General features: G+C 42.0%; 49 protein-coding genes and 2 pseudogenes (1 of these 51 only partly in view). 46 read left to right on the top strand and 5 right to left on the bottom strand.

The genetic code is table 11. The features are described 5' to 3' along the window. The 5 genes and pseudogenes from istB to EKC99_RS00915 form a co-directional block, all read left to right on the top strand. A pseudogene (gene istB, locus EKC99_RS00935) lies at positions 1 to 303 on the top strand (IS21-like element IS5376 family helper ATPase IstB); the annotation flags it as partial. A 291-nt stretch (positions 304 to 594) separates the two neighbouring features. Then, on the top strand, positions 595 to 2,214 hold the full coding sequence (locus tag EKC99_RS00930) for a recombinase family protein (protein ID WP_163149974.1): 1,620 nt from the start codon (positions 595 to 597) through the stop codon (positions 2,212 to 2,214). Positions 2,215 to 2,227: 13 nt separating this feature from the next. Continuing rightward, positions 2,228 to 2,962, top strand: a pseudogene (locus tag EKC99_RS00925) (spore photoproduct lyase family protein); the annotation flags it as partial. A 69-nt stretch (positions 2,963 to 3,031) separates the two neighbouring features. Continuing rightward, positions 3,032 to 3,460, top strand: coding sequence for a transcriptional regulator MntR (gene mntR / locus EKC99_RS00920; protein ID WP_009373920.1), 429 nt, complete (start codon positions 3,032 to 3,034; stop codon positions 3,458 to 3,460). A gap of 75 nt (positions 3,461 to 3,535) precedes the next feature. After that, positions 3,536 to 4,414: a patatin-like phospholipase family protein gene (locus EKC99_RS00915; RefSeq protein ID WP_163149971.1), complete on the top strand. Its 879-nt coding sequence runs from the start codon at positions 3,536 to 3,538 to the stop codon at positions 4,412 to 4,414. A gap of 15 nt (positions 4,415 to 4,429) precedes the next feature. Here EKC99_RS00915 and EKC99_RS00910 read toward each other — a convergent pair whose 3' ends face one another. Together EKC99_RS00910 and EKC99_RS00905 are read right to left on the bottom strand one after the other, a co-directional pair. Next, positions 4,430 to 4,771 carry an SA1362 family protein gene (locus EKC99_RS00910; protein ID WP_163149968.1) on the bottom strand — a complete coding sequence of 114 codons (342 nt, stop codon included), beginning with the start codon at positions 4,769 to 4,771 and terminating at the stop codon, positions 4,430 to 4,432. A gap of 20 nt (positions 4,772 to 4,791) precedes the next feature. Continuing rightward, entirely contained in the window at positions 4,792 to 5,721 is a 930-nt protein-coding gene (locus tag EKC99_RS00905) for a DUF1385 domain-containing protein (RefSeq protein WP_163149966.1), read from the bottom strand. A gap of 115 nt (positions 5,722 to 5,836) precedes the next feature. Between EKC99_RS00905 and EKC99_RS00900 the strand changes: the two genes are divergently transcribed. Genes EKC99_RS00900 through efp form a run of 4 tightly spaced genes read left to right on the top strand, consistent with a single transcriptional unit; the run spans position 5,837 to position 8,525 of the window. Further along, a complete protein-coding gene (locus EKC99_RS00900; RefSeq protein WP_019416943.1) occupies positions 5,837 to 6,400 on the top strand; it encodes a YqhR family membrane protein in 564 nt (187 codons plus the stop codon). 38 nt (positions 6,401 to 6,438) lie between these two features. Then, the gene (gene aroQ / locus EKC99_RS00895) at positions 6,439 to 6,885 is read left to right on the top strand and encodes a type II 3-dehydroquinate dehydratase (RefSeq protein WP_009373912.1); all 447 of its coding nucleotides are present in this window, start codon (positions 6,439 to 6,441) and stop codon (positions 6,883 to 6,885) included. Between the two features lie 2 nt (positions 6,886 to 6,887). Continuing rightward, positions 6,888 to 7,949 carry a M24 family metallopeptidase gene (locus EKC99_RS00890; RefSeq protein ID WP_163149962.1) on the top strand — a complete coding sequence of 354 codons (1,062 nt, stop codon included), beginning with the start codon at positions 6,888 to 6,890 and terminating at the stop codon, positions 7,947 to 7,949. 18 nt (positions 7,950 to 7,967) lie between these two features. Next, entirely contained in the window at positions 7,968 to 8,525 is a 558-nt protein-coding gene (efp, locus tag EKC99_RS00885) for an elongation factor P (RefSeq protein ID WP_004889583.1), read from the top strand. Positions 8,526 to 8,594: 69 nt separating this feature from the next. Here the strand turns inward: efp and EKC99_RS00880 are convergent, their stop codons facing one another. Continuing rightward, a complete protein-coding gene (locus tag EKC99_RS00880) occupies positions 8,595 to 9,077 on the bottom strand; it encodes a GNAT family N-acetyltransferase (protein ID WP_200890837.1) in 483 nt (160 codons plus the stop codon). A gap of 229 nt (positions 9,078 to 9,306) precedes the next feature. Between EKC99_RS00880 and EKC99_RS00875 the strand changes: the two genes are divergently transcribed. From EKC99_RS00875 to spo0A, 23 genes are all read left to right on the top strand, one after another. After that, positions 9,307 to 9,579: a YqhV family protein gene (locus EKC99_RS00875; protein ID WP_009373908.1), complete on the top strand. Its 273-nt coding sequence runs from the start codon at positions 9,307 to 9,309 to the stop codon at positions 9,577 to 9,579. A 13-nt stretch (positions 9,580 to 9,592) separates the two neighbouring features. Next, positions 9,593 to 10,516: a stage III sporulation protein AA gene (gene spoIIIAA / locus EKC99_RS00870; RefSeq protein ID WP_163149959.1), complete on the top strand. Its 924-nt coding sequence runs from the start codon at positions 9,593 to 9,595 to the stop codon at positions 10,514 to 10,516. Beyond that, positions 10,517 to 11,029, top strand: coding sequence for a stage III sporulation protein SpoIIIAB (gene spoIIIAB, locus EKC99_RS00865; RefSeq protein WP_163149956.1), 513 nt, complete (start codon positions 10,517 to 10,519; stop codon positions 11,027 to 11,029). A gap of 15 nt (positions 11,030 to 11,044) precedes the next feature. Next, the gene (spoIIIAC, locus tag EKC99_RS00860) at positions 11,045 to 11,251 is read left to right on the top strand and encodes a stage III sporulation protein AC (RefSeq protein ID WP_004889589.1); all 207 of its coding nucleotides are present in this window, start codon (positions 11,045 to 11,047) and stop codon (positions 11,249 to 11,251) included. Positions 11,252 to 11,269: 18 nt separating this feature from the next. Then, positions 11,270 to 11,659: a stage III sporulation protein AD gene (gene spoIIIAD / locus EKC99_RS00855; protein ID WP_026011550.1), complete on the top strand. Its 390-nt coding sequence runs from the start codon at positions 11,270 to 11,272 to the stop codon at positions 11,657 to 11,659. A gap of 4 nt (positions 11,660 to 11,663) precedes the next feature. Then, positions 11,664 to 12,827 carry a stage III sporulation protein AE gene (gene spoIIIAE, locus EKC99_RS00850; protein ID WP_163149953.1) on the top strand — a complete coding sequence of 388 codons (1,164 nt, stop codon included), beginning with the start codon at positions 11,664 to 11,666 and terminating at the stop codon, positions 12,825 to 12,827. A 16-nt stretch (positions 12,828 to 12,843) separates the two neighbouring features. Beyond that, entirely contained in the window at positions 12,844 to 13,413 is a 570-nt protein-coding gene (gene spoIIIAF, locus EKC99_RS00845) for a stage III sporulation protein AF (protein WP_163149950.1), read from the top strand. Positions 13,414 to 13,419: 6 nt separating this feature from the next. Beyond that, positions 13,420 to 13,986 (top strand): stage III sporulation protein AG, encoded by a 567-nt coding sequence (spoIIIAG, locus tag EKC99_RS00840; protein WP_163149947.1) that lies wholly within the window; start codon positions 13,420 to 13,422, stop codon positions 13,984 to 13,986. Positions 13,987 to 13,998: 12 nt separating this feature from the next. Further along, the gene (locus EKC99_RS00835; protein WP_163149944.1) at positions 13,999 to 14,562 is read left to right on the top strand and encodes a SpoIIIAH-like family protein; all 564 of its coding nucleotides are present in this window, start codon (positions 13,999 to 14,001) and stop codon (positions 14,560 to 14,562) included. A gap of 190 nt (positions 14,563 to 14,752) precedes the next feature. Further along, a complete protein-coding gene (accB, locus tag EKC99_RS00830) occupies positions 14,753 to 15,250 on the top strand; it encodes an acetyl-CoA carboxylase biotin carboxyl carrier protein (RefSeq protein ID WP_163149941.1) in 498 nt (165 codons plus the stop codon). A gap of 13 nt (positions 15,251 to 15,263) precedes the next feature. Further along, positions 15,264 to 16,616, top strand: coding sequence for an acetyl-CoA carboxylase biotin carboxylase subunit (gene accC, locus EKC99_RS00825; protein WP_009373888.1), 1,353 nt, complete (start codon positions 15,264 to 15,266; stop codon positions 16,614 to 16,616). Between the two features lie 21 nt (positions 16,617 to 16,637). Then, the gene (locus tag EKC99_RS00820; protein WP_019416952.1) at positions 16,638 to 17,033 is read left to right on the top strand and encodes an Asp23/Gls24 family envelope stress response protein; all 396 of its coding nucleotides are present in this window, start codon (positions 16,638 to 16,640) and stop codon (positions 17,031 to 17,033) included. Between the two features lie 121 nt (positions 17,034 to 17,154). Further along, positions 17,155 to 17,541, top strand: a complete 387-nt coding sequence (nusB, locus tag EKC99_RS00815) for a transcription antitermination factor NusB (RefSeq protein WP_163149938.1) — start codon at positions 17,155 to 17,157, stop codon at positions 17,539 to 17,541. A 22-nt stretch (positions 17,542 to 17,563) separates the two neighbouring features. Then, positions 17,564 to 18,415 carry a bifunctional methylenetetrahydrofolate dehydrogenase/methenyltetrahydrofolate cyclohydrolase FolD gene (folD, locus tag EKC99_RS00810; protein WP_163149935.1) on the top strand — a complete coding sequence of 284 codons (852 nt, stop codon included), beginning with the start codon at positions 17,564 to 17,566 and terminating at the stop codon, positions 18,413 to 18,415. Between the two features lie 14 nt (positions 18,416 to 18,429). Then, positions 18,430 to 19,779 carry an exodeoxyribonuclease VII large subunit gene (gene xseA / locus EKC99_RS00805; protein ID WP_163149932.1) on the top strand — a complete coding sequence of 450 codons (1,350 nt, stop codon included), beginning with the start codon at positions 18,430 to 18,432 and terminating at the stop codon, positions 19,777 to 19,779. Further along, positions 19,776 to 19,988, top strand: a complete 213-nt coding sequence (locus tag EKC99_RS00800) for an exodeoxyribonuclease VII small subunit (protein ID WP_009373880.1) — start codon at positions 19,776 to 19,778, stop codon at positions 19,986 to 19,988. The genes xseA and EKC99_RS00800 overlap by 4 nt, the downstream gene beginning before the upstream one ends. 3 nt (positions 19,989 to 19,991) lie before the next feature. Next, the gene (locus EKC99_RS00795) at positions 19,992 to 20,864 is read left to right on the top strand and encodes a polyprenyl synthetase family protein (RefSeq protein ID WP_163149929.1); all 873 of its coding nucleotides are present in this window, start codon (positions 19,992 to 19,994) and stop codon (positions 20,862 to 20,864) included. Between the two features lie 173 nt (positions 20,865 to 21,037). Next, positions 21,038 to 22,930, top strand: a complete 1,893-nt coding sequence (gene dxs / locus EKC99_RS00790) for a 1-deoxy-D-xylulose-5-phosphate synthase (protein WP_163149926.1) — start codon at positions 21,038 to 21,040, stop codon at positions 22,928 to 22,930. A 3-nt stretch (positions 22,931 to 22,933) separates the two neighbouring features. After that, positions 22,934 to 23,776: a TlyA family RNA methyltransferase gene (locus EKC99_RS00785; protein ID WP_019416957.1), complete on the top strand. Its 843-nt coding sequence runs from the start codon at positions 22,934 to 22,936 to the stop codon at positions 23,774 to 23,776. Positions 23,777 to 23,869: 93 nt separating this feature from the next. Continuing rightward, on the top strand, positions 23,870 to 24,319 hold the full coding sequence (gene ahrC / locus EKC99_RS00780; protein WP_004889608.1) for a transcriptional regulator AhrC/ArgR: 450 nt from the start codon (positions 23,870 to 23,872) through the stop codon (positions 24,317 to 24,319). A gap of 18 nt (positions 24,320 to 24,337) precedes the next feature. Then, positions 24,338 to 26,068 carry a DNA repair protein RecN gene (gene recN / locus EKC99_RS00775; protein WP_163149923.1) on the top strand — a complete coding sequence of 577 codons (1,731 nt, stop codon included), beginning with the start codon at positions 24,338 to 24,340 and terminating at the stop codon, positions 26,066 to 26,068. Positions 26,069 to 26,181: 113 nt separating this feature from the next. After that, positions 26,182 to 27,459, top strand: a complete 1,278-nt coding sequence (gene spoIVB / locus EKC99_RS00770) for a SpoIVB peptidase (protein WP_020424511.1) — start codon at positions 26,182 to 26,184, stop codon at positions 27,457 to 27,459. Between the two features lie 216 nt (positions 27,460 to 27,675). Then, entirely contained in the window at positions 27,676 to 28,455 is a 780-nt protein-coding gene (gene spo0A / locus EKC99_RS00765) for a sporulation transcription factor Spo0A (RefSeq protein WP_009373870.1), read from the top strand. A gap of 17 nt (positions 28,456 to 28,472) precedes the next feature. On the opposite strand, the gene EKC99_RS00760 is transcribed toward spo0A, so the two are convergent. Next, positions 28,473 to 28,619: a YycC family protein gene (locus EKC99_RS00760; protein ID WP_009373869.1), complete on the bottom strand. Its 147-nt coding sequence runs from the start codon at positions 28,617 to 28,619 to the stop codon at positions 28,473 to 28,475. Between the two features lie 55 nt (positions 28,620 to 28,674). Here EKC99_RS00760 and EKC99_RS00755 point away from each other — a divergent pair, with 55 nt between their 5' ends. Beyond that, positions 28,675 to 29,409, top strand: a complete 735-nt coding sequence (locus EKC99_RS00755; protein ID WP_019416962.1) for a glycerophosphodiester phosphodiesterase — start codon at positions 28,675 to 28,677, stop codon at positions 29,407 to 29,409. On the opposite strand, the gene EKC99_RS00750 is transcribed toward EKC99_RS00755, so the two are convergent. Beyond that, complete coding sequence (locus tag EKC99_RS00750; protein WP_009373867.1) at positions 29,401 to 29,655, bottom strand: DUF2627 domain-containing protein; 255 nt, start codon at positions 29,653 to 29,655, stop codon at positions 29,401 to 29,403. The two genes, EKC99_RS00755 and EKC99_RS00750, sit on opposite strands and share 9 nt — an antisense overlap. A 123-nt stretch (positions 29,656 to 29,778) precedes the next feature. Between EKC99_RS00750 and EKC99_RS00745 the strand changes: the two genes are divergently transcribed. The 13 genes from EKC99_RS00745 to EKC99_RS00685 form a co-directional block, all read left to right on the top strand. Further along, positions 29,779 to 31,845, top strand: coding sequence for a sigma 54-interacting transcriptional regulator (locus EKC99_RS00745; RefSeq protein WP_163149920.1), 2,067 nt, complete (start codon positions 29,779 to 29,781; stop codon positions 31,843 to 31,845). 127 nt (positions 31,846 to 31,972) lie between these two features. Continuing rightward, entirely contained in the window at positions 31,973 to 32,875 is a 903-nt protein-coding gene (yqiS, locus tag EKC99_RS00740; RefSeq protein WP_163149917.1) for a phosphate butyryltransferase, read from the top strand. A 16-nt stretch (positions 32,876 to 32,891) separates the two neighbouring features. Next, positions 32,892 to 33,995 (top strand): branched-chain amino acid dehydrogenase, encoded by a 1,104-nt coding sequence (gene bcd, locus EKC99_RS00735; protein ID WP_009373861.1) that lies wholly within the window; start codon positions 32,892 to 32,894, stop codon positions 33,993 to 33,995. 62 nt (positions 33,996 to 34,057) lie between these two features. After that, on the top strand, positions 34,058 to 35,158 hold the full coding sequence (gene buk / locus EKC99_RS00730; protein WP_163149913.1) for a butyrate kinase: 1,101 nt from the start codon (positions 34,058 to 34,060) through the stop codon (positions 35,156 to 35,158). A gap of 12 nt (positions 35,159 to 35,170) precedes the next feature. Continuing rightward, a complete protein-coding gene (gene lpdA, locus EKC99_RS00725; protein WP_163149998.1) occupies positions 35,171 to 36,592 on the top strand; it encodes a dihydrolipoyl dehydrogenase in 1,422 nt (473 codons plus the stop codon). A gap of 14 nt (positions 36,593 to 36,606) precedes the next feature. Continuing rightward, the gene (locus tag EKC99_RS00720) at positions 36,607 to 37,605 is read left to right on the top strand and encodes a thiamine pyrophosphate-dependent dehydrogenase E1 component subunit alpha (protein ID WP_009373856.1); all 999 of its coding nucleotides are present in this window, start codon (positions 36,607 to 36,609) and stop codon (positions 37,603 to 37,605) included. Positions 37,606 to 37,607: 2 nt separating this feature from the next. Next, positions 37,608 to 38,591, top strand: coding sequence for an alpha-ketoacid dehydrogenase subunit beta (locus EKC99_RS00715; protein WP_003394199.1), 984 nt, complete (start codon positions 37,608 to 37,610; stop codon positions 38,589 to 38,591). A gap of 12 nt (positions 38,592 to 38,603) precedes the next feature. After that, complete coding sequence (locus EKC99_RS00710; protein ID WP_009373855.1) at positions 38,604 to 39,920, top strand: dihydrolipoamide acetyltransferase family protein; 1,317 nt, start codon at positions 38,604 to 38,606, stop codon at positions 39,918 to 39,920. 159 nt (positions 39,921 to 40,079) lie between these two features. Beyond that, the gene (locus EKC99_RS00705; RefSeq protein WP_163149911.1) at positions 40,080 to 42,059 is read left to right on the top strand and encodes a methylmalonyl-CoA mutase family protein; all 1,980 of its coding nucleotides are present in this window, start codon (positions 40,080 to 40,082) and stop codon (positions 42,057 to 42,059) included. Beyond that, the gene (gene scpA / locus EKC99_RS00700; protein WP_163149908.1) at positions 42,046 to 44,235 is read left to right on the top strand and encodes a methylmalonyl-CoA mutase; all 2,190 of its coding nucleotides are present in this window, start codon (positions 42,046 to 42,048) and stop codon (positions 44,233 to 44,235) included. The genes EKC99_RS00705 and scpA overlap by 14 nt, the downstream gene beginning before the upstream one ends. Further along, positions 44,232 to 45,332 (top strand): methylmalonyl Co-A mutase-associated GTPase MeaB, encoded by a 1,101-nt coding sequence (gene meaB, locus EKC99_RS00695; protein ID WP_163149905.1) that lies wholly within the window; start codon positions 44,232 to 44,234, stop codon positions 45,330 to 45,332. The genes scpA and meaB overlap by 4 nt, the downstream gene beginning before the upstream one ends. Positions 45,333 to 45,397: 65 nt before the next feature. Then, positions 45,398 to 46,336 carry an aromatic acid exporter family protein gene (locus EKC99_RS00690; protein ID WP_163149995.1) on the top strand — a complete coding sequence of 313 codons (939 nt, stop codon included), beginning with the start codon at positions 45,398 to 45,400 and terminating at the stop codon, positions 46,334 to 46,336. 50 nt (positions 46,337 to 46,386) lie between these two features. Further along, positions 46,387 to 46,463, top strand: partial view of a L,D-transpeptidase gene (locus EKC99_RS00685; protein ID WP_163149992.1) — the 5' portion only. 427 nt of this gene lie beyond the right edge of the window; 77 of the gene's 504 nt are visible here — the first part of the coding sequence; its start codon is at positions 46,387 to 46,389; its stop codon lies off the right edge, out of view.

Here is a 46,463-nt window from a genome sequence, read left to right as displayed (position 1 = left end):
AAAAAGCTTCGTGTCTTTGTGAAGCCAACCGTTCTCATTATTGATGAAATGGGGTATCTAAAACTGGACCCGAACAGCGCTCATTACTTATTTCAAGTGATCGCCCGGCGGTACGAGCATGCCCCGATTATCCTCACCTCCAACAAAAGCTTTAGGGAATGGGGAGAAATCGTGGGAGACTCGGTTTTGGCGACAGCGATGTTAGATCGATTACTGCATCATTCCATCATTTTCAACCTAAAGGGGGAAAGCTATCGATTACGGGAAAAAAGACTCCAACAAGAAAAACAGAAGGATCAATGAGGTCCTTCTGGGGAATTTTAAACCGGCGATTTTGGGAAAAAAATAATCGGCCTTGACAATTTACAAATTTTCATTCTACACAATGAAAAAAATAGGCTCAAAATTGACGATATGAGCCGACAATATAAAACAACAATTTTATTTGAATAGAGTGGGGGGCTATTTATATCTTTCAGAAATTTTTCGTCTGTCTATACGATGCGAGCTATTCCGTAAACAGACACATGATTTTTGCGAGACGATAATATATAATAAAGTAAATAATATGTTTTTGTAAGGGTGTGATTATATTTGAAAATAGCAGTATATTGTCGGGTAAGTACAGATACTGAAAATCAATTACACAGTTTAGAGAATCAGCAAAAGCATTACATACAGTATGCACAAGAAAAGGGCTATGAAATAGTAAAAATATATGCAGATGAAGGGCTTTCGGGTACAAACGTAAAACGAAAAGAGTTTTTAGCAATGATATATGATGCAGGATTAGACATTAAAAAAGATGAAGATGGCAAATATATTTTTTCTGTTTCAGACCGCAAACCAAAATTTGAGTACATTATTACGAAAGATGTCAGCCGCTTTGCTAGAAATGTAAATGCAATTGAAATTGCACAAATGTTGCGTGAAAAAGGGGTATATATTTTATTTGAAAATGTTGGGATTGATACAAAAGATGTAAACTATCGTTTTATGCTCAACATGTTTTTAAACTTTGCGGAGCATGAATCGGTAGACCGATCAAAAAAAGTACAATTTGGATTAAAGAGAAGAGCAAAAGAGGGTAAATATCATTTTAGCGAAAGAATGTTTGGCTATATTTACGACACTGAAAATAAATGTGTTCGTATTGTTGAAGAAGAAGCGGCAATAGTACGAGAAATTTATGAGATGTACACAAAGCAAAAAATAGGCTCAAGAAAAATAGCCGATATTTTAAACGAAAGAGGTATAAAAACGACACATGGTAAAATATTTACAGCCAGCAGGGTAACAACAATTTTAAAGAATGAACACTACACCGGAACAGTAACATTGAACAAATGGACAATTGGAGAAGTTACTTCTACAAATAGAAAACGAAAAACAAAAGATGAAAGCGAATGGATTAGAGTTGAAAATGCCATTCCTGCAATAATAGACCGTGAAACATGGGAAAAAGCACAACAAATAATGAATGAACGTTCACAAAAAATAGGCGTTCATAAGCGAGGATTAAAAACACCGATAGATGAATTTTCAAAAAAAATTGTATGCGGTAAATGCGGTTCAAATTATATCAGAAATGCTCAAACGCAAAACGGAAACAAATATTATTTCTATAATTGTGCAAATAGACGCAGAACAAAACAATGCGACAATAAAAGTGTATCACTTTTGAGATTAGAAAAGGGCATTCAATACTATATGAATAAGGGATTACACAAAGTTTTAAACAGAATGAAAGATGGTATGATTCAGGGATTGAAAGAAAAAATTTTAAAGCTAGAACAGAAAAAGGATAGGGCTAAACATGAACGAAAGAGCATTGAACAGCAGATTATCGAGAAAAAGAAAGAGATTGATTTATTGATTGAATCATTTTTAAAGCAAAAAGGTAGTGAAACAGTAGCAAAGATCATAGAGAAAAAGATTGAGCACTTAGAGAATGAGAGGCAAGCATTAGAACGTCAAAAACTAGAATATGATGATATAGAAATTGATAAAGAGATTGAACGGGCAAAGATGGAAATTGAGATTATAGAAGATATGTCAAAACGGAAAATATTCACACGTCAAGAAGTATTAGAGCGTATAGCATGTATTACAGTAGATGAAGAAGGGGAAATAGGCTATATTTTCGGGCTTACAGATTCATTTAAGCCGAATGTAGAAGAAGTGAGAGAATTTTTTACAGAGAATATGCTATAATTTATTGCTTTTGTATTTACAGACGACGCTTGGAAGCAAGCCTTACATTCGTGTGTACGTCAATCTGGATGATATTTTTGCTCAAGCGAAAGCATACATTGATGAACGCGCTCCAGAAATTACGCGCTTTGAAGCGGCTTGTACGTCCGATATTGTCGGCATCGATCATTTGACGCATGCTTTAAAAAAAACGATTGAATTTATTGGAGCGACGGAATACGGCCGACTTCGTTTTGTCACAAAATATGAACATGTGGATCATTTGCTTGATGCAAAGCATCATGGAAAAACACGCTTTCGTTTTAGCGTCAATTCACGGTATGTTATTCAAAACTTTGAACCGGGGACGTCCTCGTTTGACGCACGGTTAGAGGCGGCGCGAAAAGTGGCGCATGCTGGCTATCCGCTCGGATTTATCGTCGCTCCAATTTATATGCATGACGGTTGGGAAGAAGGATATTTTGAACTGTTTGAACGACTGAACACAAACTTGCAAGGCATCGACTTAACGAATTTAACGTTTGAATTAATTCAACATCGCTTCACTAAACCGGCGAAAACGGTTATTCAAAAACGATATCCGAAAACGAAGCTTGACCTTGATGAAACGAAACGAAAATATAAATGGGGACGATACGGCATCGGAAAATATGTGTATCGAGATGAAGAAGCGAATCGGCTAAATGACACGATTCGCTCCTATATTGCGCAATTTTTTCCCGAAGCGACGATTGAATATTTTACGTAAATAGTTGTCATGCTTGGTAAACATGTTATAATCATAATGATTGCGGATGTTTGTTTAGGAGGGGAACGTATGCCAACACCAAGCATGGAAGATTATATTGAACAAATTTATATATTGATCGAAGAAAAAGGATACGCTCGTGTATCAGATATTGCTGAAGCGTTATCTGTTCATCCCTCCTCTGTGACAAAAATGGTTCAAAAGCTTGATAAAGACGAATATTTAGTATATGAAAAATATCGCGGTCTTGTGCTCACTCCAAAAGGAAAAAAAATCGGGAAACGACTCGTGTATCGCCATGAGTTGCTTGAACAATTTATGCGTCTCATTGGTGTAGATGAAGAAAACATTTATCGCGATGTTGAGGGAATCGAACATCACTTAAGCTGGAATGCAATTGACCGCATCGGTGACTTAGTACAATACTTTGAGGAAGATCGGTCACGTCTTGAAGCGCTTCGCAACATTCAAAAGCAAAACGAGCAAGAACAGGCATAAACGCTTGTTCTTTTTTGTTTTTTTATGCTCAATCTCTCCCATTTTTCATACATATATGGCGAGGGAGGGAAGGGCATGGAGATTGACGGTGTATTTTCAGGCGGAGGGGTCAAAGGTTTTGCGTTAATCGGGGCATATGAGGCGATCGAGGAAAAAGGTTTTCGTTTTAAGCGGCTTGCTGGTACGAGCGCAGGAGCGCTCATTGCTTCGTTTATTGCATCGGGATTTACAAGCAAGGAAATCGTGGACATGATGGAAGAAATGAATTTAATGGACTTTCTCGATGAGCGACATACAATCATTCCGTATGCATGGTTAAAATGGCTCGTCCTTTATTGGAAAATGGGGTTATATAAAGGAGAAAAGCTTGAACGATGGATCGCCGAGCAGTTAAGTAAAAAAGGCGTGTACACGTTTGCTGATTTGCCACATGAACGATTGCGCGTCGTCGCTTCCGATTTAACGAATGGGACGATGCTTATTTTGCCAGATGATTTGCCGAAATACGGCATTGATCCTCTCCGCTTTTCCGTCGCAAAAGCAGTAAGAATGAGCGTCGGTATTCCTTATTTTTTTGAGCCTGTACGGTTAAAGACGGACGAAGGGAAGCATATTGTCGTTGATGGCGGCTTACTAAGCAATTTTCCGATTTTTTTATTTGATGAAGAACGGAAAAAGCGACCTGTTCTTGGCATCAAACTGAGCGCAAGACAAGCGCAAAAAGCAAAAAAGAAAATTAATAATGCCATTGATTTGTATGAAGCGTTGTTTCAAACGATGCGCGAGGCGCACGATGAACGATACATTTCACGTCGCCATGAAAAAAACATCATTTTCCTTCCTGTCAAACATGTCGTTGCCACCGATTTCTCAGTGACGGACGAAGAAAAAAAGAAGCTCATTTCGTTTGGAAAAGAGCGGACAGAACAATTTTTAAAAACGTGGACGTATTAAAAGAAAAAAATCGGGTTAAAAAGAGGCCCGATTTTTTTTCTTTCCTTTTTTCCCTTCAATGACTGTCAAATGAGTGGCGTGTTTTTTCTTTAAAGCGGTTGGGCGCGGTTGTTTTTTCGACGTCGGCTTCGTTTTTTGATGGTGGAGTTTTTTCGATTGTTTTACCGCTTTTTGATATGAACGACTAAAGCTTTGTCTTTGTATCCATTTATATATGCCATAAAAGACAGCTGCGACCAATCCGATGAGAAACACTTGTTTTAACAACTGCATCGGATCGTTCCATAGACGATAAGAAAAACCAAAAATAGCGAACACAATAAGCAAAGTGATAAGCGGGAATGGGCGCCGACGCAATCGATCCACCTCCTTTATCGTTACACCACTTCTTCTTGCTGTTTCGTCGCTTCTCCCTCTAACTCAAGCAAACGTTGAAATGATGCGATAGCTACTTCCACTTGATCATTAGTCGGTTCTTTCGTTGTTAATAGTTGTAGCCATAAACCAGGGTAGCCAAACCAACGCAACACAGGAACATGTCGTAACGCGTTTGTTATTTGTAATACTTCAAAAGATAATCCTAATACAACTGGAATGAGCGCTAGTCTGTTTAGCACGCGCACCCAAAGCGGTTCGGTCGGGACGAACATGTAAACGAATACGCCGATGATGACAGTAAATAAAATGAAGCTGCTCCCACAACGATAATGAAGACGAGACTGTTGTTGTACATGTTCAACCGTCAACGGTAAACCATTTTCGTAGGCATTAATTACTTTATGTTCCGCTCCGTGATATTGAAACAATCGTTTAACAAGTGGCGTAAGCGAAATAAAGTAAATATAACCTAAAAGTAAAAGAAGTTTAAAACATCCTTCTACAAGTATTTGTGCTGTATTCGATGGGAAAATCGGTCTCGTTAATTCAGCCAAAAATACAGGAATAAGGGTAAAAATAAATTTTCCGAATAGAAACGATAATACCCCAATGAGCGCAACACCTAAAATCATCGTCCATTTGGACGGGGGTTCAGCTTGCAACGTTTCATCTTCGGTCGGATCGAGGTCGTATCGTTCGCTTGAAAATTGTAAATGTTTCGATCCGTTTGCGCTTGCTTGAATAATGGCAAAAATGCCGCGAAGAAACGGAATTTTTTTAAATGAAGCAAGCGTTTTGTTTGTTTCGCGTGGAACGTGAAAATACTCAATCGAACCGTCTTTGCGGCGAATAGCTGTGACAGAATGATGGCGTCCAGCAAACATGACTCCTTCAATGACCGCTTGCCCACCATATACGTTTTTGCTCATAAGAAGACACCAACCTATTTTCTTTTTTCTTATATTCTACAAGAAAACGATAAAAACCTCTAGGTCGATGTATTGTTTGCATTTGTATTGTTGCCAAAAATGAGAAACGATACACATGAGATCCAACATTTTGGACAAGATAAAAAAGGAGGTGATGACTGTGCAAACAAAAACGAAACAAGATGCACAACTTGAACAAAACAAAAGAGAAAAACCAATGCCCGTTTTAGCAAAAGTCGCGCTGATCGGTTTTATTGGGGGCGTGTTTTGGAGCTTCCTTGCATATTGTGCTTATTTTTTTCATTTTACAGAAGTAGCGCCAAATTTCATTTTGCAGCCGTGGGCGATCGGTGATTGGAAAAACGGAGCGCTCGGTCAGGCAATTGCCATTTTGTTCATTGGCCTTGCTTCTGTCATTGCTGCGCTTGTATACTATGCTTTTTTAAAAAATCGTCAAGGCATTTGGCCGGGAGTTGCTTTCGGCATCGGGTTATGGGTGCTTGTTTTTTACGTATTAAATCCGATTTTTCCTCAATTAAAAGCTGTTCCACAACTTGAGCGAAATACAGTTGTAACGATGGTATGCTTTTACATTTTATATGGGATGTTCATCGGTTATTCCATTTCGTTTGAAGTTGCAGAGATGAGGCGACAAAAACAGGTCGATGTGGTAAAATAACCATATGTATTTTCATCAGTAAAGGGGGGAGAGGGGGAATGGTTCGATTCCTCCTTTTAAACGGTCCGAACTTAAATCGTCTCGGTATGAGGGAGCCGCACATTTATGGGCATACGACACTTGCTCAACTAGAAAAACAGTTAACAGAATTCGCTAGTGAATATGGGGCGGAGTTAACGTGCTATCAAAGCAATTATGAAGGGGCGTTAATTGACCAAATTCATCGGGCGGAATCGTTATATGACGGGATCATTTTCAATCCTGGGGCGTTTACGCATTACAGCTATGCGTTGCGAGATGCGATCGCAAGCGTACAGACACCAGTCATTGAAGTACATATTTCAAACATTCATGCAAGAGAGGCGTTTCGTCATCAATCTGTTTTAGCTCCGGTGACAGCTGGGCAAATTGTCGGACTAGGTATAAACGGATATCGGTTGGCGATTTTAGCGTTGCTCGATATGGTTGAAGGGAAGGGGAAATAGCATTGGATAAAGTACAAAAACTTCGCACACAATTTGCTGAGCACGGCATTGATGGATTTCTTATTACAAACGAATATAACCGTCGCTATATGACAAATTTTACAGGAACAGCTGGTGTCGCTTTAATTAGTGAAACAGATGCCGTATTTATTACAGATTTTCGTTATGTCGAACAAGCAACGAGACAAATTGAAGGATATGAAATTGTGCAACATACGCAAACGCTCATTGAAGAAGTGGCAAAACAAGTTGAGCGATTAGGCATTCAAAAGCTTGGATTTGAGCAAGACGATCTTTCATATGCAACGTTCTCATCATACGAAAAAGCGCTCAAAACAACGCTTATTCCGGTTTCCGGTGCGGTTGAAAAGTTACGCTTGATTAAGTCGGAAGCAGAGATTAAGATATTAAAGGAAGCAGCCGAGATTGCCGATGCCGCCTTTCGTCATATTCTCGATTTTATTCGCCCAGGTGTCCGTGAAATAGACGTGGCAAATGAGCTAGAATTTTTTATGCGCAAACAAGGGGCGACAAGTTCATCATTTGACATCATCGTTGCATCCGGTGTGCGCTCAGCGTTGCCACATGGGGTAGCGACAGAGAAAGTGATTGAAAAAGGCGAGTTCGTCACGCTTGATTTTGGCGCATATTATAAAGGGTACTGCTCCGACATCACGAGAACCGTTGCGGTTGGCGAAGTAAGCGATGAGTTAAAGCGCATATACGATGTCGTGTTACAAGCCCAGCTTCGTGGTGTCGAACATATTCGTGCAGGAATGACAGGGCGAGAGGCAGATGCGCTCACACGCGATTACATTTCTGCTTGCGGATTTGGTGAGTATTTTGGGCATTCCACAGGTCATGGACTCGGCATGGAAGTGCACGAAATGCCGGCGTTGTCGATGCGTTCGGATACGGTGCTACAGCCGGGGATGGTTGTGACGGTCGAACCAGGCATTTACATAGCAGGATTAGGCGGTGTTCGCATTGAAGATGACATCGTTATTACAGAAAACGGCAATGAGCGGCTCACTCTTTCACCAAAAGATCTCATTACTTTATAGACGTAGGAGGAAATGAACATGATTTCAGTAAACGATTTTCGTACAGGCTTAACGATTGAAGTTGACGGTGATATTTGGCGTGTCATTGAATTCCAACATGTGAAACCAGGAAAAGGAGCGGCGTTCGTTCGTTCAAAACTTCGCAACTTGCGCACTGGCGCGATTCAAGAAAAGACGTTCCGCGCGGGTGAAAAAGTAAACAAAGCACAAATCGACAACCGTAAAATGCAATATTTATATGCAAACGGTGATCAACACGTATTCATGGATATGGAATCGTATGAGCAAATCGAACTTCCTGCAAAACAAATTGAGCATGAATTAAAGTTTTTAAAAGAAAACATGGAAGTATTTATTATGATGTATCAAGGCGAAACGATTGGGGTCGAGTTGCCAAACACAGTTGAGTTAAAAGTTGTTGAAACAGAGCCAGGCATTAAAGGGGATACAGCATCTGGCGGTTCAAAACCAGCAACGTTAGAAACGGGTCTTGTCGTTCAAGTTCCGTTCTTCGTCAACGAAGGCGACGTACTAATCATTAACACAACAGACGGCACATACGTATCACGCGCATAATAAAAAATTGTAAAGTTAAGGATTCAGCTTGTCGAAAGTCGACAAGCTGAATTTTGTGTATGTAAGCTTTTAGAGGTTCAATACCATTCTTATCGTCTTTAAAACATGACCTTCAAACTCCTCATCAAATTCTTTTACAACTTTAAATCCTTTAGCTTCATAGAAGGTTTTTCCGATTTGATTATCTTTTTCAACATTGACATAAATTTCATTTACACCGTTTATTTGCATCCCTTTTTGTAACAAGGCTGAGCCGATTCCTCTGCCTTGTTGTTCTGGATGAACATAAATAGCCCATAATTCAACCTTTCCATCTTCTCTCACTGAAGAAAAATTAGCAAATCCTACAATGTTGTTTTCTACTTCAGCTACAAAAAGAGTAGAGTGTTGTAATCGTTGTTTCATTCGCTCGTCGCTGTAAGCCGATTTTAAAAAATTTTCTTGCACATCTGAAGGAATAACACCCTCGTAAGTAGCATTCCAAGTTACTTTGGCTATATCTTGAACTTGTTTTATATCTTCTTGTTTCATTTTACGAATGATGTATATCATCTTCATTATCTCCTTCATTTGTTATTTAGCATACCGTTTGATTTCCTATCCTTCACTAAAACAATTGGCAAAAAGTTTCTTCACTTAATTATGACGTTTCACACTAGTATTGTATGATTTATCCTTTTTATCTACAAACACATTTCCTGATGAATTTTTCCTTTCTATACTTCTGAATTCGCTTGTTTCAGCATACGTTGTACTAGCACCGTTGTACAAGGAGGATGCGATGAAAATTGATGCAACTGTTTGGACGATGGCGAGTTTACGTTTTTTATCTGCAGCCATTGAATTATGTGCAGCGATTGTCATGTTATCGCTCAATGATGTAAAAAAGGCGATTGCCGTCAATACATTGCTTGCTGTCGTTGGCCCAACCATTTTTTTAGTCGTTATGATGATTGGTCTTGTTGCAGTGGCAAACGAGCTGTCATTGTTTAAGCTCGTATGGATTGGTGCAGGAGTCATATGTATATTCATAGGCATATATGTCGTGAAGTAAAGGAGGGAAGAGGATGCAAGCGGTTTTTGACATGTTGCCTAAAGGGATCGTTCATGCGATTCAATCATTGCCTATCGCTTCTCAATTGACGATTGAAGAAATTCGTATTCGCATCGAACGACCGCTTGAAGTCATTGCAGGCGGGAGGTCGTACATATGTCCGCATGTTGTACAAATGGAAGAAGGGATCGAACTATTAAATAAATTAAGCCAATATTCTCTCTACACAATCGAAGAAGAGTTAAAAAAAGGATACATTACTATTCAAGGTGGACATCGCGTCGGTTTAGCTGGAAAAGTGATTGTAGAAGATGGAAAAGTAAAAGCGATTCGACATATTACGTCATTTAACATCCGAATGGCCCGGCAACAAATCGGCATGGCTGCCCCCCTTCTCCCTTATTTATACGACGGTCGGTGGCTTAATACGATGATCATCGGTGCACCTCAAACAGGAAAAACAACGCTCCTTCGAGATATTGCACGCATCGTCAGCAGCGGAGTGACAGAGCGGCATATTGCTCCTCGAAAAGTCGGCATCGTCGATGAACGGTCAGAAATTGCCGGCTGTGTCAAAGGCATTCCGCAATTTACATTCGGCTATCGCATCGATGTGCTCGATGCATGTCCGAAAGCGGAAGGGATGATGATGATGATTCGTTCGATGAGCCCGGACGTTTTAATTGTTGATGAAATTGGAAGTGAAGCGGATTGTACGGCCATTTTGGAAGCGGTTCATGCAGGAGTTGGTTTATTTATGACAGCGCACGGTCGCCATATGGCAGACATCGTGAAACGTCCAGCGCTACGTCCAATTATGGAACAAGCTATATTTGAACGATTTGTTGAGTTAACAAATGTCGGACGTCCAGGAACGATTCAAGCGATTCGTGATTCACATGGGCGCGATATATATCGAAAGATGGGCGTGATGTGAATGAAATGGATTGGGGCGATATGTATTATATTAGCAACGACATGGTCAGGATTTGAAGCGTCGCGACTTTTACGAGAGCGCACAAAACAGTTGCGCCAGTTAAAAATGGCGTTGCAGTCTCTTGAAGCAGAAATTATGTACGGGCATACACCTTTAATGGATGCTTCCCTTCGATTATCACAGCAACTATCGCGACCGTTATCATGGTTGTTTGAAGCGTTTGCGCATAAGTTGCAAAAAGGGACGATGAACGCTCGGCAAGCGTGGGAAGAAAGCTTGCACGAAGTATGGAAAATGACCGCCTTAAAAGAAGGAGAGTTTGAAATTATGAAACAGTTTGGCGAAACGCTTGGACAGTACGATCATGAAATTCAACAAAATTACATTCGTTTAACGATGGTGCATTTAGAGCGAGAAGAAGGAGATGCCATGGAAAAACAGCAACGGTATGAAAAAATGATGAAAAGTTTAGGAGTATTAACCGGCATTCTCATCGTGCTTTTACTCATATAGAGGAGGACATTCAAAATGGGCGTTGACGTAGATTTAATTTTTCGTATTGCTGGCGTAGGGATTGTCGTTGCTTTTTTGCATACCGTTTTAGAAGGGTTTGGAAAAAAGGAATATGCTCAATGGGTGACGCTGCTAGGATTTATTTATATTTTGTTTTTAGTTATTTCGATTGTCCAAGATTTATTTCAAAAAATTAAATCTGTTTTTTTGTTTCAAAGTTAGGAGGGAGTACCCATTGATATTTTACAAATTGTCGGGCTTGGGCTTATCGCAACGTTTTTAGTAACGATTTTAAACGAACATAAGTCGAATATTTCACTTTTGCTGACCGTTTTTGTCGGAACAGTTATTTTTTTATTTTTAATTGATCGCATTCAAGACATTTTTCGCATGGTACAAACGTTAGCAAATGAAGCGCACGTTCAAACGGTATACGTCGAAACGATTTTAAAAATTATTGGTATCGCTTATATTGCTGAGTTTGGTGCGCAAATTTCTAAAGATGCCGGGCAAGGAGCGATTGCTGGAAAAATTGAACTAGGTGGAAAAATTTTAATTTTAGCCATGGCCATCCCAATTTTAACAGCTCTTATTGAAACAATTTTAAGCTTTCTTCCGATGAAGGGGTGATGAGATGAGGCGCGCTCCCATTTTATTTTTTTTCTTTCTCCTTTTTTTCTTGCCTTCCGTTGTACAAGCATCACCGCCAACAAATGAATTAGTCAAACAACAAGCTGAACAAGTTGGGGTTGAATCGATTAAACAATATTGGGATCATATCGTTCAACAGTATGGAGGGTTATTGCCTGAAAGTCAAAAAGGATCTTTTTGGCAGTTTATAAACGGCGAAAAACAATTATCGCTCAGCGAATGGCTGCAGGCGTTTATGAAATTTTTATTGTACGAGCTAATGGCAAATGGAAAATTGCTTGGTACACTCATTTTATTAACGGTATTTAGTTTATTTTTACAGTCGCTACAAAATGCGTTTTCACATCATGCTGTCAGCAAAGTCGCTCATGCGGTTGTTTATATGGTGTTGATGATTATTGCACTAAATAGTTTTCATGTTGCTGTTACGTATGTGAAAGAAGCCATTCAGACGATGACGAGTTTTATGATCGCCCTTTTACCGATTTTGCTTGCGCTTATGGCGTCATCAGGTGGTGTAGTATCCGTAGCTTTTTTTCATCCGATTGTCTTGTTTTTTATGAATATCACAGGAACGATCATTGAACATTTTTCACTACCGCTTCTGTTTTTAGCAACGATTTTAAGCATTGTTAGTTTATTAAGCGAACATTATAAAGTAACGAAATTAGCAGATTTGTTGCGCAACATTAGCATCGGTTCACTTGGTGTGATGCTCACCATTTTTTTCGGTGTATTGTCTATCAAGGGAGCAACAACAGCTATTGCTGACGGGATAGCGATACGAGCAGCTAAATTTGTGGCAGGAAACTTTATTCCGATTATCGGGCGAATGTTTACGGACGCGGCAGATACGGTCGTGACCGCTTCCGTTCTATTAAAAAATACAGTTGGCTTGTTCGGTGTCACTTTATTACTTCTTATTGCAGCGTTTCCAGCGATCAAAATTTTAGTCATCGCTCTCATTTATCAACTAGCTGCTGCGATATTGCAACCGATGGGGGGAGGCATCGTCATTTCCTGCTTGAGTGTAATTAGCAAAAGCATGATGTATGTACTCACCGCCCTTTTGATCGTATCGCTTATGTTTTTTTTAAGCATGACGGTTATTATTGCAGCAGGAAATTTAACGATGATGGTTCGCTGAAAGGGGAATAGACGTTGTGGGACTGTTGACTGAGTGGATTTCCCATATCATTACATTCATCTTGCTCGCCGTTGTCATTGAACTCATTTTGCCAAACGGTTCATTTCAAAAATACGTCAAGATGGTTGTCGGTTTATTGTTTATTTTCATTTTATTTTCTCCGCTTCTTCGGTTACTTCATGGAGATGTCAATACGTGGTTTGCTTCGATTCAGCAACAACAAAATGCAACGCTTGAAAATGACATTGAAAAAAAGAAAAAAGAAATACAAGCCTCACAACGTGCATATATTTTAGAACAAATGGCTGTCCAGCTAAAGAACATAGCGTCTGAGGAGTTGATGCGCACATATGGTTTAACGGTGACGGACATTTCATTAACGATCGGGGAGTCGGAACAAATCCCTCCTCCGATTGAGGCGATTACGGTGGAGTTAGCAGAAGAAACGACCTCTGTTGTTAAACCGATTCGCATTCAATCTTCGTCGTCGATCACAGAAAAACACGACGACATCGCCCGCTTTTTAGCACAAATGTGGGGAGTAGATCCACAGATGATTACGATTCATCTTGAAAGGAGGGAGTAGGAAGGGGTGAAACAATGGATTGAAAAAAATGGACTGATTGCCATTCTGTTAGCCATCGGCTTATTATTTATGATCTTTGGCAACGTGTTCAACTTTTCGCCAGCAAAACGCGTTCAACAGGAAACGACTCAAACTGTATTTCGGCAAACAGATGAAGAAAAAAAATTGAAGCAAATTGCAGACTATGAAGAGCGATATGAACAACAATTAAAAGAAGCGCTTGAAGCGATTGTTGGCGTTGGTGAAGTCAAAGTGATCGTCAATGTCGATGCAACGGAACAAAACGTACTTGAAAAAAATGCGATCGTTCAAAAAAAACGAACGATGGAAGAAGATAAAGAAGGCGGAAAACGTCAAATTGAAGATGAATCAACAGACGAAAAAATCGTGATCGTGCGCAAAGGGGACGAAGAAACACCGCTCGTTTTACAAACGAAAAAGCCAGACATTCGTGGTGTGCTTGTTGTTGCGAAAGGGGCCGATCAAGTACAAGTGAAAAAATGGATTGTTGAAGCAGTGACGCGAACGTTGAACGTTCCGAGCCATCGCGTCGCTGTTTTACCAAAAAAGTAAGGGGGAGAACATATGTTGAAAAAGCAAACCGTTTGGTTATTAACAATGTTTAGTTTAGTTGTCGTTTTATCGGTGTACTATGTTACAAGTCCTCAAGTGACAGAACAAGTGGCGTTTGAGCAAAAAGAGGAAGCGAATAATGAAAAAGACTTAAAACCGACAGATGAAGCGATGAAAGAAGAAATCGCAAACGGAGAAGAAGTGACAGTTGAACAAACAAATACCGCAAGCGATGATTTATTTACAGCCCTTCGCCTTGAAATTGAAGATGAACGAAGCAAGTTGCGTCAAGAGTTAAATGCGATTGTCGCTTCCAATAACGTATCTGCCGAAGAAAAAAGCAAAGCGATCGATCAATTACAACAACTATCAAATATTGCAGAAAAAGAAGCGGTGTTAGAAACGTTAATTAAATCGAAAGGATACGACGATGCGCTTGTTCGTGTCCATGAAAATCAAGTGCATATTACAGTGAAAGCAAAAGAACATTCGAAAAAAGCAGCGAACGAAATTATTCAGCTCGTTCAAAGTGAGCTTGGCCGCGTGCAAGATGTCGCTGTTCGTTTCCAAAAATAACCGGGAGACCGGTTATTTTTTTTCGGTTGAAAACGAATTTTATAATACTATATAATAATAATTGTTTTTATGACCAGATATAAATTTTCTAACATTTTCTTATCATTTTATTGAATAATGGAAAAGGTGTGTCGTATCATGGTATTGTATAATCTTTTTCTACAAATGATGGGGCGAGGGGTGTAAGTCAATGTTGAAAATCCAAGAAATTCGCGAATTAATCCGATTAGTAAATGAGTCAAACATTGTCGAGTTCGTCTATGAACATGATGGCTCAAAAATTAAAATGAAAAAAGCTGGAGCAACGGAACAAGTTGTTGTTGCTGCACCAAAAGTAGACGTGCCACAAACAGCTGTCGTTCAACAACAACCAGTGGCACCGGCTGTTGAAAAGGTAGAAGTAAAAGAGGAAGTAAAGCTGGAAAAACAAGTTGTTCAAGCAGAAAACTTACATACAATTACATCACCGATGGTTGGTACGTTTTATGCGGCTCCATCGCCAGATGCTGCACCGTACGTAAAAGTTGGTGATAAAGTGAAAAAAGATACAATTGTATGTATTGTTGAAGCGATGAAGTTGTTTAATGAAATTGAAGCGGAAGTCGATGGGGAAATTGTAGAAGTGCTTGTGAAAAACGGCCAGCTCGTTGAATATGGACAACCTTTATTCCTTGTGAAGCCTGAATAAAGGAGCGATAGTTATGATAAAAAAATTGTTAATTGCCAATCGTGGGGAAATTGCTGTTCGGATTATTCGGGCGTGCAAAGAGCTTGGCATCGAGACGGTCGCTGTATTTTCTGAAGCGGATCGTGAAGCACTTCATGTTCAAATGGCGGACGAGGCATATTGCATCGGTCCGAAAACGTCAAAAGAAAGCTATTTGAATTTTACAAACATAATGAGTGTGGCAACATTAACTCGGTGCGATGCTATTCATCCGGGGTACGGATTTTTAGCTGAAAACGCAGACTTTGCTGAGCTTTGTCGGGAATGCAATGTGACGTTTGTCGGACCGAGCCCGGAAGCGATTACAAAAATGGGGACGAAAGATGTTGCACGTGAAACGATGAGACAAGCTGGGGTGCCGATCGTTCCAGGCTCGCAAGGAATTATTGAAAGTATCGATGAAGCGATTGCGCTAGCGAATGAAATCGGTTATCCTGTTATTATTAAGGCAACCGCAGGTGGAGGCGGAAAAGGAATTCGTGTCGCTCGAGATGAGCAAGAGCTTAGAAAAGGAATTACGATTACGCAACAAGAAGCGGCTACTGCGTTCGGAAATCCGGGTGTATATATTGAAAAGTACATTGAAGATTTCCGACATGTTGAAATTCAAGTGTTAGCCGATTCGTATGGTAACGTCATTCATCTCGGCGAGCGCGATTGTACAATTCAACGCCGCTTACAAAAATTGTTAGAAGAAACACCATCCCCTGTGCTTGATGAAGAAATGCGTCAAAAAATGGGAGAAGCAGCTGTCAAAGCGGCCCAAGCGGTACAGTATACAGGAGCGGGAACGGTCGAATTTATTTACGACTACCGCAATCGCCAATTTTACTTTATGGAGATGAACACGCGCATTCAAGTTGAACATCCAGTAACGGAAATGGTGACAGGTGTCGATTTAATTAAAGAACAAATTCGCGTGGCATCAGGTGAGAAATTGACGTTGAAACAAGAGGATGTCACTTTTAACGGTTGGTCTATCGAATGCCGAATTAACGCGGAAAACCCTGCGAAAAACTTTATGCCATCGGCCGGAAAAATACAAATGTATTTGCCGCCGGGAGGGTTTGGCGTGCGGGTAGATTCAGCTGTTTACCCGGGCTATACGATTCCGCCATATTATGATTCGATGATTGCGAAGTTGATCGTTCACGCACCGACGCGCGAAGAAGCGATTGCCCGCATGAAACGCGCCTTAAGTGAGTTTGTTATTGAAGGAGTTCATACGACAATTCCATTTCACTTAAAATTGCTTGAGCATGAAAAGTTTGTCGAAGGAAACTTTAATACAAAGTTTTTAGAAACATACGATGTAATGAACTCTTAATGATAAAGGAGGGAATCCGTTATGTCTGAACATGTATTAGAAATGGAAAACGGTCATAATAGCTTAGGGAAGGTAGAAATTGCGCCAGAAGTGATTGAAGTCATCGCAGGGATTGCGGCATCTGAAATTGAAGGAGTAGCGCAAATGCGCGGCAACTTTGCGGCAGGTGTCGTGGAGCGATTAGGGAAAAAAAATCATGGTAAAGGCGTAAAAGTTGACTTAACGGACCGTGGCATTGTTATTGACATTTATTGTGTAATGAATTTCGGCGTATCGATTCCAACGGTTTCGCAAAAAATTCAAGAAAACGTTCGCCAAGCGTTATTGACGATGACAGGGTTAGAGACAGCTGAAGTGAACGTTCATGTTGTTGGCGTTCAATTCGAATCGTCCAAAGCAGAGGTAGAAGTCGAGTAAAGAAAAGGGGCAATCTCGTTTATGAGATCGCCCTTTTTCGATGTGTGAGTGTTTTCTTTCGTCGAAATATGTTATGATCATGATATAATTTTCGACATTACGAATAGAAAGGGTTTTGGTCATGAAACGGCATACAGCAAGAGAAAAAGCGTTGCAAGCATTGTTTCAAATTGATGTGGGAGGCATTGAACCACATGCGGCGATTGTAAACGTCGCTGAAGAAGAGACGGATCCATTTATGGAAATGCTTGTTTTCGGCGTGGTGGAACATCAAAAAGAAATTGACGACTTATTACGTCAACATTTAGAAAAATGGACATTAGAGCGCGTAGCGAATGTCGATCGTTCCATTTTACGCATGGCTGTATTTGAAATGAAATATATGGATGACATCCCGTTCAATGTAAGCATGGATGAAGCGATTGAATTAGCAAAAGTGTTTGGTGATGAAAAATCAAGTCGCTTTATTAACGGCGTACTTGCAAAAATAAAAGAAACATTGTCTTAAAAAATAAGGGGGAGAAGGATTTATGGCAGCACAAATCATTAACGGTTTTGAACTAGCAAAAGAAAAGCGCGCACAATTAGCAAAAGAAGTCGAGCAGTTAAAACAACAAGGCATTGAGCCCGCCTTAGCAGTTATTCTCGTTGGAGACCATCCCGCTTCACAATCGTATGTAAAAGCGAAACAAAAAGCATGTGAAGAAATTGGCATTCGTTCGATTTTACTTACTTTTCCAAACGACATATCCGAAGCGTTTTTGCTAGAGCAAATCGCTCGTTTAAATGAAGACCAATCGGTGCACGGCATTTTAGTTCAATTGCCGCTACCAAAACAAATGAATGAATTACATATCATTGAAGCGATCGCACCAGAAAAAGATGTCGATGGGTTCCATCCGTTAAATATTGGACGAATGATGACGGGACAGAAGACGTTTTTACCTTGCACACCGTACGGCATTTTATATATGGTTCAATCTTTGCGAGTCGATATTGCCGGAAAACATGTCGTCGTTGTCGGTCGCAGCAACATCGTTGGTAAACCGGTTGGACAGCTGTTTTTACGGGAGCATGCAACGGTCACGTACTGTCATTCGCGCACAAACGATTTAGCAGCGATCACGCGCCAAGCGGATATTTTAATCGTCGCCGTCGGCAAACCGAAGCTCATTACGTCACAATATGTGAAAGAAGGAGCAATTGTGATCGACGTTGGCGTCAATCGATTAGAAAGTGGAAAATTGTGTGGGGATGTCGATTTTGATGATGTAAAAGAAATAGCAAGCTACATTACTCCTGTGCCAAAAGGAGTTGGACCAATGACGATTACGATGTTGTTGCACAACACGATACAAGCTGCGCGTGAACTACATAAATAAGCGAGGTTATGTTTGTGGCAGAAATGAGATATGTAACAGTGGCGGCGTTAACGAAATACATTAAACGGAAATTTGAAGTTGACCCTCATTTGCAAGATTTATGGATTAAAGGGGAAATTTCAAACTTTACATATCATTCGCGTGGGCATATGTACTTTACTTTAAAAGATGAACAAGCGCGCATTCAAGCGGTCATGTTTGCGGGATATAATCGACAGTTAACATTTAAACCGGAAAACGGAATGACTGTACTTGTCCGCGGGGAAATTTCCGTGTACGAGCCGAGTGGAACGTATCAAGTATATGTAAAAGAGATGCAGCCGGATGGTATTGGCGCGCTGTATTTAGCGTATGAGCAATTAAAAAAGAAATTAGAACAAGAGGGATTATTTGCTAAGGAACATAAAAAGCCGATTCCGAAATTTCCGCAACATATTGGCGTTGTGACATCGCCAACAGGAGCGGCCATTCGCGATATTTTAACGACGATTCGTCGCCGCTATCCGCTAGCGAAAGTCATTTTGTTTCCGACGCTCGTTCAAGGGGAACAAGCTCCGTTATCGATCGTTCAATCAATTCAAAAAGCGAATGACATCGGATATATCGACGTGCTGATCGTCGGTCGTGGTGGTGGGTCGATTGAAGAACTTTGGGCGTTTAATGAAGAAATGGTAGCGCGCGCGATTTTTCATTCGCGCGTTCCGATTATTTCTGCCGTCGGACATGAAACGGATTATACGATTGCGGACTTTGTTGCCGACTTGCGAGCACCGACACCGACGGGGGCAGCAGAGCTTGCTGTGCCGCATGTCGCTGATTTGCTTTCGCGTGTATCGGACCAACAAGCTCGCCTCATTCGAGCGATGAAAGAGCGAATGAACGCGGAACAAAAACGGTTGCAATCGTTACGTTCCTCGTATGCGTTTCGCTATCCGAAACGGCTGTATGAACAAAAGGAACAACAGTTAGATATGCTAGTTGATCGATTGCAAAGACAAATGAACGATATGCTCAAACAAAAAGAACATAAGCTTCAACAATTGCAGCTTACGTTATTTGCTCATCATCCACAATCGCGAGTCGAAAAAGCGGTTGATCGTGTCCGTACGTTAGAACAGACGATCGTTCGCCATATCAACGATATAATCAAACAAAAAAAATGGTCGCTTGCTACAGCGATGGCAAAACTCGATGCGCTCAGTCCGCTAAAAATTATGGAGCGCGGATATAGCCTTGCATACGATGAGCAAGAAACGCTCATTAAGACAGTAAAACAGCTGCAAGAAGGGGATCGCGTTCATATCCGTTTTCAAGATGGACGTGCACATTGCATTGTTTCGAATATTGAGGAGGATAAAGTATGACATTTGAGGAAGCGATGAGTAAACTTGAAGAAATTGTGCAAAAGTTAGAAGAAGGAGACGTTCCGCTGGAAGAAGCGATTCACTTTTTCCAAGAGGGGATGAAATTGTCGAAGTTTTGTCACGACAAACTACAACAAGTAGAAAAACAGATGGAATTTATTTTACGAGAAGATGGACAGCTTGAACCGTTTACGGTGCAGGAGGAATAGACGTTGGAATCGTTATTGCGACAATATAAATCACAAATTGAACAGCAGCTTCCTGCTTATATTGAATCGTTACAAGCGCCTCAAACGATCAAAGAGGCGATGTTATATTCGCTGCAAGCAGGTGGAAAACGCATTCGTCCTCTTTTATTGCTTTCTACGTTACATGCGTTTCAGAAGCCAATACACATCGGGATGCCAACGGCCTGTGCGCTCGAAATGATTCATACGTATTCGCTCATTCATGATGATTTGCCAAGTATGGATAACGACGATCTACGGCGCGGTAAACCGACAAACCATAAAGTGTTCGGTGAAGCGAACGCCATTTTAGCGGGCGATGCGTTGCTGACATACGCTTTTCAAGTTGTAGCAGATGACGAAGCCATTTCACCAGATGTAAAAGTTCGCCTCATTTCGGAATTAGCGAAAGCGGCTGGACCTGAAGGAATGGTCGGGGGGCAAGTAGCTGACCTTGAAGGAGAAGGAAAAACGATTAGTTTGCAGCAACTAGAATACATTCACCGTCATAAAACAGGAAAGTTATTGCAATACAGCGTTCGGGCAGGTGCGATATTAGGAGAAGCAACGGAACAACAATTAACATTGTTGACGACGTTTGCCGATCATCTCGGTTTAGCGTTTCAAATTCGTGACGACATTTTAGACATTGAAGGAGACGAACAAAAAATCGGGAAAAAAGTGGGTAGCGACATCGAAAATGATAAATCGACGTACCCTTCTCTTTTGACGCTTGATGGAGCAAAGAAAAAACTTCACGATCATATGAAAGAAGCGCGCAAACTTCTTGACGAAGCTAAAATCGATGCGTCGTTATTACATTACATTTGCGATGTCATCGAAACGCGCGATCATTAATAGCATTGAGGAAAAAAGCAACATGTGATATAGTGGAAAAGAAATGTTAGCCGTTCACACGTTTGTGTAAGCGGCTCTTTTTTGCGTGTGCACATGTTTGTCTGTATAATTAAAAATACAAAAAGCTGTATGATATAAGTTTGTAATAGCTTACATGAAAGAGAGTGGTCGCGTTGGATGTTACAGCGATTCAAAATCCGAATTTTTTAAAGCACATGTCAAACGAACAGCTCGTTCAATTAAGTGAGCAAATTCGACAATTTTTAATTGAAAAATTATCAAAAACAGGTGGACATATTGGCCCGAATTTAGGGGTCGTCGAATTGACGATTGCGCTTCATAAAGTGTTCGACAGCCCAAAAGATAAGCTCATTTGGGACGTTGGTCATCAATCGTACGTGCATAAAATTTTAACAGGTCGTGCAAATCAGTTTGATACGTTACGACAATATAAAGGGTTATGTGGTTTTCCGAAACGAAGTGAAAGTAAGCACGACGTATGGGAGACAGGACATAGCTCGACATCGTTGTCCGCTGCTATGGGAATGGCGATTGCGCGCGATTTAAAAGGAACAGACGAATATATCGTTCCAATTATTGGAGATGGTGCATTAACGGGCGGAATGGCACTAGAAGCGTTAAATCATATCGGACATGAGAAAAAAGACATCATCGTTATTTTAAACGATAACGAAATGTCGATTGCTCCAAACGTCGGTGCGCTCCACAACGTGCTTGGTCGTTTGCGCACAGCAGGGAAGTACCATTGGGTAAAAGATGAATTAGAAATGTTATTAAAGAAAATCCCAGCTGTCGGTGGAAAGCTTGCGGCAACGGCGGAACGAGTCAAAGATAGCATTAAATATTTGCTCGTTTCAGGTGTGTTTTTTGAAGAGTTAGGCTTTACGTATTTCGGACCGGTAGATGGCCATGATTTTGAAGATTTATTTGAAAACTTACATTATGCGAAAAAGACGAAAGGACCTGTTCTTGTTCACGTCATTACGAAAAAAGGAAAAGGATATCATCCAGCAGAAAACGATAAAGTGGGAACGTGGCACGGAACGGGACCGTATAAAATTGAAACAGGTGATTTCATCCAATCAAAGCAATCTGCCCCTTCTTGGAGTGCGCTCGTTAGTGAAACGGTACGTAAATTAGCGCGCGAAGATCGCCGCATCGTTGCCATCACGCCTGCGATGCCGGTTGGATCAAAATTAGAAGGGTTTGCAAGTGAATTTCCGGAGCGTATGTATGACGTCGGTATCGCTGAACAACATGCGGCGACAATGGCTGCCGGTTTAGCCACGCAAGGGATGAAACCGTTTTTAGCGATTTATTCAACTTTTTTGCAACGTGCGTATGACCAAGTCGTTCACGATATTTGTCGCCAAAACTTAAACGTGTTTCTTGGAATCGACCGAGCGGGGCTTGTTGGTGCTGACGGGGAAACGCATCAAGGAGTGTTTGATATCGCCTTTTTACGTCACATTCCAAACATCGTATTAATGATGCCAAAAGATGAAAATGAAGGGCAACATATGGTATATACAGCCATTCAATACGATGATGGCCCGATTGCGATGCGTTTTCCGCGCGGCAACGGTCTCGGTGTACCGATGGATGAACAATTGAAAAACATTCCGATCGGCACATGGGAAGTGTTGCGTGAAGGAACGGATGTTTCTATTTTAACGTTCGGCACGACGATTCCGATGGCGCTTCAAGCGGCTGAGCGCCTAGCGAATGACGGCATTTCTGTGCAAGTTGTGAATGCTCGTTTCATTAAGCCGCTAGATGAACAAATGTTGCATACGTTGCTACAAAAAAATATGCCGTTACTCACAATTGAAGAAGCGGTGTTGCAAGGTGGATTTGGTAGCGCGGTGCTTGAATTTGCTCATGATCATGGATATCATGGAGCGATTATCGATCGAATGGGTATTCCGGACCGTTTTATTGAACATGGCGGTGTTTCACAGTTGCTCGAAGAAATTGGATTGACGACAGAACATGTAATGGAACGCATTTATTTATTAACTCCGAAAAAAAGAAAAAGGGCATGAGAGATGAAAGGGAAGAAAGAACGTTTAGATGTATTGCTTGTCGAACGTGGATTGGCTGAAACGCGTGAAAAAGCGAAACGAACGATTATGGCCGGTCTTGTATATTCGAATGAAAGGCGGCTTGATAAACCGGGGGAAAAAGTACCTGTCGACATTCCGCTGACGGTGAAAGGAAATGCGATCCCGTATGTCAGTCGCGGGGGACTGAAACTTGAGAAAGCGTTACGAGCGTTTTCGCTTCATGTCGAAGATAAAATAATGCTCGATATTGGTGCATCGACCGGCGGATTCACAGACTGTGCGTTGCAAAACGGGGTGAAGTTGTCGTACGCTCTTGACGTTGGATACAATCAGCTTGCGTGGAAACTGCGTCAAGATGAGCGTGTCGTTGTCATGGAGCGGACAAACTTCCGCTACGTGACGCCGAGCGACTTTCAACACGGCTTGCCAAACTTCGCAACAATTGACGTGTCGTTTATCTCATTGAAGCTCATTCTCCCTGTTTTAAAAACGATTTTAGTGCCGCATAGCGATGTTGTCGCTTTAGTCAAACCACAGTTTGAAGCGGGAAAAGAGTTCGTTGGAAAAAAAGGAATCGTTCGTGATGCGCGCGTTCACGTTCACGTGCTTCATACGATTACGGCATTTGCCAAACAAGAAGGGTACGATATCATTGGATTAACGCACTCGCCGATTACAGGTGGGGATGGAAATATTGAATTTTTACTTCATTTACGTTGGGAAGGTAAAGAAGTAGGAGAAAATCGCTTGACGGTTTCTCCAGAAGAAGTTGTTGTGAGGGCGCATGATGAACTGAAAGAAAATAACGAACATGCGGGGGAATAACGATCGGTTATTCCCTCTTGTTTGCCCGTCTATCGTTCGGTAACATAGAAGTATAAATATGCATATGTTATACACACGAAAGAGGTGTTTTCGTTGAATAAAGGACAACGTCATATTAAAATTCGTGAAATTATTTCAAATCATGATATTGAAACACAAGATGAACTTGTGGATATGTTGCGCAAAGAAGGCTTTAACGTGACACAAGCCACCGTGTCTCGCGATATTAAAGAACTTCATTTAGTGAAAGTCCCAATGATGGATGGGAGATATAAATATAGCCTCCCTGCTGATCAACGATTTAATCCATTGCAAAAATTAAAGCGAGCGCTCATGGATGCGTTTGTGAAAATTGATGGGGCTGGTCATTTGCTTGTCATGAAGACGTTGCCGGGCAATGCGCATGCCATTGGTGTGCTTCTTGATCATTTAGAGTGGGATGAAATTGTTGGAACGATTTGTGGCGATGATACGTGTTTAATTATTTGCCGCACGCCAGAAGATACAGAAGTCATTTCTAAACGATTGTTGGACATGCTGTAATAAAGGTGTGAATGTGACATGTTAGCAGAGTTATCCATTAAAAATTTTGCGATTATTGAATCGCTCTCGCTTTCATTTGAAAAAGGATTAACGGTTTTAACAGGAGAAACGGGAGCGGGAAAATCCATCATTATTGATGCCATTCACTTATTAATTGGCGGACGAGGTTCCGCAGAGTTTGTTCGATACGGGGAAACAAAAGCGGAAATTGAAGGATTATTTTTGCTTGAACAACATGACCATCCGTGTTACAGCAAATGCGCGGAACTCGGCATCGATATAAGCGACGGCATGATTGTGCTTCGACGAGAGCTAACAGTAAACGGAAAAAGTGTTTGCCGAGTAAATGGAAAATTAGTAACGATTGCGACGTTGCGCGAAATTGGTTCAACGCTCGTGGATATTCACGGGCAACATGAGCATCAAGAGTTGCTCGATGAAAGTAAACATTTACACTTATTAGACGAATATGGAGGCGAGCATATTCGTGACGCGTTAGAAGAATATGGAGCATTATATGCTACATATGAACGAGTGAAGCGTCAACTGCAAAAATTAAATGAAAATGAGCAACAAATGGCACATCGATTAGATTTGTTAACATTTCAGTTAGATGAAATTCAAAAAGCAGATTTGCAAATAGATGAAGATGAACGGCTGATGGAAGAACGACGAAAAATTGTTAACTTCCAAAAAATATACGAGGCGTTACAAAGCAGTTATGAGGCGCTTTATGGAGAGCAACGTGGACTAGATTGGATTGGATTAGCGATGAACCATTTAGACCATGTGAGCGATATCGATGCCTCAGTGAAACAAGCTCAAGAAGTCGTATCGAATTGCTATTACTTGTTAGAAGAAGTCGCTCACCAACTACGTGAACAGTTAGATCAGTTAGAATACGATCCGCTTCGGCTGGACGAAATTGAAAGTCGCTTAAATGAAATTAATCATTTAAAACGAAAATACGGTCAAACGGTGCGCGACATTTTAGAGTACGCTGCAAAAGTGGAAGAAGAAATCGAAACGATTCAACATCGCGATGACCATATTCATAAATTACAGACTGAGCTCCAATCGATTACGGCTGATTTGCTCGTTGAAGCGAAACATATTAGCGAATTGCGTATGCAATATGCGAAACAACTCATCGATGACATTCATCAAGAGCTAAAAGATTTATACATGGAAAAAACGACGTTTGATGTCGTTTTTCGAAAACGTCAAGGATCGTACGATGATCCGCTGCTCGATGGAACACCTGTCAAGTTGCAGGCAAACGGAATGGATGAAGTTGAGTTTTACATTTCGACAAACCCCGGGGAACCGTTAAAGCCGCTTGCCAAAGTCGCATCGGGCGGGGAGTTATCGCGCATGATGCTTGCTTTAAAAAGTATTTTTTCTAAACATCAAGGTGTGACGTCCATTATTTTTGATGAAGTAGATACAGGAGTAAGTGGGCGCGTCGCTCAAGCCATTGCAGAAAAAATTTATCGCGTCGCACGTCATTCTCAAGTATTATGCATTTCGCACTTGCCACAAGTTGCAGCGATGGCAGATACGCATTTATTTATCGCAAAAGAAACGATCGATGGACGGACGAAAACAACTGTCGAGGCGTTAAATGAAGAAGAAAAAATTAACGAAATAAGTCGGATGATTTCTGGGGTGGAAATTACAGAACTGACGAAACAGCATGCGCGTGAGTTGTTACAATTAGCGGAAAAAATCAAAAATGAAACAGTATGAATACCAACATTGGCATTGTTTTTTCGTTTTATTCGGTTATATTTCATTTGTTTCAGGCAACATTAAATAGTGTAGGATTCGGTGTGTACGTAGGAACGAGGAGAGTGAAGACTTTGGATTTTGACAAATTAAGAAAAGGAATAGGTGCATTTCTCCTTGTTTCTTTTATCGTTCTAAGTATGGCAACACCATTTCAAAAATATGTAAACATTCCGAAACAACTTGTGTTATTTCAAGGACAAACGGCGCATGTCCCTGTATTTGGTTCTGTTCAAACGATAACGACAAACGCTGTTTCTGTCCATCAAAAAGAAAAGTTAGCGATTAGCGGAGAACATGTCGGAGAAAGCGATGTCATTTTACAAATGGCAGGATTTCCGATTAAGCAAGTCAACGTAAAAGTATTACCCGATTTTAAAGTCGTTCCTGGTGGTCAATCGATTGGTGTGAAATTAAATACAGTTGGAGTTCTTGTCGTCGGCCATCATTTAGTGGAGACGGAACAAGGAAAACAATCCCCTGGTGAAACGGCTGGTATTCAAGTCGGAGACTCCATTACACATATCAATGGAAAAAAAATCGAAAAGATGACAGATGTCTCTCCGTTTATTGAAGAAGCGGGGAAAACAGGCAAACCTTTACGACTCACTGTTGCGCGTGATCGTCATACGTTTGAAACGACCTTGACTCCATTAAAAGATAAACATGATCAAGCGTATCGCATCGGATTATACATTCGTGATTCAGCAGCAGGAATTGGAACGATGACGTTTTTTGATCCGAAATCAAATATATATGGGGCACTCGGACATGTCATTTCTGATATGGATACGAGAAAGCCGATCGTCGTTCGTGATGGAACGATCGTTAAATCGACGGTAACGGCCATTGATAAAGGAAGAAATGGAAGTCCAGGCGAAAAATTAGCGAGATTTTCAAGCGATAAGCAAGTGATTGGTGACATTAAAACAAACAGTCCATTCGGTATTTTCGGTAAGCTTTCACAGCCGATTCAAAACGGTATTTTTGATAAACCGATGCCGATTGCTTTATCGACAGATGTGAAAAAAGGGCCGGCAAAAATATTAACCGTCGTTGAACAAGATCGTGTCGAGGCGTTTGATGTTGAAATCGTGAGTGTCACTCCGCAAAAATTCCCTGCAACAAAAGGAATGGTCATTAAAGTGACGGATCCACGTTTGTTAGAAAAAACAGGTGGCATCGTTCAAGGGATGAGCGGAAGTCCGATTATTCAAGATGGAAAACTTGTTGGTGCTGTGACGCATGTATTTGTCAACGATCCGACGTCTGGGTACGGTGTGCACATTGAATGGATGTTGCACGAAGCTGGCATTAACATTTATGATAAAAGCGAACAAAAAGCGAGCTAATATTGGCTTGCTTTTTGTTTTTTCACGCAATTTGTCATATTTTATCATGACACGACGTAAACATGTAGTGTAAAATGAAAGAAAAAACGTGCACATATGTTTTATGAAAAATATAAATTATTTGACTAATTTTGCAAAGAAAAAAGGATTTTTGTCCATTGCGTCGAATTAATCACGTATGTGACAAAAGATCATTGCTTTAGGGAGGAAGATTTCGTGAGTACAATAAAAGTTTGCATTGTAGATGATAACCGAGAATTAGTGCATTTGCTTGAAGAATATATTACAAGCCAAGGGGATATGGAAGTCATTGGCGTTGCATATAACGGGCAAGATTGTTTGCAATTGTTGCGCGATCGCGACCCAGATGTTCTTGTTCTCGACATTATTATGCCGCATTTAGACGGTTTAGCTGTGCTAGAAAAGTTGCGTATGATGAAACAGCCATTGCCAAACGTCATTATGTTAACGGCGTTTGGACAAGAAGATGTAACGAAAAAAGCAGTTGAACTCGGCGCTTCCTACTTTATTTTAAAGCCTTTTGATATCGAACATTTAGTGAATCAAATTCGTCAAGTATGTGGCAAAAAACCAGCCGTATTCAAACGACCGCTTCTTTCGCCAATTCGCGACGGCAAGCCGAAAAATTTAGATGCGAGCATTACAAACATCATTCACGAAATTGGTGTCCCGGCCCATATTAAAGGATATTTATATTTACGCGAAGCGATTGCGATGGTGTATAACGACGTCGAGTTGCTCGGATCGATTACAAAAGTTCTTTATCCAGACATTGCGAAAAAATATAATACGACAGCTAGTCGCGTTGAGCGAGCGATTCGTCATGCGATTGAAGTGGCATGGAGCCGCGGAAACTTAGAATCCATTTCTTCTTTGTTCGGCCATACGGTCAGTATGTCAAAAGCGAAACCGACAAACTCAGAATTTATTGCGATGGTTGCGGATCGGTTAAGACTTGAACATAAAGCAAGTTAAAAAGGTAGTCGGCCGGACTACCTTTTTTGTTGTTCATTTTTTTCGACTTCAAGCAATTTTTGGATTAATATGTGCTGAGGCATGTGCATAATTTGTTCTAGTGGCACCTGCAATGCTTTTGCAAGCTTTTGCGCTGTTTCTAACGAAATTTGTAACGGTCGCATGAGTTTCACTCCTTTCATATGTTAAGTATAAAACGTTTTTAAAGGTGGGAAAAGAATGACACATATTTTTGCTCATCGCGGTTCGGCCGGGACGCATCCAGAGAATACAATGGCCTCGTTTATAGAAGCAGCACGTGTTCATGCGGACGGGATTGAACTTGATGTACAACTTTCAAGAGACGGAGTCGTCGTCGTCATTCATGATGAAACAGTCAATCGGACGACAGATGGAACGGGATGGGTCGGACAAATGACGTATCGGCAATTGCGGAAATTAAACGCCAACTATAAATTTAAACAATACGGATTTTGTCCCATTCCATCGTTACAAGAAGTGCTTGAATGGGCACAGCACACGTCGTTGCTTATTAATATAGAATTAAAAAACAATCTTGTGCCTTACGAACGACTAGAAGAAAAAACAATTGAACTTGTCGAGCAATATCGCTTAGCATCGCGTGTCATTTTTTCATCGTTTAACCATGAAAGTATGGCAACGTGTCATCAATTAGCTCCTCATATTGAAACAGCGCTACTATATATGGAAAAATTGCATCAGCCGTGGGAGTATGCCCATACTTTGCACGCTTTGGCGCTTCATCCGTATCGTCACACTGTAGATCGATTGTTTGTTGAAGCAGCTCACGCGAATCAATTGCTCATTCGTCCTTTTACAATTAATAAAGAAGAGCAGATGAAAACGATGTTTCAATATGAAGTAGATGGGATATTTACAGATTTCCCCGAAAAAGCAAAAAACGTACGCGAAAAAACGCTTCGATCACTCTGAATCGAAGCGTTTCTTTTTTTGAAAACGTGGTTGCACTTTGTTTCGTTTTCGATCGCGGTGCAAAATAAACCCTGCAATAAAGCCGAGTCCGATGATAAAACAAAATAAACCGAGCAAAAATTGAATGACAAGTGAAGGGATCGGTGCGTGTAAAATGCCAAATACGGTATCGCGCATCCATTTAATCCCTAGCGCTGCGATAAATCCTGGAATAAGTAAAATGAGTAGAGCGATCATTCGCTGCATAAAACAAAACCCTTTCCATTTGTTCTGTTTTCATCATAAATGTTTTTGTTTGTTTGTCAAGAAGAGAAAAACAATGTATGATGAAAGCGTCTGCAAAAAATTGCAAACGAATAGGTGATGGGAATGAAAAAAGTATTAATTGTTGGGGCAGGCAAAGGTGGAAGTGCATTATTAAAAATGTTTCATGAAACGAAATTGATGGATGTCGTGGCGATTGTGGATCGAAACGAAGATGCCCCTGGGATAAAAGCTGCACGCGACATGGGGATCCAAACGAGCAAACATTGGCGTGATGTGTTAACAGATGATCTGGATATTATCGTCGAGGTTACAGGAGATGACGAAGTGTTTGCGGCGTTGCGTAAAGCAAGTGCGGGGCATACGGTCGTTATTCCTGGGGATATCGCTTACATTATTGCGCAACTAGTGGAAGAAAAAGAGCAACTCATTGCGACGTTAAAAACAGCAACGACGAAACACGATTTAATTTTTCATTCTACGCACGACGGAATGATCGTTATTGATGAACGCGGTTTTGTAACACATATGAATCCGAGCGCTGAAAAAATGATTGGAAAAAGAAAAAAAGAAGTCATTGGGACGCATATTTTGCGCGTTATTCCAGCTAGCGGATTGCCGCGTGTATTACAAACGAGAGAAGTGGAGTTGAACCAAGAATTAATATTAGAAAACGGAAAAAAAATGATTACGACACGCATTCCGCTTATTGATGAAAATGGAAAATTATTCGGTGCTTTTGCCGTGTTTAAAGATATTACAGAAGTTGTCCATTTAGCAGAAGAAGTAACGAATTTAAAAGAAATTCGCACGATGTTAGAAGCGATTATTCACTCTTCAGAGGAAGCGATTTCTGTTGTTGATGAATACGGTAACGGCATTTTAATTAATCCTGCATATACAAAGTTAACGGGTTTATCAGAAGAAGAAGTGATCGGAAAACCGGCGACAGCGGACATTTCTGAAGGAGAAAGCATGCATATGAAAGTGTTGAAAACGCGGCGACCGGTCAGGGGAGTGCGCATGAAAGTCGGTCCGAAAAAGCGTGATGTCGTTGTCAATGTTGCGCCAATTATCGTCGACGGCATGTTAAAAGGAAGTGTTGGTGTCATTCATGATGTATCAGAAATTGAACAGTTGACTTCTGAATTGCAACGTGCCCGACAAATTATTCGTACGTTAGAAGCGAAATATTCCTTTGATGATATTGTCGGCACATCAGAAGAAATGATGTTAGCGATTGAACAAGCGAAATTAGCGGCAAAAACACCTGCAACGATTTTGCTTCGCGGGGAGTCGGGAACAGGGAAAGAACTGTTTGCCCACGCCATTCATAATGCTAGTGATCGCAAATATCATAAATTTGTTCGTGTAAACTGCGCTGCCATTTCCGAATCGTTGCTTGAAAGCGAATTGTTCGGCTACGAGGAAGGGGCGTTCTCAGGCGCAAGACGCGGAGGGAAAAAAGGATTGTTTGAGGAAGCGAACAACGGAAGCATTTTTTTAGATGAGATTGGCGAGTTATCCGCCAATATGCAAGCCAAATTGTTGCGTGTGTTACAAGAAAAAGAAATTGTGCGCGTCGGTGGCACGAAGCCTATTCCAATTAATGTGCGCGTCATTGCCGCAACGAATGTGCACCTTGAAAAAGCGATTGCCGACGGGACATTTCGTGAAGACTTATATTATCGGCTCAATCGCATGCCGATTTATATTCCGCCGTTGCGTGCGCGAAAGCAAGATATTCCTGCGTTATGTGAACGGCTCATACAAAAACTAAATCAAGATTACGGGCGCAATGTGGAGGGAATTACGGATGATGCCCTTGCCTATTTACTGTCGTACGATTGGCCGGGAAATGTACGCGAACTAGAAAACGTACTAGGACGCGCGATGATTTTTATGAAATATAATGAAGTAATCATTGAACGAAAGCATATTTCATTGTTGCACAAATCGAAAGAGCCAGAACATCTTTCGTCTCATGAATGGTCTTATGCGCATAAACCGCTAAACGAGCTCGTGGAGCAATACGAAGCGAAAGTCATTGAGAACGTTTTGCAAGCGTGTCAAGGAAATAAAACCGCAGCTGCCAAACAACTAGGCATTTCGATTCGGAATTTATACTACAAGCTTGAAAAGTATGGACTTGATAAAAAAAGCATGCAATAATGTTCATAGTGTGCAAAAAGTTGCAATGAAAAAGAAATAAAATAAAGCGTTTTCAATAACAAAAAAGTTGGCATGCTTTTTGCAAGAATAAAAAGTGACGAAAAAACAAAGGGGTTGAGCAGATGAGATGAAGCTACAATCGTTAATCACCGAAGCAACCCAATTTCCTGAAGCAACCGTAGCTGTTGCGGCAGCTGAAGACGAAGAGGTGTTAAAAGCAGTCGCACAAGCGTTACAAGCAGGATTCGGGCGATTTATTTTATATGGCGATGAATCCGTTTTATCGCGTCTTGTTCCCGAATATGTTCAAGACGAAAATCGCGATGCCATCCGCATCGTTCACGCTTCGACAAAAGAAGAAGCAGCTCACATGGCCGTCAAAGCGGTACATGAAAAAGAAGCAAGCGTCTTAATGAAGGGGAACGTGCCGACAGCAACCATTTTAAAAGCGGTGTTAAATAAAGAATACGGGCTGCGCACAGGTCGTGTTTTATCGCATGTTGCTGTATTTGATGTACCACACTATGAACGGCCAATTCTCGTCACTGACGCAGCGATGAGCATTGCACCTGATTTGCAACAAAAAACAGAAATTATTATGAACGCCGTACAAGTGGCGAAAGCAATTGGTATTCATATGCCAAAAGTCGCACCACTCGCCGCCGTTGAAGTTGTCAATCCAGCGATGCCGGCAACGATTGATGCAGCAGCGTTGTCGCTTATGAATCAACGCGGTCAGTTGAAAGATTGCATCGTCGATGGGCCGCTCGCTTTAGATAACGCCATTTCTGTTGAATCTGCCCAACATAAAGGCATTCAAAGCCCGGTAGCAGGACATGCTGACATTTTAGTTGTACCGAACATTGAAACGGGAAATGTGTTATATAAATCGCTCGTATACTTTGCCCGTGCGCAAGTAGGGGCGATGATTGCCGGAGCGAGAGCACCAATTGTATTAACATCTCGCGCAGATTCTGCAGAAAGCAAATTATACTCACTAGCACTAGCCATTTGTGCAACGAACAAATAACAAGGGGGAACGAAAGATGGAGATTTTCAAATATATGGAGCAATATGATTATGAGCAATTAGTGTTTTGCCAAGATAAAGAATCTGGGTTAAAAGCAATCATTGCTATTCATGATACAACGCTTGGACCAGCGTTAGGTGGCACGCGTATGTGGATGTACGAATCAGAAGATGCAGCCATTGAAGATGCGCTTCGTTTAGCGCGTGGGATGACGTATAAAAACGCAGCAGCTGGATTAAATCTTGGCGGTGGAAAAGCGGTCATCATTGGGGATCCACGGAAAGATAAAAACGAAGCGATGTTCCGTGCGTTCGGTCGCTTCATTCAAGGGTTAAACGGTCGCTACATTACAGCGGAGGATGTTGGTACAACGGTTGCTGATATGGATATTATTTACGAAGAAACAGACTATGTGACAGGGATTTCACCAGCATTCGGTTCGTCTGGAAATCCTTCTCCGGTTACTGCGTACGGCGTTTATCGTGGAATGAAAGCAGCAGCGAAAGAGGCTTTCGGTAGCGATTCTCTTGAAGGAAAAGTGATCGCGGTACAAGGAGTCGGTAACGTCGCTTACAATTTATGCCGTCATCTTCATGAAGAAGGGGCGAAGCTTATCGTTACAGACATTAATAAAGAAGCGGTGCAACGCGTTGTTGAAGAGTTTGGCGCACAAGCCGTTGACCCGAACGATATTTACAGCGTAGACTGCGATATTTTCGCTCCGTGTGCCCTTGGCGGTGTGATTAACGATCAAACGATTCCTCAATTAAAAGCGAAAGTCATTGCGGGCGCTGCGAACAACCAATTGCGCGAAGCAAGACATGGCGACATTATTCATGAAATGGGTATCGTTTATGCGCCAGACTATGTGATTAACGCGGGCGGTGTCATTAACGTAGCTGATGAGCTATACGGATATAACCGCGAACGCGCGATGAAAAAAGTTGAACAAATTTATAACAATATTGAAAAAGTCATCGAAATTGCGAAGCGTGACGGCATTCCAACATACCAAGCAGCAGACCGTTTAGCTGAAGAACGTATTGCAAAAATGCGTCAATCACGTAGCCAATTTTTACAAAACGGTCAACACATTTTAAGCCGTCGCCGCACACGCTAAACATAACAAAGCGAGGACGTTCGTTCTCGCTTTGTCGATGATAAAAAATGGAGGGGCAAACATTGCAGGAACATTCATTTCGCATCTTAGTCATTAATCCGGGATCGACGTCAACGAAAATTGGCGTTTTTGATAACGAGCGCTCCATTTTAGAAAAAACGATTCGTCATGATGCAGAAGCGTTACAAGTGTATAAAAAAATTATTGATCAATACGAATTTCGTAAGCAAACGATTTTAGAAACGCTTGATCATGAAGGTATCAATATTTCTAAGCTCGATGCAGTATGCGGCCGTGGAGGCTTACTTCGTCCAATTGAAGGTGGCACATATGCTGTGAATGAGGCGATGTTGCAAGATTTAAGACGCGGGTACTCTGGCCAACATGCTTCAAATCTTGGAGGCATTTTAGCACATGAAATTGCTTCCGCATTAAATATTCCAGCGTTTATTGTCGACCCAGTCGTTGTAGACGAACTGGACCCGATCGCTCGTATTTCCGGTTTTTCGTTAATCGAGCGTCGCAGCATTTTCCATGCATTAAATCAAAAAGCGGTCGCTCGTCGCGTCGCCAAACAGATGGGAAAAGCGTATGAAGAAGTTAATTTCATCGTTGCACATATGGGCGGTGGAATTACCGTTGGTGCGCATAAATGCGGTCGTGTCATTGATGTCAACAACGGATTAGACGGAGAAGGTCCGTTTAGCCCAGAACGTGCTGGAACTGTGCCAGCCGGGGATCTTGTTTCCCTTTGTTTTTCAGGCGAGTATTATCGTGAAGAAGTGATGCGCATGCTCGTTGGGGGAGGAGGTCTTGTTGGGTATTTAGGGACGAATGATGCGGTGAAAGTCGAGAAAATGATCGAAAATGGTGATGAAAAGGCGAAGCTCATTTATAGCGCCATGGCATATCAAGTAGCGAAAGAAATTGGAGCGGCAAGTGCCGTGCTAGCTGGAAAAGTCGATGCCATCATTTTAACAGGCGGTTTAGCGTATGGAAAACAATTTGTGAAAGAAATTGCTGATCGGGTACAATGGATCGCTGATGTCATCGTGCAACCAGGGGAAAATGAATTGCAGGCGCTTGCCGAAGGGGCGCTTCGCGTGTTGCGCGGAGATGAAGAAGCAAAAATATATCCACAAGCGGTCAAAACAACGGTTTAAGGGGATGAAATGATGGCAAAAGAGTACGATGTAGTCATACTTGGCGGCGGAACAGGCGGATATGTCGCTGCGATTCGCGCTGCCCAGCTCGGTTTAAAAACAGCAGTCGTTGAAAAAGGAAAGCTTGGAGGGACGTGCTTACATGCAGGATGCATTCCGAGCAAAGCGTTATTGCGCAGCGCGGAAGTGTATGCGCAAACAAAAGAAAGTGAAACGTTTGGCGTGCTAGCAAGTGATGTGCGTTTAGATTTTGCGAAAGTGCAAGCGCGCAAACAAGCGATTATTGACCAACTGCATAAAGGCATTCACATGTTGATGAAAAAAGGAAAAATCGACGTATATGAAGGAACGGGACGCATTTTAGGACCATCGATTTTTTCACCGATGTCGGGAACGATTTCTGTTGAGATGAACGACGGAACAGAAAACGAAATGCTTGTCCCAAAATACGTTGTCGTCGCAACAGGATCCCGCCCACGTACGTTACCGGGTTTAACAATTGATGGTCAATTTGTCATGACATCAGACGAAGCATTGCGCATGGAGACGTTGCCATCTTCTATCATCATTGTTGGCGGTGGTGTTATCGGAATCGAATGGGCATCGATGTTAAACGACTTCGGTGTAAATGTTACAGTCATTGAGTATGCAGATCGCATTTTGCCAACAGAAGACCGCGATGTGTCGAAAGAAATTGAAAAAATATTAAAACAGCGCGGCGTACGCATTGTTACAAAAGCGAAAGTGTTACCGGAAACGCTTGTTGTCGATCATGGCGTGCGCATTCAAGCGGAAATGAACGGACAAAACGAAACGTTTACAGCTGACAAAATGCTTGTTTCCGTTGGACGTCAAGCAAATGTTGAAGGCATTGGATTAGAAAATACGGATATTATCATTGAAAAAGGATTTATTCAAACGAATGAGTTTTATCAAACAAAAGAAAAACATATTTATGCGATTGGTGATGTGACCGGCGGTTTACAGCTTGCTCATGTCGCTTCCCATGAAGGAATGATCGCGATTGAACATCTTGCTGGAAAAGAAGTTCACCCACTTGATTATGCGATGGTACCAAAATGCATTTACAGTCGTCCGGAAGCCGCAAGCGTCGGCTTAACAGAAGAAGAAGCAAAAGCGAAAGGATATGAAGTGAAAGTCGGCAAATTCCCATTTAAAGCGATCGGAAAGGCACTTGTGTACGGAGAGGCTGAAGGGTTTGTAAAAATTGTCGCTGATGCAAAAACAGATGATTTGCTTGGTGTGCATATGGTTGGTCCACATGTAACGGATATGATTTCCGAAGCTGGATTAGCGCGTGTGCTCAATGCAACACCTTGGGAAATTGCCCACACAATTCATCCGCATCCGACGCTGTCAGAAGCGATGATGGAAGCGGCGCTTGCTGTTGATGGAAAAGCGATTCATTTTTAAAGGAGGAATGAATGATGGCGGAAAATCGTCATAAACAACTCGGTTTAAGCGATGAAACCGTTTTACAAATGTATGAAACGATGGTGTTAGCGCGTAAAATTGACGAGCGGATGTGGTTGTTAAACCGCGCAGGTAAAATTCCATTCGTTATCTCTTGCCAAGGACAAGAAGCGGCGCAAGTAGGAGCGGCATTCGCCTTAGATCGCACGAAAGACTACGTCTTGCCTTATTATCGTGACATGGGTGTTGTATTAACGTTCGGTATGACACCGACAGAATTGATGCTTTCAGCATTTGCGAAAGCGGAAGATCCAAACTCTGGCGGTCGCCAAATGCCAGGGCATTTCGGGAAAAAGAAAAACCGAATCGTCACCGGTTCTTCCCCTGTTACAACACAAGTGCCGCATGCGGTCGGCATTGCGTTAGCAGCAAAAATGGAGAAAAAAGATTTCGTATCGTTCGTTACATTTGGAGAAGGGTCTTCGAACCAAGGTGACTTCCACGAAGGAGCAAACTTTGCAGGCGTTCATAAGCTTCCGGTCATCTTTATGTGCGAAAACAATAAATATGCCATCTCTGTTCCAATTGAAAAACAATTAGCATGCGAAAAAGTATCAGATCGTGCGATCGGCTATGGCATGCCAGGGTATACAGTGGACGGTACAGATCCGCTTGAAGTATATCGCGTCGTAAAAGAAGCAGCAGATCGTGCACGCCGTGGTGAAGGACCAACGTTAATTGAAACGGTTGCTTATCGCTTAACAGCGCATTCGTCGGACGATGACGATCGTGCATATCGTACGCCAGAAGAAATCGCAGAAGCAAAATCAAAAGATCCAATTTATTTATTTGCGAACTACTTAAAAGAAGTCGGCGTATTAACGGATGAACTGGAAAAAGAAATTGTTGATCGCGTGATGAAACAAGTAAACGAAGCGACAGACTACGCAGAAAAAGCACCATATGCACAACCAGAACATGCGTTGAAATACGTGTACGCAGAGGAGGAATAAATATGCCTGTCATTTCATATATCGATGCCGTTACGATGGCCATTCGCGAAGAAATGGAACGTGACCCGCGCGTATTCGTACTTGGGGAAGATGTCGGAAAAAAAGGGGGCGTATTTAAAGCGACGCAAGGGCTTTATGATCAATTTGGGGAAGAGCGAGTCATTGATACGCCGTTAGCGGAATCTGCGATCGTTGGTGTCGGGATCGGTGCGGCGATGTACGGATTACGCCCAATTGCTGAAATTCAATTTGCGGATTTTATTATGCCTGCTGTCAACCAAATTATTTCTGAAGCGGCGCGCATTCGTTATCGTTCGAATAACGATTGGAATTGTCCAATTGTTATTCGTGCTCCATATGGTGGCGGCGTTCACGGAGCGCTATATCATTCTCAATCTGTTGAAGCAATTTTTGCGAATCAACCGGGATTAAAAATCGTCATGCCGTCTACACCGTACGATGTGAAAGGATTATTAAAAGCAGCGATTCGAGATGAAGATCCTGTGCTGTTCTTTGAGCATAAGAGAGCATATCGTCTCATTAAAGGGGAAGTTCCAACAGACGACTATGTGCTTCCGATCGGTAAAGCAGACGTCAAACGTGAAGGAGAAGACATTACAGTTATTACGTACGGCTTATGCGTTCATTTTGCTCTGCAAGCTGCTGAAAAATTAGCGCAAGAAGGCATTTCCGCTCACATTTTAGATTTGCGTACCGTCTATCCACTTGATAAAGAAGCGATCATTGAAGCAGCAAGCAAAACAGGAAAAGTATTGCTTGTGACAGAGGACAATAAAGAAGGAAGCGTCATGAGCGAAGTAGCGGCGATTATTGCAGAACATTGCTTATTCGATTTAGACGCACCGATTATGCGACTAGCTGGTCCAGACGTTCCAGCTATGCCATATGCGCCAACGATGGAAAAATTCTTTATGGTCAACCCAGATAAAGTCGAAAAGGCGATGCGCGAATTGGCGCAGTTTTAAGGAGGAGTCACGATGGCGATTGAGAAAATTACGATGCCACAGCTTGGAGAAAGTGTAACGGAAGGAACGATTAGTCAATGGCTCGTATCTGTTGGCACGCGTGTCAACAAATACGATCCGCTTGCCGAAGTGATGACAGATAAAGTGAATGCGGAAATTCCATCTTCATTTGCTGGTGTGATTAAAGAAATTATCGCAAAAGAAGGGGAAACGTTGCCAGTTGGCGCCGTCATTTGTACGATTGAAGTCGAAGGAGAAGGCACAGAAACGGCGGAAACGAAACGAGAAGAAGCACCAAAAGCGGAAGTTCCGGCAGCGCCAGCACAAGCAGCAGCACCGAAAAAACCAGCGGGAGCAAAAGGCCGCTATTCGCCAGCCGTTCTTCGCCTTGCCCAAGAGCACAACATCGACCTTGAACAAGTACAAGGAACAGGCATGGGCGGACGCATTACGCGCAAAGACTTGTTGAAATTGATTGAATCCGGCAACATCCCAACGCCAAGTCAAGCGCCAACAGCTCCCGTTCAAGCGCAAGCGTCTGTGCAATCGGTGCAAGAAGCACCAAAAGCGGAAGCTCCTGCTGCGGCAGCACCAAAACAAGCCGCTATGCCTAACGTACCTGTTCAACCGGGCGATATTGAAATTCCAGTGACACCAGTTCGTAAAGCAATTGCGACAAACATGCTTCGCAGCAAACATGAAGCACCGCATGCATGGACGATGGTTGAAGTCGATGTGACAAACTTAGTTGCTTATCGCGATTCGATTAAAGACGAATTTAAAAAGCGCGAAGGCTTTAACTTAACGTATTTTGCGTTTTTTGTAAAAGCGGTGGCTCAGGCGTTAAAAGAATTCCCACAAATGAACTCGATGTGGGCAGGAGATAAAATTGTTCAAAAGAAAGATATTAACATTTCAATTGCCGTAGCAACAGATGATGCCTTATTCGTTCCAGTGATTAAACATGCTGATGAAAAATCGATTAAAGGCATTGCGCGTGAAATCGCTGAATTAGCAGCGAAAGTGCGCGCAGGTAAGCTCCGTCCGGAAGATATGCAAGGGGGCACATTTACGGTCAATAACACAGGTTCGTTCGGTTCGGTGCAATCGATGGGAATCATTAACTACCCGCAAGCAGCAATTTTACAAGTTGAATCGATCGTGAAACGCCCTGTTGTAAAAGACGGCATGATTGCTGTTCGCGATATGGTTAACCTTTGCTTATCGCTAGATCATCGCGTACTTGATGGTTTAATTTGCGGTCGCTTTTTAGCGCGTGTCAAAGAAATTTTAGAGCATGTAACAAAAGAAAACACACCAATTTACTAATGATGAGGAAGAGGGTAACGAATGGTTATCCTCTTCTTCTTATATCAATGATTTCTCTTTTCTTCCTTTCGACGATGTACTACAATAAAAAATGTAACGAATATTTTCAAAAATAAGAAAAGAAAGCGTTTTAACAACAAAGGGGGATGGGGTGCCACAATGAAACAAATATCGTTTCCGATTCCAAGCTATGACGAATGGAAACAAGAAGTTGAGAAATCGCTAAAAGGAAAACCGTTTGATCGGTTATATGCCACAACATACGAGCAAATTCAATTAAAACCGATTTATACACGCGCTGATTTAGAGGGGGTGCCTATTGAACAATATCCAGGTTTTCCTTCATATGTGCGCGGAACAGAAGTAGAAGGATATATAAAAAAAGGATGGGAAGTCAGTCAACAGTGCGAGGCTTCGACACCTGAACGATGGAATGAGCTGATGAAACATCAACTTGAACGTGGACAGACAGAAATTCATGTCGTATTGCCGAAGCTAAAATTTGTTGTTCAAACGATAGAACAAATAAAAACGATGTTTTCAAACATTTCTCTAGAAAATTACTCGCTTCGCATCGATACAGGGGCATGTGCATTTCCGTTTCTTCCGCTTTTTGTCGCATATATTGAGGAAAGTGGACAGCCGCTTAGTCGCATGCGCGGGACGATCGGAATGGATCCACTTCATTCACTGACGATCACAGGAAAGCTTCCTATGCCGCTTTCTACTTTATATGATGTCATGGCTGATGTGACGACATGGGCGAAAACACATATGCCACATGTGAAAACAATCCTTGTTCATGCCGATCCGTATCATAATGGGGGAGGCAATGCGATTCAACAGCTTGCTTTTGCTTTTGCCTCAGCGGTAGAGTATATAAATGAATGTCTCGAACGAGGATTGACGATTGATGACGTAGCCAACCGTATCGATTTTTCTTTCCCAGTTGGCTCACATTTCTTTATGGAAATTGCGAAGCTACGTGCTGCGCGGCTCATTTGGTCAAACATTGTGCAAGCGTTCGGAGGAAGCGAACAAGCGCAAAAACTGTCTATTCATGCGCGTACGTCGTATTTTACGAAAACGGTATATGACCCGTACGTCAACATGCTTCGCGCAACGACAGAAGCGTTTGCTGCGATCGTCGGTGGAGCAAACAGCCTTCATGTTTCACCGTTTAACGAACCGTTTGCAACAGAAGATGAATTTGCAGAGCGCATCGCGAGAAACACACAACTTATTTTGTTAGAAGAAGCCCATATCGGAAAAGTGATCGATCCAGCTGGCGGATCGTATTATGTAGAAACGTTGACAGCACAACTAGCAGAAGAAGCTTGGAAATTATTTCAACAGGTCGAAGCGCAAGGCGGGATGACAAAAGCGCTTCAATGTGGATTTGTGCAAAAGGAAATTGAAAACATAGCAAAACAACGTGAACAACATGTGAAAGCAAGAAAAGAAAAGATCGTCGGAACGAACGTATATGCAAACATTGCTGAGCCGTCAGCACCGAAACATACGTATACCTCTTACGGAAGCAATCATACGTATATCGATGTAAAAACAATGGAAGAAGCGCTTTCGCTTGTTAAACGTCGAGCGATCGCTCAACATGTTATACATGAAAAGGAAAGCATGACGATCGTGGCACCGATCCGACAATGGCGCTTATCTGAGCCGTTTGAACAGCTTCGCAAAGCATCGGAACGCCATGCAGAAACAAGCGGTCAGCGTCCAACTGTGCATCTTGTGAATCTCGGTTCCATTCCAAAACATAAAACGCGCGCCGATTTTATGACAGGCTTTTTTGAAGCAGGAGGATTTACGGTCGTAAAAAATGACGGTTATATGACGATAGAGGAAGCCGTTAACGGCATACTTGAAACAAACGGAACGCATTATATCATTTGCGGAACAGATGATGATTATGTAGATGCCGTTCCGCATATTGTGCGTCAAGTAAAAACAGAAAAAAGCGATGTTCGCATATATGTCGCAGGAAAGCTGCCATCACATATTGAAGCAACGTTTATGGAAGCGGGCGTCAATGGATTCATTCATATCGGTTCGAACTGCTACGATACGATTTTCGCATTTATGAAAGATATGGGGGTGAACGTGGATGGGGAAAATTAATTTTGCCAATCGACCGTTACAATATGGACAGACAGTTGATGAACAAACGTGGAAAAAAGCGATCGAACAAAAAGTAAGAGCAACATTCGATGAGCTCGTATTCCAAACAAATGAACATATTGCGATCAAACCGCTATATACGAAAGAAGATATAGCAAACCTCGATTTTCTTGACTATATGCCGGGCATTCCACCATACGTTCGTGGGCCATATCCATCGATGTACGTCAATCGCCCGTGGACGATTCGGCAATACGCTGGCTTTTCGACAGCGGAAGAAAGCAATGCATTTTATCGTCGCAACTTAGCGATGGGGCAAAAAGGGCTGTCTGTCGCTTTTGATCTTGCAACACATCGGGGATACGACTCCGACCATCCGCGCGTTATCGGGGATGTCGGCAAGGCAGGGGTAGCCATTGATTCTGTGTTAGATATGAAAACGTTATTTGATGGCATCCCGCTTGACCAAATGTCCGTATCGATGACGATGAACGGTGCCGTATTGCCAATTATGGCGTTTTACATTGTGACGGCCGAAGAACAAGGAGTAAAACAAGAACAGCTATCTGGAACGATTCAAAATGACATTTTAAAGGAATATATGGTGCGGAATACGTACATTTATCCACCAGAAATGTCCATGCGTATTATCGCAGACATTTTTGCGTATACGTCAAAACATATGCCGAAATTCAACAGCATAAGTATTTCAGGTTACCATATGCAAGAAGCAGGAGCACCTGCAGATATTGAACTCGCGTATACGCTTGCGGATGGATTAGAGTATGTGCGCACAGGACTAAAAGCAGGCATTGACATTGATTCATTTGCTCCGCGTCTATCGTTTTTCTGGGCGATTGGGATGAACTATTTTATGGAAGTAGCAAAAATGCGGGCAGCGCGAATCATTTGGGCGAAAATGATGAAGACGTTTCATCCGAAAAACCCAAAATCGCTCGCCCTTCGCACGCATTCGCAAACATCGGGATGGAGCTTAACTGAACAAGATCCGTTTAATAACGTCGTGCGCACATGTTTAGAAGCGCACGCCGCAGCGATGGGACATACGCAGTCGCTTCATACCAATGCGCTTGATGAGGCCATTGCATTGCCGACGGACTTTTCCGCTCGCATCGCACGCAATACGCAGCTTTATTTACAAGAAGAAACAGGCATTTGCCAAGTCATTGACCCATGGGCAGGTTCGTATTATGTGGAAACGTTAACGAACGAATTAATGAAGCGTGCATGGGCTCACATTGAAGAAATCGAAAATCTCGGCGGAATGGCGAAAGCGATTGAAACAGGTTTGCCAAAAATGCGCATCGAAGAAGCTGCGGCAAGAAGGCAAGCAAAAATTGACTCCGGTGCGGAGACGATTATCGGCGTGAATAAATATCGTCCAGAAAAAGAACAACCGATCGATATTTTAGAAGTCGATAATACGGCCGTTAGAGAGCGGCAAATTGAAAAATTAAAACAGTTGCGCGCTTCTCGTGATGAAGAACGCGTTCAACAAACGTTGCAAGCAATTACGAAAGCAGCAGAAACAGGTGAAGGAAACTTGCTTGCATTAGCGGTAGAGGCAGCGCGCGCTCGGGCGACGTTAGGAGAAATATCTGATGCGATTGAAAAAGTAGCAGGCAGGCATAAAGCGGTCATTCGTTCCGTTAGCGGCGTATATAGTTCAGAGTTTACAAACGAAGAAGAAATTGCCCGCGTCAAAAAAATGACGGATGAATTTTACGAACTAGAAGGAAGACGGCCACGCATTTTAATTGCAAAAATGGGACAAGATGGACATGACCGCGGAGCAAAAGTGATTGCGACGGCCTTTGCTGATTTAGGGTTTGATGTCGATATCGGTCCGCTCTTTCAAACACCAGAAGAAACGGCTCGGCAAGCGGTTGAAAACGATGTACATGTCGTTGGCATGAGCTCGCTTGCTGCGGGGCATAAAACGTTGTTGCCACAACTTGTTGAAGAGTTGCGGAAATTAGGGCGTGAAGATATTATCGTTGTCGTTGGTGGAGTCATTCCACCGCAAGACTACGAATTTTTATATGAACATGGCGCAGCTGCAATTTTTGGACCAGGTACAATCATCCCGGTAGCAGCACAAAAAGTATTGCATGAGATTTATCGACGACTCGGTTACGAGGAAGTGAGTGAATGAGCGAAGAACGGACATCTCGGCCTGAATGGGCTGATGACGGAAAGATGTTTGCAACGTCGTATGTGAAAGGAAACGATCGTGCCCATTTAGCGAAAGAAAACCGATCGATAAAACGAAAAGAACGTTCCGTTGAGGAATATGTCGCAGGTGTATTAAATCATGATCGCACCATTTTAGCGCAAGCAATCACGCTTATTGAAAGCAATGCAGCAAAACATACCGAAAAAGCTCAGCGCATTTTGCATGAACTTCTTCCATATGTCGGGCGCTCCATTCGCATTGGCATTACCGGTGTACCAGGAGCGGGAAAAAGTACGTTTATTGAAGCGTTTGGACAATTTTTATGTGAGAAAGGACATCGTGTTGCCGTATTAGCTGTCGATCCGAGCAGTTCAATTACAGGAGGAAGCATTCTTGGCGATAAAACGCGCATGGAACATTTAGCGCGCCATCCGCGTGCGTTTATTCGCCCCTCCCCATCAGGCGGGACGCTCGGTGGGGTGCATCGCAAAACACGCGAGACGATGTTGCTTTGTGAAGCGGCTGGATATGATATAATTCTTGTGGAAACGGTTGGTGTTGGTCAAAGCGAAGTGGCGGTGCGCGGTATGGTTGATTTTTTCTTATTGCTCGCTTTAACGGGCGCTGGTGATGAATTGCAAGGAATGAAAAGAGGAATGATGGAGCTCGTCGATGCGATCGTCATTAATAAGGCAGATGGCGACAATAAAAAGAAAGCAGAAGTAGCGAAAGAAGAATATAATCAAATTTTACACTACTTGCGTCATGCAACGAAAGGCTGGGAAACGAAAGCCTATACATGTTCTTCTCTTTACGGGGAGGGCATCGAACAAATTTGGGAAGTGATCGAAAAATTTGTGCAAACGACAAAACAATCGGGTGTGTTTGAGGAAAGAAGAAGAGAGCAGATGAAAGATTGGCTACATGCGATGATTAAAGATTACTTACACAACCGCTTTTTTCATCATCCAGTTGTACAACAACAGTTGCCGGCTATTGAAGAAGATGTGATGGCAGGAAAACAGCCTGTCACGATGGCTGCCGAGCAATTAATTCGTTTATATGAACAAATGTAAAAGGTGTCCGTGATGGGCACCTTTTATATTTGAATGTGTTATAATGGGGGCGGAGTGTGATAGTTATGCTAAAAATTGGTTATCGAACGACGAAAACAGCGATCGGAACAGCGAGCGCGATTGCGATTGCCCAATCGTTGCATCTTGAAAATTTCGCTTCTGCCGGAATTATTACATTACTTTGCATTCAAGTGACGAAAAAAAAGTCATTGCAAACGGCGCGTGCTCGGTTTGTTGCCGGTTTAGTTGGCTTGTTGTTTTCGTTTTTCTTTTTTGAAGGGCTTCGTTATCATCCGCTTTCGATCGGTTTATTGCTGTTATTTTTTATTCCGACGACCGTTTCGTTGAAAGTGACCGAAGGAATTGCGACAAGTGCGGTCATCATTTTGCACGTATATATGGCGAAAACGATGACGTGGCATCTCGTATATAATGAGGTGATGTTGATGATTATCGGCATCGGCATCGCTTTGCTCGTCAATATGTACATGCCGAGCGTAGAAAAAGATTTAAAAGAATATCAGCGCATTGTAGAAGATTTATTTCGCATCATTTTTAAAGAAATTGTTCATTATTTACGGACGAATGAAAGTTTATGGGATGGAAAAGAAATTGCGTTAGCGGGCGATACGTTAAAGCAAGCAAAGGCGCTTGCATTGCAAAATATTGAAAACCATTTTTTGCGCAATGAAGATTATTATTACCGATATTTTCGTATGCGCGAACGGCAATTTGAAATTATTGAGCGGATGTTGCCACTGATTAGTTCCATGACATATACGGTCGAGCAACGCAATATGATTGCTGATTTTATCGATGAACTAAGCGATGCGATTCACCCGGGAAATACAGCGGATCGTTTTATTCAACAACTTGAGGAGATGAAAAAGCAGTTTCAACAAATGCCGTTACCAAAAACGCGCGAGGAGTTTGAACAACGTGCGGCTCTTTTGCATTTTGTGAAAGAGATGGAACAATATTTAATCATCAAAAGTCAATTGTAGCCGTATGATCGCCCTTTTTTCACGCACAATAATTGAAAAAGGGTGAGATGATGCCGCTTCTTTTTGCTTTTTTTCTTTTTCTTTCACCGCTTTGGCCGCTCGGAGACAATCCACGTGTTGGTGATCC

The organism is Anoxybacillus sp. MB8, assembly GCF_011006755.1.
GTDB lineage: Bacteria > Bacillota > Bacilli > Bacillales > Anoxybacillaceae > Anoxybacillus > Anoxybacillus gonensis.
Note: the sequence above shows the minus strand (reverse complement) of the source record. Positions and strands in the feature narration are given on the sequence as shown.

Bases quoted from the DNA above. Each gene is read 5' to 3' on its own strand.
- mntR (WP_009373920.1), top strand. From the start codon at position 3,032: ATGCCAACACCAAGCATGGAAGATTATATTGAACAAATTTATATATTG.
- EKC99_RS00915 (WP_163149971.1), top strand. From the start codon at position 3,536: ATGGAGATTGACGGTGTATTTTCAGGCGGAGGGGTCAAAGGTTTTGCG.
- EKC99_RS00905 (WP_163149966.1), bottom strand. From the start codon at position 5,721: ATGAGCAAAAACGTATATGGTGGGCAAGCGGTCATTGAAGGAGTCATG.
- EKC99_RS00900 (WP_019416943.1), top strand. From the start codon at position 5,837: ATGAGATCCAACATTTTGGACAAGATAAAAAAGGAGGTGATGACTGTG.
- aroQ (WP_009373912.1), top strand. From the start codon at position 6,439: ATGGTTCGATTCCTCCTTTTAAACGGTCCGAACTTAAATCGTCTCGGT.
- efp (WP_004889583.1), top strand. From the start codon at position 7,968: ATGATTTCAGTAAACGATTTTCGTACAGGCTTAACGATTGAAGTTGAC.
- EKC99_RS00880 (WP_200890837.1), bottom strand. From the start codon at position 9,077: ATGATATACATCATTCGTAAAATGAAACAAGAAGATATAAAACAAGTT.
- EKC99_RS00875 (WP_009373908.1), top strand. From the start codon at position 9,307: ATGAAAATTGATGCAACTGTTTGGACGATGGCGAGTTTACGTTTTTTA.
- spoIIIAA (WP_163149959.1), top strand. From the start codon at position 9,593: ATGCAAGCGGTTTTTGACATGTTGCCTAAAGGGATCGTTCATGCGATT.
- spoIIIAB (WP_163149956.1), top strand. From the start codon at position 10,517: ATGAAATGGATTGGGGCGATATGTATTATATTAGCAACGACATGGTCA.
- spoIIIAC (WP_004889589.1), top strand. From the start codon at position 11,045: ATGGGCGTTGACGTAGATTTAATTTTTCGTATTGCTGGCGTAGGGATT.
- spoIIIAE (WP_163149953.1), top strand. From the start codon at position 11,664: ATGAGGCGCGCTCCCATTTTATTTTTTTTCTTTCTCCTTTTTTTCTTG.
- EKC99_RS00835 (WP_163149944.1), top strand. From the start codon at position 13,999: ATGTTGAAAAAGCAAACCGTTTGGTTATTAACAATGTTTAGTTTAGTT.
- accB (WP_163149941.1), top strand. From the start codon at position 14,753: ATGTTGAAAATCCAAGAAATTCGCGAATTAATCCGATTAGTAAATGAG.
- accC (WP_009373888.1), top strand. From the start codon at position 15,264: ATGATAAAAAAATTGTTAATTGCCAATCGTGGGGAAATTGCTGTTCGG.
- EKC99_RS00820 (WP_019416952.1), top strand. From the start codon at position 16,638: ATGTCTGAACATGTATTAGAAATGGAAAACGGTCATAATAGCTTAGGG.
- nusB (WP_163149938.1), top strand. From the start codon at position 17,155: ATGAAACGGCATACAGCAAGAGAAAAAGCGTTGCAAGCATTGTTTCAA.
- folD (WP_163149935.1), top strand. From the start codon at position 17,564: ATGGCAGCACAAATCATTAACGGTTTTGAACTAGCAAAAGAAAAGCGC.
- EKC99_RS00800 (WP_009373880.1), top strand. From the start codon at position 19,776: ATGACATTTGAGGAAGCGATGAGTAAACTTGAAGAAATTGTGCAAAAG.
- EKC99_RS00785 (WP_019416957.1), top strand. From the start codon at position 22,934: ATGAAAGGGAAGAAAGAACGTTTAGATGTATTGCTTGTCGAACGTGGA.
- recN (WP_163149923.1), top strand. From the start codon at position 24,338: ATGTTAGCAGAGTTATCCATTAAAAATTTTGCGATTATTGAATCGCTC.
- EKC99_RS00760 (WP_009373869.1), bottom strand. From the start codon at position 28,619: ATGCGACCGTTACAAATTTCGTTAGAAACAGCGCAAAAGCTTGCAAAA.
- EKC99_RS00755 (WP_019416962.1), top strand. From the start codon at position 28,675: ATGACACATATTTTTGCTCATCGCGGTTCGGCCGGGACGCATCCAGAG.
- EKC99_RS00750 (WP_009373867.1), bottom strand. From the start codon at position 29,655: ATGCAGCGAATGATCGCTCTACTCATTTTACTTATTCCAGGATTTATC.
- EKC99_RS00745 (WP_163149920.1), top strand. From the start codon at position 29,779: ATGAAAAAAGTATTAATTGTTGGGGCAGGCAAAGGTGGAAGTGCATTA.
- yqiS (WP_163149917.1), top strand. From the start codon at position 31,973: ATGAAGCTACAATCGTTAATCACCGAAGCAACCCAATTTCCTGAAGCA.
- bcd (WP_009373861.1), top strand. From the start codon at position 32,892: ATGGAGATTTTCAAATATATGGAGCAATATGATTATGAGCAATTAGTG.
- lpdA (WP_163149998.1), top strand. From the start codon at position 35,171: ATGGCAAAAGAGTACGATGTAGTCATACTTGGCGGCGGAACAGGCGGA.
- EKC99_RS00720 (WP_009373856.1), top strand. From the start codon at position 36,607: ATGGCGGAAAATCGTCATAAACAACTCGGTTTAAGCGATGAAACCGTT.
- EKC99_RS00715 (WP_003394199.1), top strand. From the start codon at position 37,608: ATGCCTGTCATTTCATATATCGATGCCGTTACGATGGCCATTCGCGAA.
- EKC99_RS00710 (WP_009373855.1), top strand. From the start codon at position 38,604: ATGGCGATTGAGAAAATTACGATGCCACAGCTTGGAGAAAGTGTAACG.
- EKC99_RS00705 (WP_163149911.1), top strand. From the start codon at position 40,080: ATGAAACAAATATCGTTTCCGATTCCAAGCTATGACGAATGGAAACAA.
- scpA (WP_163149908.1), top strand. From the start codon at position 42,046: ATGGGGAAAATTAATTTTGCCAATCGACCGTTACAATATGGACAGACA.
- meaB (WP_163149905.1), top strand. From the start codon at position 44,232: ATGAGCGAAGAACGGACATCTCGGCCTGAATGGGCTGATGACGGAAAG.
- EKC99_RS00690 (WP_163149995.1), top strand. From the start codon at position 45,398: ATGCTAAAAATTGGTTATCGAACGACGAAAACAGCGATCGGAACAGCG.